At 48.9% G+C, this 57671-nt stretch carries 51 protein-coding genes and 2 pseudogenes; 26 read left to right on the forward strand and 27 right to left on the reverse strand.

What is annotated here, in order from left to right; translation table 11 throughout:
- The first annotated feature begins 310 nt into the window (after nt 1-310).
- From C7B16_RS11730 to C7B16_RS25310, 11 genes and pseudogenes are all read left to right on the forward strand, one after another.
- Nucleotides 311-865, forward strand: coding sequence for a hypothetical protein (locus C7B16_RS11730; protein WP_107179730.1), 555 nt, complete (start codon nt 311-313; stop codon nt 863-865).
- Nucleotides 866-953: 88 nt separating this feature from the next.
- Entirely contained in the window at nt 954-1634 is a 681-nt protein-coding gene (locus tag C7B16_RS11735; RefSeq protein ID WP_107179731.1) for a molecular chaperone, read from the forward strand.
- Between the two features lie 24 nt (nt 1635-1658).
- Nucleotides 1659-4145, forward strand: a complete 2487-nt coding sequence (locus C7B16_RS11740; RefSeq protein ID WP_107179732.1) for a fimbria/pilus outer membrane usher protein — start codon at nt 1659-1661, stop codon at nt 4143-4145.
- 550 nt (nt 4146-4695) lie between these two features.
- Nucleotides 4696-8367 (forward strand): S6 family peptidase, encoded by a 3672-nt coding sequence (locus C7B16_RS11745; RefSeq protein ID WP_258182547.1) that lies wholly within the window; start codon nt 4696-4698, stop codon nt 8365-8367.
- Nucleotides 8368-8514: 147 nt separating this feature from the next.
- Nucleotides 8515-9123, forward strand: a complete 609-nt coding sequence (locus C7B16_RS11750) for a glutathione S-transferase (RefSeq protein WP_107179733.1) — start codon at nt 8515-8517, stop codon at nt 9121-9123.
- A 97-nt stretch (nt 9124-9220) separates the two neighbouring features.
- Complete coding sequence (selA, locus tag C7B16_RS11755) at nt 9221-10612, forward strand: L-seryl-tRNA(Sec) selenium transferase (protein WP_016249401.1); 1392 nt, start codon at nt 9221-9223, stop codon at nt 10610-10612.
- The gene (selB, locus tag C7B16_RS11760; RefSeq protein WP_038355012.1) at nt 10609-12453 is read left to right on the forward strand and encodes a selenocysteine-specific translation elongation factor; all 1845 of its coding nucleotides are present in this window, start codon (nt 10609-10611) and stop codon (nt 12451-12453) included. Before selA ends, selB begins: the two co-directional genes overlap by 4 nt.
- Nucleotides 12454-12641: 188 nt before the next feature.
- Entirely contained in the window at nt 12642-13793 is a 1152-nt protein-coding gene (gene yiaY, locus C7B16_RS11765; protein ID WP_105224823.1) for an L-threonine dehydrogenase, read from the forward strand.
- Between the two features lie 165 nt (nt 13794-13958).
- Nucleotides 13959-15497, forward strand: a complete 1539-nt coding sequence (gene aldB / locus C7B16_RS11770) for an aldehyde dehydrogenase AldB (protein ID WP_001517481.1) — start codon at nt 13959-13961, stop codon at nt 15495-15497.
- 259 nt (nt 15498-15756) lie between these two features.
- Nucleotides 15757-15954 (forward strand): annotated as a pseudogene (locus C7B16_RS11775) (type II toxin-antitoxin system HicB family antitoxin); the annotation flags it as partial.
- Nucleotides 15935-16027, forward strand: a pseudogene (locus tag C7B16_RS25310) (MipA/OmpV family protein); the annotation flags it as partial. The pseudogenes C7B16_RS11775 and C7B16_RS25310, both read left to right, overlap by 20 nt.
- 94 nt (nt 16028-16121) lie before the next feature.
- Here C7B16_RS25310 and rhaM read toward each other — a convergent pair.
- From rhaM to rhaB, 4 genes are all read right to left on the reverse strand, one after another.
- Nucleotides 16122-16436 (reverse strand): L-rhamnose mutarotase, encoded by a 315-nt coding sequence (gene rhaM / locus C7B16_RS11780; RefSeq protein WP_000619483.1) that lies wholly within the window; start codon nt 16434-16436, stop codon nt 16122-16124.
- Between the two features lie 9 nt (nt 16437-16445).
- A complete protein-coding gene (gene rhaD, locus C7B16_RS11785; protein ID WP_016249399.1) occupies nt 16446-17270 on the reverse strand; it encodes a rhamnulose-1-phosphate aldolase in 825 nt (274 codons plus the stop codon).
- A 163-nt stretch (nt 17271-17433) separates the two neighbouring features.
- Complete coding sequence (rhaA, locus tag C7B16_RS11790) at nt 17434-18693, reverse strand: L-rhamnose isomerase (protein WP_107179735.1); 1260 nt, start codon at nt 18691-18693, stop codon at nt 17434-17436.
- Nucleotides 18690-20159 carry a rhamnulokinase gene (rhaB, locus tag C7B16_RS11795; protein WP_107179736.1) on the reverse strand — a complete coding sequence of 490 codons (1470 nt, stop codon included), beginning with the start codon at nt 20157-20159 and terminating at the stop codon, nt 18690-18692. Before rhaB ends, rhaA begins: the two co-directional genes overlap by 4 nt.
- Nucleotides 20160-20446: 287 nt before the next feature.
- On the opposite strand from rhaB, the gene rhaS reads away from it, so the two are divergent.
- Together rhaS and rhaR are read left to right on the forward strand one after the other, a co-directional pair.
- Complete coding sequence (rhaS, locus tag C7B16_RS11800) at nt 20447-21283, forward strand: HTH-type transcriptional activator RhaS (protein WP_107179737.1); 837 nt, start codon at nt 20447-20449, stop codon at nt 21281-21283.
- A 72-nt stretch (nt 21284-21355) separates the two neighbouring features.
- Nucleotides 21356-22204 (forward strand): HTH-type transcriptional activator RhaR, encoded by an 849-nt coding sequence (gene rhaR / locus C7B16_RS11805; protein ID WP_001517486.1) that lies wholly within the window; start codon nt 21356-21358, stop codon nt 22202-22204.
- Here the strand turns inward: rhaR and rhaT are convergent.
- Nucleotides 22201-23235, reverse strand: a complete 1035-nt coding sequence (rhaT, locus tag C7B16_RS11810; protein WP_107179738.1) for an L-rhamnose/proton symporter RhaT — start codon at nt 23233-23235, stop codon at nt 22201-22203. The two genes, rhaR and rhaT, sit on opposite strands and share 4 nt — an antisense overlap.
- A 284-nt stretch (nt 23236-23519) precedes the next feature.
- Between rhaT and sodA the strand changes: the two genes are divergently transcribed.
- Both sodA and kdgT read left to right on the forward strand, forming a co-directional pair.
- Nucleotides 23520-24140: a superoxide dismutase [Mn] gene (sodA, locus tag C7B16_RS11815; protein WP_010350891.1), complete on the forward strand. Its 621-nt coding sequence runs from the start codon at nt 23520-23522 to the stop codon at nt 24138-24140.
- A 259-nt stretch (nt 24141-24399) separates the two neighbouring features.
- On the forward strand, nt 24400-25383 hold the full coding sequence (kdgT, locus tag C7B16_RS11825; RefSeq protein ID WP_010376485.1) for a 2-keto-3-deoxygluconate transporter: 984 nt from the start codon (nt 24400-24402) through the stop codon (nt 25381-25383).
- Nucleotides 25384-25440: 57 nt separating this feature from the next.
- On the opposite strand, the gene C7B16_RS11830 is transcribed toward kdgT, so the two are convergent.
- A complete protein-coding gene (locus tag C7B16_RS11830; RefSeq protein ID WP_000139749.1) occupies nt 25441-26331 on the reverse strand; it encodes a dihydrodipicolinate synthase family protein in 891 nt (296 codons plus the stop codon).
- 152 nt (nt 26332-26483) lie between these two features.
- Here C7B16_RS11830 and yiiM point away from each other — a divergent pair, with 152 nt between their 5' ends.
- Complete coding sequence (gene yiiM, locus C7B16_RS11835; RefSeq protein ID WP_001270231.1) at nt 26484-27158, forward strand: 6-hydroxyaminopurine reductase; 675 nt, start codon at nt 26484-26486, stop codon at nt 27156-27158.
- A 113-nt stretch (nt 27159-27271) separates the two neighbouring features.
- Here the strand turns inward: yiiM and cpxA are convergent, their stop codons facing one another.
- Both cpxA and cpxR read right to left on the reverse strand, forming a co-directional pair.
- A complete protein-coding gene (cpxA, locus tag C7B16_RS11840; RefSeq protein WP_000580416.1) occupies nt 27272-28645 on the reverse strand; it encodes an envelope stress sensor histidine kinase CpxA in 1374 nt (457 codons plus the stop codon).
- Nucleotides 28642-29340 (reverse strand): envelope stress response regulator transcription factor CpxR, encoded by a 699-nt coding sequence (gene cpxR, locus C7B16_RS11845; RefSeq protein ID WP_001033718.1) that lies wholly within the window; start codon nt 29338-29340, stop codon nt 28642-28644. Before cpxR ends, cpxA begins: the two co-directional genes overlap by 4 nt.
- A gap of 149 nt (nt 29341-29489) precedes the next feature.
- Between cpxR and cpxP the strand changes: the two genes are divergently transcribed.
- From cpxP to cdh, 5 genes are all read left to right on the forward strand, one after another.
- The gene (gene cpxP / locus C7B16_RS11850; protein ID WP_001517491.1) at nt 29490-29990 is read left to right on the forward strand and encodes a cell-envelope stress modulator CpxP; all 501 of its coding nucleotides are present in this window, start codon (nt 29490-29492) and stop codon (nt 29988-29990) included.
- Between the two features lie 148 nt (nt 29991-30138).
- A complete protein-coding gene (gene fieF / locus C7B16_RS11855) occupies nt 30139-31041 on the forward strand; it encodes a CDF family cation-efflux transporter FieF (RefSeq protein ID WP_001076732.1) in 903 nt (300 codons plus the stop codon).
- A 180-nt stretch (nt 31042-31221) separates the two neighbouring features.
- A complete protein-coding gene (gene pfkA, locus C7B16_RS11860) occupies nt 31222-32184 on the forward strand; it encodes a 6-phosphofructokinase (RefSeq protein ID WP_001517511.1) in 963 nt (320 codons plus the stop codon).
- Between the two features lie 318 nt (nt 32185-32502).
- On the forward strand, nt 32503-33492 hold the full coding sequence (gene sbp / locus C7B16_RS11865) for a sulfate/thiosulfate ABC transporter substrate-binding protein Sbp (RefSeq protein ID WP_016249376.1): 990 nt from the start codon (nt 32503-32505) through the stop codon (nt 33490-33492).
- Nucleotides 33493-33596: 104 nt separating this feature from the next.
- Nucleotides 33597-34346, forward strand: coding sequence for a CDP-diacylglycerol diphosphatase (cdh, locus tag C7B16_RS11870; protein WP_010376556.1), 750 nt, complete (start codon nt 33597-33599; stop codon nt 34344-34346).
- A 42-nt stretch (nt 34347-34388) separates the two neighbouring features.
- Here the strand turns inward: cdh and tpiA are convergent, their stop codons facing one another.
- Together tpiA and C7B16_RS11880 are read right to left on the reverse strand one after the other, a co-directional pair.
- Nucleotides 34389-35156, reverse strand: a complete 768-nt coding sequence (tpiA, locus tag C7B16_RS11875) for a triose-phosphate isomerase (RefSeq protein ID WP_107179740.1) — start codon at nt 35154-35156, stop codon at nt 34389-34391.
- Nucleotides 35157-35263: 107 nt separating this feature from the next.
- The gene (locus C7B16_RS11880) at nt 35264-35863 is read right to left on the reverse strand and encodes a YiiQ family protein (protein ID WP_000834907.1); all 600 of its coding nucleotides are present in this window, start codon (nt 35861-35863) and stop codon (nt 35264-35266) included.
- Nucleotides 35864-35963: 100 nt separating this feature from the next.
- Between C7B16_RS11880 and C7B16_RS11885 the strand changes: the two genes are divergently transcribed.
- From C7B16_RS11885 to uspD, 3 genes are all read left to right on the forward strand, one after another.
- Nucleotides 35964-36404 carry a DUF805 domain-containing protein gene (locus C7B16_RS11885; RefSeq protein ID WP_000155271.1) on the forward strand — a complete coding sequence of 147 codons (441 nt, stop codon included), beginning with the start codon at nt 35964-35966 and terminating at the stop codon, nt 36402-36404.
- A 211-nt stretch (nt 36405-36615) separates the two neighbouring features.
- Nucleotides 36616-36915, forward strand: a complete 300-nt coding sequence (locus C7B16_RS11890) for a DUF406 domain-containing protein (protein WP_000655993.1) — start codon at nt 36616-36618, stop codon at nt 36913-36915.
- Between the two features lie 11 nt (nt 36916-36926).
- A complete protein-coding gene (uspD, locus tag C7B16_RS11895) occupies nt 36927-37355 on the forward strand; it encodes a universal stress protein UspD (protein WP_107179741.1) in 429 nt (142 codons plus the stop codon).
- A 4-nt stretch (nt 37356-37359) separates the two neighbouring features.
- Here uspD and fpr read toward each other — a convergent pair whose 3' ends face one another.
- The 4 genes from fpr to glpF all read right to left on the reverse strand — a co-directional run bounded on the left by fpr (nt 37360) and on the right by glpF (nt 41819).
- Nucleotides 37360-38106, reverse strand: coding sequence for a ferredoxin--NADP(+) reductase (gene fpr, locus C7B16_RS11900; RefSeq protein WP_000796325.1), 747 nt, complete (start codon nt 38104-38106; stop codon nt 37360-37362).
- A gap of 96 nt (nt 38107-38202) precedes the next feature.
- Entirely contained in the window at nt 38203-39213 is a 1011-nt protein-coding gene (gene glpX / locus C7B16_RS11905; RefSeq protein WP_001250656.1) for a class II fructose-bisphosphatase, read from the reverse strand.
- Between the two features lie 229 nt (nt 39214-39442).
- Complete coding sequence (glpK, locus tag C7B16_RS11910; protein WP_001517514.1) at nt 39443-40951, reverse strand: glycerol kinase GlpK; 1509 nt, start codon at nt 40949-40951, stop codon at nt 39443-39445.
- A gap of 22 nt (nt 40952-40973) precedes the next feature.
- On the reverse strand, nt 40974-41819 hold the full coding sequence (gene glpF, locus C7B16_RS11915; RefSeq protein WP_107179742.1) for a glycerol uptake facilitator protein GlpF: 846 nt from the start codon (nt 41817-41819) through the stop codon (nt 40974-40976).
- A gap of 424 nt (nt 41820-42243) precedes the next feature.
- Between glpF and zapB the strand changes: the two genes are divergently transcribed.
- Nucleotides 42244-42489: a septal ring assembly protein ZapB gene (zapB, locus tag C7B16_RS11920; protein ID WP_001296623.1), complete on the forward strand. Its 246-nt coding sequence runs from the start codon at nt 42244-42246 to the stop codon at nt 42487-42489.
- Between the two features lie 38 nt (nt 42490-42527).
- Here zapB and C7B16_RS11925 read toward each other — a convergent pair whose 3' ends face one another.
- The 9 genes from C7B16_RS11925 to priA form a co-directional block, all read right to left on the reverse strand.
- Complete coding sequence (locus tag C7B16_RS11925; RefSeq protein WP_000232687.1) at nt 42528-43154, reverse strand: hypothetical protein; 627 nt, start codon at nt 43152-43154, stop codon at nt 42528-42530.
- A 122-nt stretch (nt 43155-43276) separates the two neighbouring features.
- Nucleotides 43277-43951 carry a hypothetical protein gene (locus tag C7B16_RS11930; RefSeq protein WP_001301616.1) on the reverse strand — a complete coding sequence of 225 codons (675 nt, stop codon included), beginning with the start codon at nt 43949-43951 and terminating at the stop codon, nt 43277-43279.
- A gap of 59 nt (nt 43952-44010) precedes the next feature.
- On the reverse strand, nt 44011-44496 hold the full coding sequence (gene rraA / locus C7B16_RS11935) for a ribonuclease E activity regulator RraA (RefSeq protein ID WP_000872908.1): 486 nt from the start codon (nt 44494-44496) through the stop codon (nt 44011-44013).
- A 92-nt stretch (nt 44497-44588) separates the two neighbouring features.
- Nucleotides 44589-45515 carry a 1,4-dihydroxy-2-naphthoate polyprenyltransferase gene (gene menA / locus C7B16_RS11940; protein WP_016262743.1) on the reverse strand — a complete coding sequence of 309 codons (927 nt, stop codon included), beginning with the start codon at nt 45513-45515 and terminating at the stop codon, nt 44589-44591.
- Between the two features lie 66 nt (nt 45516-45581).
- Nucleotides 45582-46913: an HslU--HslV peptidase ATPase subunit gene (gene hslU, locus C7B16_RS11945; protein WP_001293343.1), complete on the reverse strand. Its 1332-nt coding sequence runs from the start codon at nt 46911-46913 to the stop codon at nt 45582-45584.
- Nucleotides 46914-46922: 9 nt separating this feature from the next.
- On the reverse strand, nt 46923-47453 hold the full coding sequence (hslV, locus tag C7B16_RS11950; RefSeq protein WP_000208242.1) for an ATP-dependent protease subunit HslV: 531 nt from the start codon (nt 47451-47453) through the stop codon (nt 46923-46925).
- Between the two features lie 92 nt (nt 47454-47545).
- A complete protein-coding gene (gene ftsN, locus C7B16_RS11955) occupies nt 47546-48505 on the reverse strand; it encodes a cell division protein FtsN (protein ID WP_000068823.1) in 960 nt (319 codons plus the stop codon).
- Nucleotides 48506-48596: 91 nt separating this feature from the next.
- Nucleotides 48597-49589, reverse strand: coding sequence for a DNA-binding transcriptional regulator CytR (gene cytR, locus C7B16_RS11960; protein ID WP_194245949.1), 993 nt, complete (start codon nt 49587-49589; stop codon nt 48597-48599).
- A 191-nt stretch (nt 49590-49780) separates the two neighbouring features.
- Nucleotides 49781-51979: a primosomal protein N' gene (gene priA, locus C7B16_RS11965; RefSeq protein ID WP_107179743.1), complete on the reverse strand. Its 2199-nt coding sequence runs from the start codon at nt 51977-51979 to the stop codon at nt 49781-49783.
- 203 nt (nt 51980-52182) lie between these two features.
- Here priA and rpmE point away from each other — a divergent pair, with 203 nt between their 5' ends.
- A complete protein-coding gene (gene rpmE / locus C7B16_RS11970) occupies nt 52183-52395 on the forward strand; it encodes a 50S ribosomal protein L31 (protein WP_000710770.1) in 213 nt (70 codons plus the stop codon).
- A 69-nt stretch (nt 52396-52464) separates the two neighbouring features.
- Here rpmE and pgtA read toward each other — a convergent pair whose 3' ends face one another.
- From pgtA to C7B16_RS11990, 4 genes are all read right to left on the reverse strand, one after another.
- Nucleotides 52465-53745, reverse strand: a complete 1281-nt coding sequence (pgtA, locus tag C7B16_RS11975) for a two-component system response regulator PgtA (RefSeq protein WP_000132598.1) — start codon at nt 53743-53745, stop codon at nt 52465-52467.
- Between the two features lie 2 nt (nt 53746-53747).
- Nucleotides 53748-55775: an ATP-binding protein gene (locus C7B16_RS11980; RefSeq protein ID WP_258182548.1), complete on the reverse strand. Its 2028-nt coding sequence runs from the start codon at nt 55773-55775 to the stop codon at nt 53748-53750.
- Entirely contained in the window at nt 55712-56944 is a 1233-nt protein-coding gene (locus tag C7B16_RS11985) for an ABC transporter substrate-binding protein (RefSeq protein ID WP_010376577.1), read from the reverse strand. The genes C7B16_RS11980 and C7B16_RS11985 overlap by 64 nt, the downstream gene beginning before the upstream one ends.
- A 157-nt stretch (nt 56945-57101) precedes the next feature.
- Nucleotides 57102-57368, reverse strand: a complete 267-nt coding sequence (locus C7B16_RS11990; RefSeq protein WP_000945736.1) for a hypothetical protein — start codon at nt 57366-57368, stop codon at nt 57102-57104.
- Nucleotides 57369-57671 lie beyond the last annotated feature (303 nt).

Raw genomic sequence — 57671 nt, forward strand, 5'->3', positions numbered from 1 at the left:
CCGTCTGCGTTTCTCCGGTCCTAAGACATCAATCATCTGTTCTCCAATGACTAGTCTAAAAACTAGTATTAAGACTATCACTTATTTAAGTGATATTGGTTGTCTGGAGATTCTGGGGGCTAGTCTAATGTACATCTCAATCTCATTTATCATATATATACGCATATACGCATATACGCATATACGCATATACGCATATACGCATATACGCATATACGCATATACGCATATACGCATATACATATTACGCGCTATCGCTATATAGTGCTATATAGTTAGTCAGTTAAAAAGTAATGAGGGGGATTCTTTGATGAATAAAAATCTTATCGCTCAGATGGTGGCAGGGGCTCTTCTGCTCAGTGCGTCTGCAGCATCGATGGCTGCAACAACAGTTGATGCTCATTCGCAACGCGTAGGTGCTACTGTCGTATCTGGTACTTGTAGCATTACATGGCCAACCGATGTAACGTTTTCGCTTTCTAGCGCAGATACAGCCGTGGCTCATAATTCAATGATCGGTGAAGCGCAAAGCGCAGGGAGTATTACATTGACAAATTGCCCTGCTAATACCCCCATGAAATGGAGCTTACAAGCTCAAGCTCGTGCTCAGGGTAATGATTATCAAGGACTATTTACGGACGAATCTGGTAAACAGGTTACTAACATAGCCTATATGATGGGCAAAACTGGAGATTTAAAAAGCCAAGCGTGGTCGTTGAATTCTATAAATAGTAACTTAGGTGTAACTGATGCCAATGGTAGTTTAACCGTTCCGGTATATATTGGATTAATTAAACGCGGAACTTCTTCTGTAGTTCCAGGTGCTTTGAATTCTACAGTCGCCTACACAGTTAGCTATAACTAATAGCTAATATTAATAAGCAAAGGCATATATATTATATGCCTTTGTTTGATATGCATTGTCATTACTGGTATTGCTTAAGGTATAACTCATGCATAAGAAAATGTTATTTTTTATTTTTGTGTTTTTTTCGTGCAGCATATTTGCGAGTCAAAATGGAATCAGTCTTGACGCTACGCGAGTAATATTTAATTCGGAAAATGATAGTGTTTCATTTTCAGTGAGAAATACATCATCGGATATGGTTTTTTTATTAAAATCAACAGTTAGTGATTATTTTACTGATGATAACAAGGTTCCATTCTTTATTACTCCGCCATTAAATAGAATAGATGCAAATAACAATGTTCAGTTTAGGATTAACAAATTGGATTCAGCAATGGATCTGCCAAAAGATCGTGAAAGTTTGTTTGCGATTAATGTTCTTGCCATTCCACCAAAAAAAGATGGAGCATCGGTACAAATAGGTCTAAACACCAGAATAAAATTAATTTTTAGACCTCATGAAATAAATAACAAATTATCTATTGATGATTTGCCTGAGAAACTTACTTTTACAAAACATACTGACGGGATAGAAATAAAAAATCCGACCCCATATTTTATCACCATTGGTCAGATGAGTTTTAATGGTTTACCAACAAAAGGATTTGCAACAATGCTAAAACCTTTTTCTGAATCTGTTATTCATGAGAAGAATGTCAAAAAACTGTCATTCTCAATAATTAATGATTATGGTGCTAATAGCAGTATTAGAAATGTGACGCTTTAATATTCTCTGAACAAATTATTGCAAATGAAAATAAAAACAATCGCATTATTCACATTTCTCTTTATAAACGATTTGTATGCTGAAGAATTAGCAGCAAGCTATTCATTTGATCCTGCATTTATTCGTATGAGTAATAAAGACAATAATGATATCCCCAATTTAAATTATTTTTCGCGCGCCGATGGTTTTATGCCTGGTGAGTATTCTGTTGATATAGTATTAAATAATGAACGTATCGGGAACGAAAATATTGTATTCGAACCAACACAAAGTGGTAAGGTTGTTCCACTATTTTCTACCGCTATACTAAAAAAGTGGGGGGTTGATACAGAAAATCTTAATTTATCAAATGATACTATCCCTTCAAATGAGCTGAAGGATAAAATAGATGGTTTTAATAGTATTTTTGATAAAAACAAGCAAGTTTTATATGTAAATATCCCACTAAAATGGATATATCATCCAGAATGGTCTGAATTACCACCGCAATCATGGGACGATGGTGAGACCGCGCTGCTTCTGAATTATCGCTATTCAGATGTAAGACAGAAATATAACTCTGATACAAAAGAGACTCAAACTCTTTCAATTAATACGGGATTGAATATTGGGGGATGGCGTGTCAGGAATAATGGTTACTGGAGTACGAATGAGCAAGGCTGGACTAATCTAAATACGTTTGCTCGTCATGATTATAGCTTTGGGCAGGGGGGGCAGTTGACAATAGGCCAGACCTCAACCGAAGATGGAATCCTGGAAAGTTTCCCGTATGAAGGTATTTCTATATCTTCTGATGACGGTATGATTGTACCCTGGATGAGTACTTATAGTCCTGTTGTACGAGGTATTGCATACACTCCTGCACAGGTAATCGTAAGGCAAAATAATGTAATTATCTGGCAAGGTGACGTGCCAGCCGGCTCTTTTGAATTACAGGATGTTTTCCCATTATATGCTGGAGATATGGAAGTTGAGATCCATGAAAGTAACGGAGAGGTAAGGCGTTATACGCAAGCCTCATCGACATTACCTGTATTGCAACGTGAAGGGCGTTTTCGTTATTACACTGCTGTTGGACAATATCGAAATGTTGGTAATCCTAACGGAGATAGACCTAAATTTTTACAATTCTCCGGAGCATGGGGTATAGGGTGGGACACTACGGTCTACGGAGGTTTAATTGCTGCAGATACCTATAACTCTGTTGTAATTGGTCTGGGGAAGTATATGCCATTACTAGGAGCAATATCTTTAGATTTTAGTCATTCTAAATCTGATTCATTCGTCAGAAATTCTTCTGGAAAAGAACAAGGGAAACTGACGCGCTTAACTTATGCCAGAGGTTTTGAGTCTACAGGGACTTATTTAAGTGTTACTGGATATTGGTATGGTTCTTCAGAATATTATTCATTCAATGACTATCAGCAGAATAAGAGCAGCTACGACTATCCTTATAGCTATCGTTCCAGATATAAAGTATCGTCTCAATTACAGCAAGATATTGGGGATGCCGGTCAGATCACTTTGGCAGCTGATTTGAATGATTATATCAACGAGGAGAATGGTCAACAGTATAGACTTGCATATTCTCTTCCTATAATGGGTATATCGACGAGTTTATCGTTAACCTATAATAAACAGCCACAATATAATGACACAGACAAGGCTATTTTTGCCTCCGTATCGGTGCCATTTAGTGTTCTTTCAAACTATAACACAGCATCTTTCACAACCAATGTTTACAAGACAAAAAACACATCTGACATACAAACGGGTGTTAGCGGTTCGTTGTTAGATCAGAGATTATATTATAGCATTATGGAAGGGATCCATAATGGAGATGAAAATTCTAACTCTGGCAATGCTACCATAAGGTATAAAACAGCCAAGGGTGAAATTCAATCAACCTGGTCACATCAGAAACAAGGAAGACAATTACAGTTAAGTGCCAATGGCGGCGTTGTTTTACACTCTGGTGGATTAGTATTAACCCAAGCATTATCACTTGATGGTGCGAATGCTTTAATCGATACAAATGGTGTCGGTAATATAAAAGTAAAACGAGGGATTGGTTTGTATACTGACCAAAATGGCTATACCGTTGTTCCGTATCTATCGCCATACCAGAAAAACTCAATTGCATTAGATGTAAATAAGGTTTCGGCTACAACAGAGATCATCAAATCGGATGCATATGTTACTCCATCAAGGGGGGCGTTGGTTCGTGCTAAGTTTAACGTAGTTTCAGGTCATAAAGCTCTAATTAACTTGGTTCGTCCTAATGGCGAATCGGTTCCTTTTGGCAGCCTGACATCATTAATTAGCGATCATTCTAACCAAAGCGTAACGGGGATTGTTTCTGACAACGGTCAGGTTTGGATGAGTGGATTGCCCGATAGAGGAGAATTGATGGCACAATGGGGAGATGATGGTAAAAGTAATTGCAATGCACCTTTTTCTTTCAATAAAAATAAAGAAAATGTATCGATGGTAACTTTAGTTTGTAAATAAAATATTTTCTTCCTGCCTCATTAATGTACGCTTAGGAGACACGGTGAAGTGAAATACTAAATGCAACCTTTAGAAATATTATAAATATCTTATCATGAAGCGAATCGCTACGGTCTTGACAGATGCATCAGAGTTGAGATTCTGCTCTTATCACAGTACTTAGTGGACGCTAAGTGAGCAAACACTCAGTCAGACGCGGCTTACAGGCAAAAAAGTAGCAACCACTAGGAAGTCGCATAAGTATCTGTCACTAGAATAATGCAGCAAAGTTCTTAAACTTGCTGAATACACAGATATTGCTGTCACTGAATAGCTTTCGATGCATATTAATGTGTGGAAGAAGAGTGAGAACTACGAAGCAATATTGCATTTTGCATACAGTCGCCTTGTCTGAAATAAAAGAATCGTGTGATACCTCTGAAAATAGCTATAAATGATATATTTTTATTTAATTGTCTATTTTTTCTTTTTGTATGAAATTTCTGGTTTACACTGTGCTTTTTTAAACCATCAATCATTCTGATACATTATATAGTACTGGATATAATATATGAGAAAAATAAATACTGTAACTGTTTTTCTTTCCGCTGTTATGTCACATTTGGTTGGTATGTCTGCTGCAGAAGCTTCTGTTGTTAATAACTTGCTTCCATACCAGGTATATCGAGACTTTGCCGAGAATAAGGGGGGCTTTATTCCCGGAACGGAAGATATGGAGTTATATAATAACGCGGGATCATTAGTGACTACGTTAAATAAAGCGCCAATGCCTGATTTTTCATCTGTGGATAGGCTATTGGGCGTTGCCACGCTTGTTGATCCACAGTATGTCGTCAGTGTGAAGCATAATGGTGGCTATAGTAGTGTACGGTTTGGTACGAGTAATTATAAATTAGTAGACAGAAATAACTACTCAGCGAGAGATTTCCATACGCCGAGGTTAAATAAACTGGTAACAGATGTGGTTCCCGCAGAGGTCACCAGTGCAGGAACAGCTCAGGGAACATATAAAAATGTAACCAGGTTTCCTGCTTTCTACAGGATAGGTACAGGGACACAAATATATAAAAATGAAAAAGGATATTATACTCTGAACGGCGCTTACAGTTATCTTACTGGGGGGATTGTTCCTACGCCATCAATCTCAGACTGGTCATTTGTGACAAATGCCGGTAACGGGGCCCTTGCGTCTTATGGGACGCCCGGCGACAGTGGTTCACCGTTATTTGGATGGGATACTACTCTAAATAAATGGGTTCTTGTGGGGGTACTCCGTGCATATGAAGGAACCACAGGGAGTACCAACTGGTACGTTGTTATACCAACAGCGCAAATCACCGCAAATATAGATGCTGATACTGATAAACCTGTCACTAGTGAAGCCGGGAATGGGGATATTATCTGGACTTTCGACAGTGCCACCGGAACAGGTCAGTTAGTTCAGGGAAATAATTCCTGGGACATGCATGGTCAGAAGGGCTCAGATCTTAATTATGGGAAAAACCTGGCATTTTCTGGTGGAGGTACAATTGTTTTAAAAGATTCGGTGACCCAGGGGGCAGGAGCGCTGACTTTTAATGATGACTATGTGGTGAAACCGCTGGATGATCAGACCTGGATTGGGGGAGGTATCATTGTCAATGATGGGCATGTTGTTGACTGGCAGGTCAACGGCGCGTCAGGAGATGCACTGCATAAATTAGGCACCGGTACGTTGAAAATTGATGGCTCAGGGATTAATGGCGGAAGCCTGAGTACTGGCGATGGCACAGTTATTCTGGCTCAGAGACCCGATAACGATGGAAACGTTCAGGCTTTTAGTAGTGTATCTATTGTTAGTGGTCGCCCTACCGTAATTCTTTCTGATGCAAATCAGGTTAACCCAGATAATATTTACTGGGGATATCGAGGTGGTACGCTTGATATTAATGGAAATGATCTGACTTTCCACAAATTAAATGCTTTTGATGATGGCGCAATTCTTACAAGTAATGGCGGGTTGGCCAGACTGACACTGTCGTTAGATGAAAAAACAGCAACTATTTATCATGGGAATTTTAAAAATGATTTGTCTGTGGTAAATAATGCCACCGATACTTCAGGTGATTTTATTGTTGATGGTGGCATAAATATAAATGATAACTTTGAGCAAAATGGTGGGAAATTGTTTTTTCAGGGGCATCCTGTCCCCCATGCTGTGACTAGTCAGTCAGTAGCAAATAAACTTCAGAAACTTGGAGATGACTCAGTATTAACACAACCAGTGTCATTTACACAGGATGATTGGGAGACTCGCCAATTCAATATGAAGTCTCTTGTTCTGAAAGACACCTCATTTTATCTTGGACGAAATGCAGAGCTCACTACTGATATTAGTGCGGATAACTCATCTGTCACCCTTGGCAGTGAAGATGTCTATATTGATCTGAATGACAGTAATGAAAAGAAAGTACAGATTATTCCGCGGCAAGGTCAATCAAAAGCGACAACAGACTCAGATAAAAGTACATTTTATGGAAATGTATCTCTGACCAATAATTCTACTTTAAATATTAATGAATTTTTTACGGGAGGAATAAATAGTACGGATAGTACTATAAATGTATCTTCCACTGGTGCATCTATCAGTGATTACAGTACGTTGACCCGTTCGGCACTGACACTCACCGATAATGCACAACTAATAAGTCAGGCCGGTTTACAATCGGATGACAATGTTGTGCTTGGTTCAGGGGCTGCCCTCTCTTTGTTGAACGAGCAATCGACGACGCCAGCACTTTATTCAGCGGCTGTCTGGGATTTGCAAGGCTCTGGAACTACGTTGAATGTTGGTTCCGGTACAATGATCAGTGGTGATATTACTGCCGACTCAAATGCGACTATTAATTTTGGTGTCAGTACGAATCAAAGTACTCCGTCAGGTGTCTACTATTCCGGTGATATCAACGCATCTGGGGCTGATGTTAGTATTGACCAGACACTATGGAAGCTTAACTCGTCTTCTCAAATGCAAAATTTGGCACTATCTAACAGCCAGCTTGTGATGACTACGGATGGTAAAACCAGCAGCAATATTACGGTTGTTGATAAGTTAATCGCAGAGAACAATATTCTGTATGTGAAACCGACTAAACCGCTTAACGAAATGTCTGTCGGTGATATTCCGTTGATCACGGCAGAAAATGGAACCAACAATACCCAGGCGTTTAAAACTGTGACTCAACAAATGGGTTTTCACTCAATGACCCCTGATATTGAGGTGGTAAATACTGACAGTGCCACACAGTGGCGTCTGAAAGGATTCGATGTTCAGCGTAATAATGCTGCACTCAGTGAAAGTCAGCGCTTTATGGATATCCGGTACAGAAACTTCCTATCTGAGGTGAATAACCTTAACCGACGTATGGGTGATCTACGCGATACCCAAGGAGAAGCCGGTGCCTGGGCACGGTTTATGACCACTTCTGGTTCAGGTGAGGGGGGATTCTCTGATCGTCACATGCATCTGCAAATTGGTGCCGACAAAAAACATCACTTTGATGGAGGCGATCTTTTTACAGGTATCATGATGACTGTTACTGACAGCAAAGCCAGTGGCGAAAGTTACCAGGGGAAAACCCGCTCTGTAGGCGGCGGTTTATACGCATCCACCCTGTTTGATTCAGGATTGTATATTGATGTGGTCGGAAAATATGTCCACCATCGTGACGATTACACAATGCAAACATTAGGGCTTGGTAAGGCAGACGATACTGCCCACTCTTGGTATTTAGGGGCCGAAACCGGTTGGCGCTATCAGTGGAAACCTGATGTGTTTATTGAACCGCAGGTTGAACTGGTCTACGGCACGTTGTCAGGCAATACCTTTAACTGGCAATACAACGGCATGGATATCAGCATGAAGCGTAAAACGGCAAACCCCCTGATTGGCCGTACTGGTGTGGAATTCGGAAAAACGCTGGATGGTCACGACTGGCAGGTTACAGCGAAGGCAGGTTTAAGTTATCAGTTTGACCTGCGGAATTCTGGCACCACTACGTATCGTGATTTTGCTGGTGAGTCCACCGTGTACAACGGTAAAGATGGTCGTATGTTAGCCAACATTGGGATTGATACGCGTATTAAAGACAATACCCGTATCGGCCTGACCGTTGAGAAATCAGCATTTGGTAAGTACAACGTCGATAATGCTATCAATGCGAATATCCGCTATTCATTCTGATATTTAAAAAGATCGTTTCATTTACAAGGCCCGGTATGTGTACGTATCGGGCCATCTTGTGTTTGTCATCACGCTCATATCAATAACATCTGCCCTTTTTTTTAACCCTGGGTCATACTCATATTTTGTTAACAAAAAGGAAACATAATGAAACTCATCGGTAGCTACACCAGCCCGTTTGTACGCAAACTTTCTATTCTGTTGTTAGAAAAGGGCATTACTTTCGAATTTATCAATGAACTGCCCTATAACGTAGACAACGGCGTGGCGAAATTTAACCCGTTAGGGAAAGTGCCGGTGCTGGTGACCGAAGAGGGCGAATGCTGGTTTGATTCGCCAATCATTGCCGAATATATCGAATTAATGAACGTTGCTCCGGCGATGCTGCCGTGCGATCCGCTAGAGTCGTTGCGAGTGCGTAAGATTGAGGCGTTGGCAGATGGCATTATGGATGCCGGGCTGGCTTCGGTGCGTGAGCAGGCGCGCCCGGCGGCGCAGCAGTCTGAAGATGAGCTGTTACGCCAGCGGGAGAAAATCAACCGCAGTCTGGATGTGCTGGAAGGATATCTGGTCGATGGCACGCTCAAAACCGATACGGTCAATCTGGCGACTATCGCTATTGCCTGTGCCGTCGGGTATCTCAATTTCCGCCGCGTTGCGCCGGGCTGGTGTGTGGACCGCCCACACTTAGTCAAACTGGTCGAGAATCTCTTTAGCCGCGAAAGCTTCGCTCGCACCGAACCGCCAAAGGCTTGATGCGCGATATGTCCTCCAGACACTTCTCACGTTACAATCTGCGGTTATGTTAAACGCCCTTCTCCGTGTGAGAGGGCCTTGATGAGCCTGGTTTCCTATGACAACCGAAACGCGTTCCCTCTATAGTCAGCTTCCCGCTATTGATCGCTTATTGCGTGATAGTTCCTTCCTTTCTTTACGTGATACTTATGGCCACACTCGCGTGGTGGAGTTGCTGCGTCAGATGCTTGACGAAGCGCGAGAAGTAATTCGCGACAGTCAGACGCTACCCGCGTGGTGTGAGAACTGGGCGCAAGAAGTCAATGCCCGACTGGCGAAAGAGGCGCAGAGCGCGCTGCGTCCGGTGATCAACCTGACGGGAACGGTGCTGCATACTAATCTTGGTCGGGCATTGCAGGCGGAAGCGGCGGTGGAAGCTGTTGCGCAAGTTATGCGTTCACCGGTGACGCTGGAATATGATCTGGATGACGCCGGGCGTGGGCATCGCGATCGCGCGCTGGCACAGTTGTTGTGCCGCCTTACTGGCGCGGAAGATGCCTGCATCGTCAATAACAATGCGGCGGCGGTGCTGTTAATGCTGGCAGCAACTGCCAGCGGCAAAGAGGTGGTGGTTTCTCGCGGTGAACTGGTGGAGATTGGTGGCTCGTTTCGTATCCCTGACGTAATGCGTCAGGCAGGCTGTACCCTGCATGAAGTAGGAACCACCAACCGTACCCACGCTAATGATTATCGTCAGGCGGTGAATGAAAATACCGCGCTGTTGATGAAGGTGCATACCAGTAACTACAGCATTCAGGGGTTCACCAAAGCGGTAGACGAAGCGGAGTTGGTGGTGCTCGGTAGAGAGCTGGATGTTCCAGTAGTGGCTGATTTAGGCAGCGGTTCGCTGGTCGATCTTAGCCAGTACGGTTTGCCGAAAGAGCCGATGCCGCAGGAGTTGATTGCCGCGGGCGTCAGCCTCGTGAGCTTCTCCGGCGACAAGCTGTTAGGCGGGCCACAGGCAGGGATTATCGTCGGTAAAAAAGAGATGATCGCCCGGCTGCAAAGTCACCCGCTGAAGCGTGCATTACGCGCAGATAAAATGACCCTCGCGGCGCTGGAAGCCACGCTGCGTCTTTATTTACACCCTGAGGCTCTGACAGAAAAATTACCGACCCTGCGTCTGCTTACCCGCAGCGCAGAGGTCATTCAAATCCAGGCGCAACGTTTACAGGCTCCCCTTGCCGCACATTACGGCGCGGAGTTTGCGGTACAAGTTATGCCATGCTTGTCGCAGATCGGCAGTGGTTCGCTGCCTGTTGATCGCCTGCCGAGCGCGGCATTAACGTTTACACCTCATGATGGACGCGGTAGCCACCTTGAGGCATTAGCCGCCCGCTGGCGTGAATTGCCGGTGCCAGTGATTGGCCGCATTTACGACGGGCGTCTGTGGCTGGATTTACGCTGCCTTGAAGATGAGCAACGGTTTTTGGAGATGTTGTTGAAATGATTATTGCGACTGCCGGACACGTTGACCACGGCAAAACGACATTATTACAGGCGATTACTGGCGTAAATGCCGACCGTCTGCCGGAAGAAAAAAAGCGCGGTATGACCATCGATCTCGGCTATGCCTACTGGCCGCAGCCGGATGGACGCGTTCCTGGATTTATTGATGTTCCAGGCCATGAAAAGTTTCTTTCCAACATGCTGGCGGGCGTTGGTGGTATCGATCATGCGCTGTTAGTGGTGGCGTGCGATGACGGCGTGATGGCACAGACCCGTGAGCATCTGGCGATTTTGCAGCTTACCGGTAACCCGATGCTGACCGTCGCGCTGACCAAAGCCGATCGCGTGGACGAAGCGCGCGTTGATGAGGTTGAACGCCAGGTAAAGGAGGTGCTGCGGAAATACGGTTTTGCTGAGGCAAAACTGTTTGTCACCGCAGCGACAGAAGGAAGGGGAATTGATGCTCTGCGCGAACATCTGCTTCAGTTGCCGGAACGTGAACACGCCAGTCAGCACAGTTTCCGCCTCGCTATCGACCGTGCTTTTACCGTAAAAGGTGCCGGGCTGGTGGTGACGGGTACGGCGTTAAGTGGGGAAGTGAATGTTGGCGATTCATTATGGTTGACGGGGGTAAATAAACCGATGCGCGTGCGTGCTCTCCATGCGCAAAATCAACCAACAGAAACCGCCCATGCCGGGCAGCGTATTGCGCTTAATATCGCCGGTGATGCGGAGAAAGAACAGATTAATCGAGGCGACTGGCTGCTGGCAGATGTGCCGCCAGATCCGTTCACGCGGGTGATTGTCGAGCTTCAAACCCATACGCCGCTGACCCAGTGGCAGCCGCTGCATATTCACCACGCCGCCAGCCACGTTACGGGGCGTGTTTCGCTGTTGGAAGATAACCTTGCCGAACTGGTGTTCGACACGCCGCTGTGGTTGGCGGATAACGATCGCTTAGTGCTACGCGATATATCAGCCCGCAACACGCTGGCGGGTGCCCGCGTGGTGATGCTCAACCCGCCGCGCCGCGGTAAACGTAAGCCGGAATATCTGCAATGGCTGGCGTCACTGGCACGGGTGCAGAATGATGCCGAAGCGCTGGCTGTTCACCTGGAGCGCGGTGCGGTGAATCTCGCGGATTTTGCATGGGCGCGTCAGCTCAACGGCGAAGGGATGCGCGAATTGCTGCAACAGCCGGGCTATATTCAGGCCGGTTATAGCTTGCTGAATGCACCGGTTGCTGCTCGCTGGCAGCGTAAAATTCTCGACACATTAGCGGCTTATCATGAACAGCATCGCGACGAACCAGGACCGGGACGCGAACGTCTGCGGCGCATGGCGTTGCCGATGGAAGATGAAGCCCTGGTACTGTTGCTGATTGAAAAGATGCGCGAAAGCGGCGAGATCCACAGCCATCACGGCTGGCTGCATCTGCCGGATCACAAAGCCGGATTTAGCGAAGAGCAGCAGGCTATCTGGCAAAAAGTGGAACCGCTGTTTGGCGACGAGCCGTGGTGGGTACGCGACCTGGCAAAAGAGACGGGGACCGACGAGCAGGCAATGCGCCTGACGCTGCGCCAGGCGGCACAGCAGGGGATAATTACGGCGATCGTCAAAGATCGTTATTATCGCAATGATCGAATTGTCGAGTTTGCCAATATGATCCGTGATCTTGATCAGGAGTGTGGCTCGACCTGCGCGGCGGATTTCCGCGATCGCTTAGGCGTTGGCCGAAAACTGGCGATTCAAATTCTGGAATATTTTGACCGGATTGGCTTTACGCGTCGCCGTGGAAATGATCATTTATTACGTGACGCATTATTATTTCCCGAAAAATAAGGAAATGATTAATTCATAATAAATATGAATTAATACAAAATTCTTATTAATATTAAGGAAGCACGTTGTATGATGAATATAACGTGCTTTTTATTAAAGATATTTTAATAAACGGGAATGTCGATCATATTTTCGAATGAAAATACTTTGTAATCTGCCAGCCCTTTTTACTCTTCCAGGAGTGTTTTATGGCAGCTTCAACCTTTTTTATTCCTTCAGTGAATGTCATCGGTGCTGATTCATTGAATGATGCAATGAATATGATGGCAGAATATGGATTTCGCCGTACATTAATTGTTACTGACAATATGTTAACGAAATTAGGCATGGCGGGTGATGTGCAAAAAGCACTGGAAGAACGCAATATTTTTAGCGTTATTTATGATGGCACCCAGCCGAACCCAACCACGGAAAATGTCGCGACAGGTTTGAAATTACTAAAAGAAAATAACTGTGATAGCGTGATTTCCTTAGGTGGTGGTTCTCCGCACGACTGCGCAAAAGGTATTGCGCTGGTGGCAGCCAACGGTGGTGATATTCGCGATTACGAAGGCGTTGATCGCTCTGCAAAACCGCAGTTGCCGATGATTGCCATCAATACCACTGCGGGCACTGCGTCTGAAATGACCCGTTTCTGCATCATCACCGACGAAGCGCGTCACATCAAAATGGCGATTGTGGATAAACACGTGACTCCGCTGCTTTCTGTCAATGACTCCTCACTGATGATCGGTATGCCGAAATCACTGACTGCCGCTACCGGGATGGACGCCTTAACGCACGCCATCGAAGCGTATGTTTCTATTGCGGCAACGCCGATCACCGACGCTTGCGCATTGAAAGCAGTGACCATGATTGCCGAAAACCTGCCAGTAGCAGTAGAAGATGGCAGCAACGTTAAAGCGCGTGAAGCAATGGCCTACGCTCAGTTCCTCGCGGGTATGGCGTTCAACAATGCCTCTCTGGGGTATGTTCATGCGATGGCGCACCAGCTAGGCGGTTTCTACAACCTGCCGCACGGCGTATGCAATGCCGTTCTGCTGCCGCATGTTCAGGTGTTCAACAGCAAAGTTGCCGGTGCGCGTCTGCGTGACTGTGCGGCGGCAATGGGCGTGAATGTGACGGGTAAAAACGACGCGGAAGGTGCAGAAGCCTGCATTAACGCTATTCGTGAACTGGCGAAGAAAGTGAATATCCCTGCGGGTCTGCGTGACCTGAACGTCAAAGAGGAAGATTTTGCGGTGCTGGCGACCAATGCCCTGAAAGACGCCTGCGGTTTTACTAACCCGATTCAGGCAACTCACGAAGAAATTATGGCGATTTATCGCGCTGCGATGTAATCACCTTCCCGTAACGGCTGGCAAATTGTCAGCCGTTTTTTATCAACTATCTCTGTAATCCTTGCCCGTAAATTTGTGATTGCCGTCGTAAAGCTATCACCGGCTGGCGAAGATTTCACCAACCATGTCTACCCTTGTTATACCTCACACAGCAAGGAGACTACCATGACCAACAATCCCCCTTCAGCACAGATTAAGCCCGGCGAATATGGTTTCCCACTCAAGTTAAAAACCCGCTATGACAACTTTATCGGCGGCGAATGGGTCGCGCCCGCCGACGGCGAGTACTACCAGAACCTGACGCCAGTGACCGGGCAGCTTCTGTGCGAAGTGGCGTCTTCGGGCAAACGCGATATTGATCTGGCGCTGGATGCAGCCCATAAAGCGAAAGATAAATGGGCGCATACCTCGGTGCAGGATCGTGCGGCGATTCTGTTTAAGATTGCCGATCGGATGGAGCAAAATCTGGAACTGTTGGCGACGGCAGAAACCTGGGATAACGGCAAGCCCATCCGCGAAACCAGCGCGGCCGATGTACCGCTGGCAATTGACCATTTCCGCTATTTCGCTTCGTGTATTCGGGCGCAGGAAGGCGGGATCAGTGAAGTGGATAGCGAAACCGTGGCTTATCACTTCCACGAACCGTTAGGTGTGGTGGGGCAAATTATCCCGTGGAACTTCCCGCTGTTGATGGCGAGTTGGAAAATGGCTCCGGCGCTGGCGGCGGGCAACTGTGTGGTGCTGAAACCGGCGCGACTCACTCCACTTTCGGTGCTGCTGCTGATGGAAATCGTGGGTGATTTACTGCCGCCAGGCGTAGTCAACGTGGTCAACGGCGCTGGTGGCGAAATTGGCGAATATCTGGCGACCTCAAAACGCATTGCTAAAGTGGCATTTACCGGCTCAACGGAAGTCGGTCAGCAGATTATGCAGTACGCTACCCAGAACATTATTCCGGTGACGCTGGAGCTGGGCGGTAAGTCGCCAAATATATTCTTTGCTGATGTCATGGATGAAGAAGATGCTTTCTTCGACAAGGCGCTGGAGGGCTTTGCATTGTTCGCCTTCAACCAGGGCGAAGTCTGTACCTGTCCGAGTCGTGCTTTAGTGCAGGAGTCTATCTACGAACGCTTTATGGAACGCGCCATCCGTCGTGTTGAAAGCATTCGTAGCGGTAACCCGCTCGACAGCGTGACGCAAATGGGCGCGCAGGTTTCTCACGGGCAACTGGAAACCATCCTCAATTACATTGATATCGGTAAAAAAGAGGGTGCGGATGTGCTTACCGGCGGGCGGCGTAAGCTACTGGAAGGGGAACTGAAAGACGGCTACTACCTCGAACCGACGATCCTGTTTGGTCAGAATAATATGCGCGTCTTCCAGGAAGAGATTTTTGGCCCGGTGCTGGCGGTGACGACATTTAAGACGATGGACGAGGCGCTGGAGATTGCCAACGATACGCCATATGGCCTGGGCGCAGGCGTCTGGAGTCGTAACGGCAATCTGGCCTATAAGATGGGGCGCGGCATTCAGGCTGGGCGCGTGTGGACCAACTGTTATCACGCTTACCCGGCACATGCGGCGTTTGGCGGCTACAAGCAGTCGGGTATTGGGCGTGAAACCCATAAGATGATGCTGGAGCATTATCAGCAAACTAAGTGTCTGCTGGTGAGCTACTCGGATAAACCGTTGGGGCTGTTCTGATGTGAAAAACGGGTTGCATCGGGTATTCATTGCCTGATGCGACGCTTGCGCGTCTTATCATGCCTACATGGCTCATGCAATATATTGAATTTGCATGATTTTGTAGGCCGGATAAGGCGTTCACGCCGCATCCGGCATAAGCAACGCGCACGTTATCACTATCTGCGACGCTTGCACGTCTTATCGGTTCAAATGTTTACGTCTTAAATAGCTGAATATTTATTGAACTTAAATCGCGCTATCGTGATTGCTACCAAAACATCTGGCTCAGCGGGTGCAGGACTTTATTGGCGGGCAATGGCTGCTGGTAGATATCAATATGAATCAGTTCGAAGGTCGGGCTGAACGAATCAATATTACAATGCAGAAAGGGTTACTGAACAAGATTGATACCTACGTGCGCAATCATCCTGATTACGCCAGCAGAAGTGCGTTTCTGGCAGAAGCTGCCGGACGAGATTACCGACAGCCCAATGATCGATCGTTATGAGAGTTTTATGTTTGTCACTGGTGTGAGCTGGTGTTTTTAATTGACCAGGGAGATGTTGGATAAATTGCGTTAGCAAAATCTATATTAATCATTTGTAATTACGGTGTCGGAGGGGTGTCCGGCACCGCAATGGATTACGGCAGATAAAACACTTCTTGTAGCTCGCTACTGATCGGGCTGTTATTCGGATTAGCGGGCATAACGTCAGTCATATATTTCCACCAACGTTGGCAAACGTCAGTGCTGGCAACCGCATTCCAGCGTTCTTCAGATTCAATTTCCACGCTGGCAAACAGCAAATTTCGCGCTTTATCGAGATAGATAGCGTAGTTGTGCGCGCCGTGAGATTTCAATACCGCTTCCAGTTCCGGCCAGATCGGGTTATGCCGACGTTGATACTCGTCGTGGGCGTCGGGGTTTACCTGCATAACAAAGGCTTTGCGGATCATGTTTACTCCTTACAGCGCCAGCGCGCTAGCCAGTGGCGTAACGCCGAAACGTTTGCCGAGGGCTATCAACTCCTCACGACCGATGGTCTGTTTCATGCCGCCCATCGAATACACTTTTACCAACACTTCCGCCGATTTTTCTGCGGTATCGATCAGGCCAAACGCTTCGTCCAGCGTCGGACCGCTGCCGAAGACGCCGTGGAATGGCCAGAGTACCAGTGAATGTTTTTGCATTTCTTGCGCGGTGGCCTGGCCGATTTCGTCCGTGCCTGGCACCATCCACGGCAGAATGCCGACACCATCCGGGAATACCACCAGGCACTCGGTGCTGCCTTCCCACAGTTGGCGGGTGAAAACAGCCGTGTCATTTTCCAGCACATAGGTGAGGGCGATGAGGTTGGTGGCATGGCAGTGCATGATCACCCGATCTTTACCGTTGGTGGTTTTAATGCGTTTGCAGTGGGAGAGGAAATGAGCCGGAAGTTCGGAGGTCGGAACGGCTTCGTTGGTTAGCCCCCAGAGAATGTGGTAGCCCGCACCGTCACTGTCGACTTTTACGATGCCTAAATTGGCAGCGGGATCGAGCTGGACGTTACGGAAGAATTTGCCGGAACCGGTGACGATAAACGGTGTATTTGCCAGTAAAGGCATTGGCTGACTGAGCGGGATATAGCGCGGTTGTGGATGGAAATTGTCGTGATAAGGCGCGATATCGGCGTCATCCAGGCGCAGCGTCAGGTTGCCGCCGTTGCGCTCGTCCCAACCTTTCAGCCAGGCATCGGTGGTGGCTTTGATCATTCCCTGGACAAACCAGGACTGGGTAATGTTTTGCATGTTCTGTGTTCCTGTAAATTCGGTGTTGTCGGATGCACGACCTGTAGGCCGGATAAGGCACCTGTGCCGCATCCGGCACTCAATGCCTGATACGTCTTATCAGGCATATAACTGTTGCTGACCTGTAGATCGGATAAGTCACTTGTGCCGCATTCAGCGGTATTTACCCGCGTTGACGCAAAATCGTGTTTTCATAAGCCCGCACGCTTTCCAGCCACTCGCTACCCACTGGCGTATCATGACGCTGGCAATACATTTCCCATACCGCCTGCCACGGCAACGATTTCTGCTCTTCCAGCAACGCCAGTCGCGCGGTGTAATCGCCCGCCGCTTCCAGCTTGCGCAGTTCGGCTGTCGGTTCTAACAACGCACGCAGCAGAGCTTTTTTCATATTGCGTGTACCAATGACCCATGCGGCAATGCGGTTGATGGAGGCATCAAAGAAGTCGAGGCCGATATGTACCCGGTCAAACAGGTCATGACGGACGATCTCGCTGGCGATCGCCTGGGTTTCATCATCCAGCAGCACGACGTGATCGCTGTCCCAGCGTACCGGGCGGCTGACGTGCAGCAGCAACTGCGGCACATACAACATGGCGGCGGAAATCTTGTCGGAAATGACTTCAGTCGGGTGGAAGTGTCCGGCATCCAGGCACAGCGCAGTCTGGCGGCTGGTGGCATAACCCATATAAAACTCATTAGAGCCAACCGTATAGCTCTCCGCGCCAATACCAAACAATTTGCTCTCTACGGCGTCGATATGGTGCGCCGGATCCAGCTTTTCGCTGATCACTTCATCCAGTGCTGCCAGCAAACGCTGGCGCGGGGCAAGGCGGTCAATGGTGATATCTTTCATGCCATCCGGGATCCAGATGTTCATCACTGATGGCGTGCCGAGTTGTTCGCCAAAATAGGCCGAAACGCGGCGGCTGGCCTTACAATGATCAATCCAGAACTGGCGAATGCGGTCGTCGGCATGTGAGAGCGTAAAGCCATCGGCGCTTAGCGGATGCGAGAAACAGGAAGGGTTAAAATCCAGACCGAGTTGATTAGCTTTCGCCCATTCAACCCAGTTTTTGAAGTGTTCAGGTTTGATTTGGTCACGCGAGACTGGCGTGTCTGACTCCAGATAGATCGCATGTAAATTAAGCCGTTTCGGCCCCGGAATCAGCCGCATAGCCTGTTCCAAATCGACACGCAGCTCTTCGGCATTGCGCGCTTTTCCCGGGTAGTTGCCGGTGGCCTGAATCCCTCCAGTCAGCGAACCTTCCGGGTTTTCAAAACCAGAAACATCATCGCCCTGCCAGCAGTGCATTGAAACGGGTAAGCGATCAAGTTGGCGCAGTGCCTCCTCGACATCAATCCCTACCGCCGCGAAACGCTGTTTCGCCAGTTCCCAGGCCTGTTCCAGTTGAGTGGTCATGCGCAAAGCTCCTTAGTCTGTCGTGTAGAGCGAAACTGCGCCACATAGTGGGCAATTTCACTGTCAGGATTAGGGGTAAAGGTGGTCAGATTCGCAGTGGCGCTTACCACCTGACGGAAATCATCCACATTGTTGAGTTCATCCAGCGCCATTAACTGGATGCCGATATTGCCGAGCGTTGAAGCTTCTACAGGCCCGGCGATCACCCGAGTACCGCAGGCATCGGCGCACAACTGGTTGAGTAGTGCGTTCTGGCTGCCGCCGCCGACAATATGCAGTTGCGAGAAATCTTCACCGCGTAGCTGTGCCAGTTCATGCAGCACATCGGCATACAGCACTGCCAGACTGTCGAAAATACAGCGCGCCAGTTCAGCATCACTTTCTGGGATCGGTTGCGCCGTTTCCCGACACGCAGCCTGAATTTCGCTGCACATCGCGTCAGGATTAATAAAGCGATCGTCATTGGGATTGATGATGAAGCGGCAGGCCGGAAGCGCCTGTGTCGCAGCGATAAGTGCCGGAAGATCGTTGATTTGCCGCTCCTGAAGCACCCGCTGAAGCAGCCATAAGCCCATAATATTTTTCAGCACCCGATAGCGACCTTCCGCACCACCTTCATTGGTGATGTTGGCTGCCAGCGCCGCATCATTGGTGAATGGCGTCTGGCTTTCGAAGCCCATCAATGACCAGGTTCCGGAGGAGAGGTAAGCGGCGCGTGATCCGTTTAACGGCGAAGCGATAACCGCGCTGGCGGTATCATGGCTGGCAACGGCGACCACAGGAATTTCATTACCCTGCGGACAAATCCAGTGACCAATGACATTGCCCGGATGCGTCGGGCGGCCAAACCAGGCTTTGTTGGCACCGCTCCACGCCAGCAGGGAGTCATCCCAGTCATCGCTATTGATATTGACCAGTTGCGTGGTGGTGGCGTTTGTGTACTCCCAGTTCATCTTGCCGGTCAGGCGATAACTAAAGTAATCCGGCATTAGCAGAGCGTGAGCAATGTGTGGAATAAGTTCGGGTTGTTGCTCTGTCAGCGCACGTAGCTGATAGATCGTATTGAAGGGCAAAAACTGAATGCCGCTACGCTGATAAATATCGCGCTTTCCATATTGCTGTTGTGCCAGCGCCATCAGACCACTGGTGCGGCTATCTCGATAAGCAACAGGTAGACCCACGCGCTGACCGTGTTGGTCGAGTAGTACATAGTCCACGCCCCAGGTATCAATACCGATGCTATCGATACGAATCCCTTCCTCACAAACCTTGTTTAGCCCAAGGCGAATGGCGCTCTCCAGGCTATCCACATCCCAGGTGACATAGCCGTTCCGGTTATGCAGTCCATTGTTAAATCGGTGGATTTCACGCAGCATCAGGCTGCGACATTCACGGGAGTAACGCGCCAGCATCACGCGCCCACTGGATGCGCCGAGATCGACGGCGACACAATTGCGAAAGGTCATAATGTGATCCTGCTGAATTTCATTACGACCAGTCTAAAAAGCGCCCGAGTTCGCTACCTTCTTGTTACTGACAGGAAAATACACCACTGGCAACCAGGGAAAGATGAACGTGATAGCGTTCACAATTTTCTGAATTGTGGTGGTGTGATGTTTGCCGCATTTCCTGAAAATTCACGCTGTATCTTGAAAAATCGACATTTTTTACGAGTTTTGCCGTCAAAAATTTAAGGTAAGAACCAAACCGCTTGATTACTATTCCGCCATGTTGATGACATCAGGAGGCCAGTATGACCGTATTACAAAGTGTGGATTTTTTTCCGTCTGGTCACGCGTCCGTGGCGATAGAACCCCGGCTTCCGCAAGCTGATTTCCCTGAGCATCACCATGATTTTCATGAGATTGTGATTGTTGAATATGGCACGGGTATCCACATTTTCAATGGGCAGCCTTATACCATCTCCGGTGGCACAATCTGCTTCGTGCGCGATCATGATCGGCATTTATACGAACATACGGACAATCTGTGTTTGACCAATGTGCTGTATCGCTCACCGGATCGATTTCAGTTTCTCGCCGGGCTGCATCAGCTTCTTCCGCAAGAGCTGGACGGGCAATATCCGTCTCACTGGCGCGTGAGCCAAAGCGTATTGCAGCAGGTGCGGCAACTGGTTTCGCAACTGGAACAGCATGAAAGGGCGAATGATTTACCCTCGAAAGCCAGTCGCGAGATTTTGTTTATGCAATTACTGCTCTTGCTGCGTAAAAACAGTTTGCAGGAGAGTATGGAAAGTCGTGAATCACGTCTGAACTTGCTCCTGGCCTGGCTGGAGGAGCATTTTGCCGACGAGGTGAATTGGGAAACGGTGGCGGATAAGTTTTCTCTGTCACTACGCACTTTGCATCGTCAGCTAAAACAGCAAACCGGTTTGACTCCCCAGCGTTACCTTAACCGTTTACGGTTGGTGAAGGCGCGTCATCTGTTACGTCATAGCGAGGCCAGCGTGACCGAAATCGCATATCGCTGCGGGTTCAGCGACAGTAACCACTTTTCGACGCTGTTTCGCCGTGAGTTTAACTGGTCACCGCGTGATATTCGCCAGGGGCGGGATGGTTTTCTGCAATAACGCGAATCTTCTCAACGTATTTCCACGCCAGATTATGAATAATCAAATGCGTTTTCTGGCTGAGGTGGCACGGTGGTTCATCAGTTAATCCTTCGCAAAAAAGATTTTTTTGCCAGCGAACAGCAGGCGGTCGCTGTTGCTGACCGTTATCCGCAGGATGTCTTTGCCGAACATACACATGATTTTTGTGAACTGGTGATCGTCTGGCGCGGTAATGGTCTGCATGTGCTCAACGATCGCCCTTATCGCATTACCCGTGGCGATCTCTTTTATATTCACGCTGATGATAAACACTCCTACGCTTCCGTTAACGATCTGGTGTTGCAGAACATTATTTATTGTCCGGAGCGACTGACGCTTAGTCTTGACTGGCAGGGGGCGATTCCGGGATTTAACGCCAGCGCAGGACAATCACACTGGCGTTTAGGTAGCGTAGGCATGGCACAGGCGCGGCAGGTTATCGGTCAGCTTGAGCACGAAAGCAGTCAGCATGCACCGTTCGCCAACGAGATGGCGGAGTTACTGTTTGGGCAGTTGGTGATGCTTTTGAAGCGTCATCGTTACACCAGTGATTCGTTGCCGCCAACATCCAGCGAAACGTTGCTGGATAAGCTGATTACCCGGCTGGCGGCCAGCCTGAAAAGTCCCTTTGCGCTGGATAAATTTTGTGATGAGGCATCGTGCAGTGAACGCGTCCTGCGTCAGCAATTTCGCCAGCAGACCGGCATGACCATCAATCAATATCTGCGGCAGGTCAGAGTGTGCCATGCGCAATATCTTCTCCAGCATAGCCGCCTGTTAATCAGTGATATCTCGACAGAATGTGGCTTTGAAGACAGCAACTACTTTTCGGTGGTGTTTACCCGGGAAACCGGGATGACGCCCAGCCAGTGGCGTCATCTCTGTTCCCAGAAAGATTAATTCGCCATGCTCATACCAACGATGTTGGCGACGACAATAATCACCACACAGCCGAGGCTCAACACCGTTACCGGACGGCGACCCGCATTGTTCCACTCTTTCAGAACCAGACCGACGATACCGCCGCACAGAACGTAGAAACTCATATGCAGCATCCAACTGATGTAGTCATATTGCGCCGGAATGCGGGCGTGACCCCAGGCATAGAAAAAGAATTGCAGATACCACATCAAACCGCCCAGCGCCGAGAGCAATATGTTGTGAATGATCAGCGGTTTTGCCAGCGAGAAGTCGGCTTTTAGCGACAAATCTTTCACTTTTGCCAGACGAATAAAACAGAAACCGAGGTTAATAATCGCGCCGCCGCCCATGATGACAACATAGCTTGGCAGAGCGACATACAATGGATCAACACCCAACGCGGCAGCCGCTTCATGCATTGGTTTTGCGGCGTTCATCGCAAAGGACATCCCTGCAGAGAAAATGCCGCATATCACCGCCAGTACCAGCCCTTTTTTCAGGTTGAACTCTTCGGCTTTAATGCCCATTTTGCGCTCTTTCAATTGCCCGGCGCGGGTCACAATTCCCACGCCAATCAGCGCTACCAGCACGCCGAGCAACGTCATTCGCCCACCGTCGGTATTAATTAACACATCGAAATTGCCGTTGATAATTGGCGTCATCAGTGTACCGACGATCAACGTAATGCCAATGGCGATACCTATCCCCATCGACATGCCGAGATAACGCATGGTCAGGCCGTAGTTGATATTACCAATCCCCCACATTGCGCCAAACAAAAATACCGGCAGCAAGGTAGAGAGGCTGAACGAGCTATAATATGCCCAGAAATCAGGTAGTAGCATGGCGCTGATAGCCCACGGCAGAATAATCCACGAGACAATTCCACCGACTGACCACATGGTTTCCCATGACCATTTTTTTACTTTTTTGAACGGAGCGTAAAAACAGGCTGCACTGGCCGCGCCGATCAAATGCCAAAAAATCCCCATCGTAATCGCGTTACTCATTTTCTTATCCTCATCATTTTTCGTCGCGTCACATCTCCGACGAGATGAGTGTAAAAATCGTGCTGTCGATTAACCTTTCGCCTGTTGCCGCCGTTGCCGATTTACTGGCAATCACGGCATTAAGTGGGTGATTTGGCTCACATCTCTGGCATTTTCCTGCAAAACCATATCCTTACGAAAAGTACGGCATTGATAATCATTTTCAATATCATTTAATTAACTATAATGAACCAACTGCTTACGCGGCATTAACAATCGGCCGCCCGACAATACTGGAGATGAATATGAGCTACACCCTGCCATCCCTGCCGTATGCTTACGATGCCCTGGAACCGCACTTCGATAAGCAGACCATGGAAATCCACCACACCAAACACCATCAGGCCTACGTCAACAACGCTAACGCGGCGCTGGAAAGCCTGCCAGAATTTGCCAACCTGCCGGTTGAAGAGCTGATCACTAAGCTGGATCAACTGCCAGCAGACAAGAAAACCGTTTTGCGCAACAACGCAGGCGGCCATGCTAACCACAGCCTGTTCTGGAAAGGCCTGAAAAAAGGCACCACCCTGCAGGGCGATCTGAAAGCGGCTATCGAACGTGATTTCGGTTCCGTTGATAACTTCAAAGCAGAATTTGAGAAAGCGGCAGCTTCCCGCTTTGGTTCCGGCTGGGCATGGCTGGTGCTGAAAGGCGATAAACTGGCGGTGGTTTCTACTGCTAACCAGGACTCCCCGCTGATGGGCGAAGCTATCTCTGGCGCTTCCGGCTTCCCTGTTCTGGGTCTGGATGTGTGGGAACACGCTTACTACCTGAAATTCCAGAACCGCCGTCCGGACTACATTAAAGAGTTCTGGAACGTGGTGAACTGGGACGAAGCAGCGGCACGTTTCGCCGCGAAAAAATAATCGCATATTGCCTGCTGCAATGAGGCGTTAACGCCATTTGCCAGCATAAAAAACAAACCATCGTAGATAGCGGTGGTTTTTTTGTGATCAATTTCAAAATAAAAACAATGATCCTATAAAAATAAAACAACGTTTCAATTTGTGTGGTTTTGATCACTTTTATTGCTCTGTTGAATGTCTATCTTCGTTTCCATCAACACTGATGCACCGTGAAGGACGTATGCATCAGCCTATAAAAATATGCCGATAGGTGATGAAAATGCAGATAAAACGCACGATAGAAAAAATCCCAGGGGGGATGATGCTCATCCCGTTGTTCCTTGGCGCACTGTGTCACACCTTCTCGCCAGGGGCGGGAAAATACTTTGGCTCATTCACTAACGGGATGATTACCGGCACGGTGCCGATTCTGGCGGTGTGGTTTTTCTGCATGGGGGCGTCGATCAAATTAAGCGCGACGGGAACGGTGTTGCGTAAATCCGGCACGTTGGTGGTAACCAAAATTGCTGTTGCATGGGTGGTTGCGGCAATTGCCTCGCGCATTATTCCCGAACATGGCGTTGAAGTCGGATTCTTTGCCGGACTTTCAACGCTGGCGCTGGTGGCGGCAATGGATATGACCAACGGCGGGCTTTACGCTTCGATCATGCAACAGTATGGCACCAAAGAAGAGGCCGGAGCGTTTGTGTTGATGTCGCTGGAGTCCGGGCCGCTCATGACGATGATTATTCTGGGAACCGCCGGAATTGCCTCGTTCGAACCGCATGTTTTTGTCGGTGCGGTATTACCGTTCCTCGTAGGCTTTGCGTTAGGGAATCTTGACCCTGAGTTGCGAGAATTTTTCAGCAAAGCAGTCCAGACGCTGATCCCGTTCTTTGCCTTTGCATTGGGCAATACCATTGATTTAACCGTGATTGCTCAGACTGGTTTGCTGGGGATCTTGCTGGGTGTGGCGGTGATTGTCGTGACCGGTATTCCATTGATTATTGCTGATAAGTTGATTGGTGGTGGCGATGGTACTGCCGGAATTGCGGCTTCCAGTTCTGCCGGTGCTGCGGTGGCTACGCCGGTACTGATTGCAGAAATGATCCCGGCCTTTAAACCTATGGCTCCAGCAGCAACCTCACTGGTGGCAACGTCGGTGATTGTGACTTCGATTCTGGTGCCGATTTTGACTTCTGTCTGGTCGCGTAAAGTTAAAGCCAGAGTGGCGAAGATCGAAATATTAGGTGCGGTGAAATAATCCCCCATCCATTTAAATCAAGGGGCCGGATGGTTTGTCGTCATCCGGCTTCTTGCGTTATCTGACAAAGACCTCGTCAATTGTTCGACATTCACTTTCGCTTAACTCGCCACCCGCATTGCGTGATACTCCAGTGCAATAACCAAACTTACGCGATACCACCGTCTTGATAGTAGTGACAAAATCCTCACCAATGGCGTAGATGGACATATAAGTGCCAATCTGTTGCTGAATCTCTTGTAAAGCCGCCAGGTCGCCGCGTTTGAAGGCTTCACGGGCTTCGACAAACAGTTCCGGCATAACGTTGTTCAGGCCGGATATTATCCCCGCGCCACCGGCTAGCAGATTAGGAATGTAATACTCGTCATAGCCCGAAAGTACAGCAAAATCAGAACGAACAGACTGTGTTGCCTGAATCATGCTGCGAGTGTGTGACTGGCAATCGACAGTGTCTTTAATCCCGGCAAAGTGAGGAAATTCACTCGCCAGCGTGGCGACCAGGTCTGGGGTTAAATCACAACCGGTCCGCGCCGGGAAGTTATATGCGAACCATTTTCCCCGTAACTCGCGACCCAGATGGCGGAAATAGCTTAATAATTGCTTCGCCGTCTGGCCGTAGTAGTAAGGCGGCAGGATCATCACTGCATCATAGCCTGTGCGATACGCTTCTTGTGCCATCACCAGTACATCGTGAGTGCAGGTGGAAGAAACGTTAGCGACCATTTTTAATGTGCTCATGGTACGCGCCTCGCGGATAAGCATGAGTCTCTCTTCGAGGGTGAAAGAGGCAAATTCACCAATGCTGCCCATCAGCAATATCACATCAATGTTGGCTTCCGTTAATCGCTGCAGATGTCGCTTCAGCCCGTTAAGATCCACATTACCGTCTTTATCCATTGGCGTAATGGAAGGACACCAGACGCCAGAAAACTGTGTTTGCTCGGTCACGTTGAACACTCCTTATAATGAAATGGCGTTTCAAATTCATCTCATTGATAACATTTCTAAGGCGTCATCATGTGAACCGTGCTCTCATTTTGCGCGCCTGACGTAAAATAAATATGGTCTAATGGGGAAATTTCTCGGTGGAGAGGGAACAGATGCGATATCCAGTTGATGTATACGCAGGCAAGGTTCGGGAATATCCGGAAAGCCGTCCAAGTGCGATTGCGAAAATCCAGGTCGATGGCGAGTTGATGTTGACAGAGCTGGGGCTGGAAGGTGACGAGCAGGCAGAGAAGAAAATTCATGGCGGACCAGACAGAGCGCTGTGTCACTATCCTCGTGAACATTATCTTTATTGGGCGCGGGAATTTCCGGAACAGGCGGATTTGTTTGTTGCGCCTGCGTTTGGTGAAAACCTCTCAACCGACGGTCTGACGGAAAGCAATGTTTATATTGGCGATATTTTCCGCTGGGGCGAGGCTTTGATTCAGGTTACCCAACCGCGGTCACCGTGCTTTAAACTCAATTATCATTTTGACATCAGCGATATGGCGCAGTTGATGCAAAATGCCGGAAAAACTGGCTGGTTATATAGCGTGATTGCGCCGGGGTTGATATCTGCAGATGCGCCGCTGGAGTTGGTTTCCCGCGTCAGTGATGTCACCGTGCAGGAGGCAATAGCCATTGCGTGGCATATGCCGTTTGATGATGAGCAGTATCACCGTTTACTCTCCGCTGCCGGGCTGTCGAAAAGCTGGACGCGGACGATGCAGAAGCGCCGACTTAGCGGCAAGATTGAAGATTTTTCGCGGCGTTTGTGGGGAAAATAAAAAGCGGAGAGTAGGCCTGATAAGACGCAACCAGCGTCGCATCAGGCATCCGCTCAAATGCCGGATGCGGCGTAAACGCCTTATCCGGCTTATAAAAGCTGCCTGCGCGGTGTTTAGCTCCGCTTATACAGCGGCAGCCAAATTACCAGCCGTAAACCGCCCAGCGGACTGTCTTCAGCTTTCACCCAACCACGGTGCTGCTGGATGGCGGTTTCGACAATCGCCAGCCCCAGACCCGTACCGCCAGATTCACGATCGCGCGCTTCATCGGTGCGATAAAACGGACGGAAAATCTGTTCGCGATCTTCCGGGCTAACGCCAGGACCATCGTCATCCACCGTAATGGTGATACCGTCTTTATCTACCGCGAAGCCCACTTCAATCTTCGTATGGGAATAACGCAGGGCATTACGGACAATGTTTTCCAGCGCACTTTCCAGGGCATTTGGGTTGCCGTACAGCGGCCACGGCCCTGGCGGGAAGTTAACGGTAAACGACTTGCCCATCTGCTCCGCTTCGAACGCTGCGTTATCCAGCACTTCGCTCCACAACTGGTTGGCTTTGATGGTCTCGCTTACCAGCGCGTTTTTCTGCTGATTACGTGACATCACCAACAGGTCGTTGATCATGCTGTCCAGACGTTGTGCTTCGGTTTCAATGCGCTCCAGTTCCTTACTTTCGCCACTACGACGGCGCAGTAACGCCGTACCCAGTTGCAGACGCGTCAGCGGCGTGCGCAGCTCGTGAGAGATATCAGAAAGCAGGCGCTGCTGGGAGGTCATCATGCGTTCCAGCGCAGTCACCATCTGGTTAAAACTGGCACCTGCGGCAAGAAATTCTTGTGGCCCCGCTTCCAGTTCCGGGTGCTGACGTAAGTTCCCCTGAGCGACTTCATCGGCAGCGTTTTTCAGCTTGCGCGCCGGTTTTGCCAGACTCCAGGCCAACCACAACAGCAACGGCGTACTGACCAACATGGTGACAATTAACAGTAATAGCGGGCGGTCAAACAGTAAGTTGATGAAATCGGATTGAGAACTGCTGGCCGGGCGAATCAGATAGAGCTGGTAATTATCTTCACCGTCGCGCACAGAGAACGGCCCGACCAGTTCCACGCGACCATACTTTTTCTTCTGCGGGTGATCGGCGTTATCCGCCTGACCAATAAAGTTGCGAATGATCTGCATTTCGCTGCGTTCAGCACCGATCACGCGGCCTTCGGTGGTTACCAGTAATAAACGCTGACCAGGTGGTGCCCATTTATCAATGGCACGGAACAGGCGACGCCACCACATTAAATCGTTGGGGGGATCGTTCGCCAGTTCCGCTTCGACATGCTGCTCAATCATCAGCCCCTGACGCTGTTCGCTATCCAGAAGCTCGGTCATCTGGCGTGAATCGAGCTTGGGTAACATCAAAACCAGCATCAACACCAGCGCCAGCGTCAGCCAGAAGATGGCGAAGATGCGCGCGGTTAAACTGCCTATCATGAAGCAGAAACCATCAGATAGCCGCGACCACGCAACGTTTTAAACCACGGATGCCCGTCTTTGCGATCCGGCAGCTTACGGCGCAGGTTGGAGATGTGCATATCGATAGCACGGTCGAAAGGCGTCAGGCGTTTGCCCAGCACTTCCTGGCTTAAATGCTCGCGAGAAACTACCTGGCCCAGATGCTGCGCCAGCAAATAGAGCAGGGTAAATTCAGTACCGGTTAACTCCAGCGTTTGTCCGTCGAAGCTGGCTTCCTGACGACCTGGATTCAGCACTAACGCATCTACTTCCAGCGTCGGTGAACCGTTGTCGCTATTTTGCTGTTGCTCGCTCCAGTGCGAACGGCGCAGGATCGCGCGAATACGTGCAACCAACTCACGATCATTAAACGGTTTCGGGAGATAGTCATCCGCGCCCAGCTCAAGGCCAAGAACGCGATCAAGTTCACTGCCGCGCGCTGTTAACATAATGACAGGCGTCTGGTGTGTCTGGCGAAGTGCCTTCAATGTATCGATACCATTTTTCTTCGGCATCATCACATCAAGCAAAAGTAAATCAATGCTGTCGTCCAGAAGATCAAGCGCCTGTTCTCCATCATGGGCAACAATCACGTCGAAACCTTCCATCTCGAGCAGTTCCTTTAACAGGGACGTTAGCTCTCGGTCATCATCAACTAACAAGATTTTATTCATTCTTTAATTACCTCCGAGGCAGAAATTACGTCATCAGACGTCGCTAATCCATGACTTTACGTTGTTTTACACCCCCTGACGCATGTTTGCAGCCTGAATCGTAAACTCTCTATCGTTGAATCGCGACAGAAAGATTTTGGGAGCAAATGATGCGCATAGTTACCGTTGCCGTCATGGCCTCAACGCTGGCAGTCAGTTCACTAAGCCACGCTGCTGAAGTCGGTTCAGGCGATAACTGGCATCCGGGCGAAGAACTTGCGCAGCGCAGTACGCAGAGCCATATGTTCGACGGCATAAGTTTAACCGAACATCAGCGTCAGCAGATGCGAGATCTTATGCAACAGGCCCGGCACGAACAGCCTCCTGTTAATGTTAGCGAAGTGGAGACAATGCATCGCCTTGTCACCGCAGAAAATTTTGATGAAAACGCTGTGCGCGCTCAGGCAGAAAAAATGGCGAAAGAGCAGATCGCTCGCCAGGTTGAGATGGCTAAAGTCCGCAACCAAATGTATCACCTGTTAACGCCGGAGCAGCAAGCGGTTTTAAACGAGAAACATCAACAGCGAATGGAGCAGTTGCGCGACGTGACGCAATGGCAAAAAAGTTCATCGTTGAAGCTATTGAGTAGTAGCAACTCACGTTCCCAGTAGTAAACCCTGTTTTCCTTGCCATAGACACCATCCCTGTCTTCCCCCACATGATGTGGGGGTTTTTTTTATCCTCAATTTGCCAGTTGCTTAATGCATTGCAGATGATTTGCTTCCGTTATACTACCGTCAGTTGATAGCGGGAGTATTTATGAATCAATCTTATGGACGGCTGGTCAGCCGGGCGGCGATTGCTGCGACGGCGATGGCTTCGCTGCTATTGCTGATTAAAATTTTTGCATGGTGGTATACCGGTTCGGTGAGTATTCTCGCCGCGCTTGTCGACTCGTTGGTGGATATTGGTGCGTCACTGACCAATTTATTGGTGGTGCGTTATTCGTTGCAACCGGCGGATGACGAACATACTTTTGGTCATGGTAAAGCGGAATCCCTGGCTGCGTTGGCGCAAAGTATGTTTATCTCTGGTTCGGCGTTGTTTTTGTTTTTAACCGGGATCCAACATCTGATTTCACCGACGCCAATGAATGATCCTGGTGTCGGTATTATCGTCACAATTGTCGCGTTAGTTTGCACCATCGTTCTTGTCTCGTTTCAGCGTTGGGTGGTTCGCCGTACACAAAGTCAGGCGGTGCGTGCAGATATGCTCCATTATCAGTCTGATGTTATGATGAACGGCGCGATTTTGCTGGCACTTGCATTATCCTGGTACGGCTGGCATAGCGCAGATGCCCTGTTTGCTTTGGGTATTGGCATCTATATTTTATATAGTGCGTTACGCATGGGGTATGAGGCGGTACAGTCATTGCTGGATCGCGCGTTACCCGATGAGGAGCGGCAGGAAATTATTGATATCGTGACTTCCTGGCCGGGAGTAAGCGGCGCTCACGATCTTCGCACGCGGCAGTCAGGGCCGACTCGCTTTATTCAGATTCATTTGGAAATGGAAGACTCTCTGCCTCTGGTTCAGGCGCATATGGTGGCTGATCAGGTAGAGCAGGCTATTTTACGGCGTTTTCCAGGCTCGGATGTCATTATTCATCAGGACCCTTGTTCCGTCGTGCCCAGGGAAGGTAAACGGTTTGAGCTATCATAATGCTTGCGAAAAGAGAGCCAGACCCGCATTTTGTGTATAAATTACCGCCATTTGGCCTGACCTGAATCAATTCAGCAGGCAGTGGTTGTTATACTATCTGCATATTCGTTTGGTGTTCGATATGCAGAATCGACTTCCGGCAACAGATTTCATTTTGCATTCCAAAGTTCAGAGGTAGTCATGATTAAGAAAATCGGTGTGTTGACAAGTGGCGGTGATGCGCCTGGCATGAACGCAGCAATCCGTGGTGTCGTACGTGCGGCGCTGTCGGAAGGTCTGGAAGTCATGGGGATTTATGACGGCTATCTTGGCCTGTATGAAGACCGTATGGTTCAGCTTGACCGTTACAGTGTGTCTGACATGATCAACCGTGGTGGTACATTCCTCGGTTCTGCGCGCTTCCCTGAATTCCGCGACGAAAACATCCGCGCGGTGGCTATCGAAAACCTGAAAAAACGTGGCATCGATGCGCTGGTTGTTATCGGTGGTGACGGTTCCTACATGGGGGCAATGCGTCTGACCGAAATGGGTTTCCCATGCATTGGTCTGCCGGGCACCATCGACAATGATATCAAAGGTACTGACTACACCATCGGTTTCTTCACTGCACTGAGCACTGTTGTAGAAGCGATCGACCGTCTGCGTGATACATCTTCTTCTCACCAGCGTATTTCAGTGGTGGAAGTAATGGGTCGTTACTGTGGCGACCTGACTCTGGCTGCAGCAATCGCCGGTGGTTGTGAATTTGTTGTTGTACCGGAAGTCGAATTCAGCCGTGAAGATCTGGTAAACGAAATCAAAGCGGGTATTGCGAAAGGTAAGAAACACGCGATTGTGGCGATCACTGAACACATGTGCGATGTCGATGAACTGGCGCATTTCATCGAGAAAGAAACCGGTCGTGAAACTCGTGCAACCGTGCTGGGCCACATCCAGCGTGGTGGTTCTCCGGTGCCTTATGACCGTATTCTGGCTTCCCGTATGGGCGCATATGCGATTGATCTGCTGCTGGCAGGCTACGGTGGTCGTTGCGTAGGTATTCAGAACGAACAACTGGTTCACCATGACATCATCGACGCTATCGAAAACATGAAGCGTCCGTTCAAAGGTGATTGGCTGGACTGCGCGAAAAAACTGTATTAATGATATCGGGAAAAGGCAGATTTCTTTTGCCTGAAACCGATGACAAAAGCAAAAATGCCTGATGCGCTTCGTTTATCAGGCCTATATGAATTCTGCAATTTATTGAATTTGCAAATTTTTGTAGGCCGGATAAGGCGGTTACGCCGCATCCGGCATGAACAAGCGTACATTGTCAGCAATTTGAGGCGGATTCATTCCGCCTTTTTTACTCCCCCATATATACCCTCAAGTTATATCCAATCTTTTTTTATTCTTTAATGTTTGATTCACGTTCTGGCACGCTTTGCTTATCACAACACAACATAAGAGAACCGGGCGATGAACAAGTGGGGCGTAGGGTTTACATTTTTGCTGGCGGCGACCAGCGTTATGGCAAAGGATATTCAGCTTCTTAACGTTTCGTATGATCCTACGCGCGAGTTGTACGAACAATACAACAAAGCGTTCAGTGCCCACTGGAAGCAGCAAACGGGCGATAACGTAGTGATTCGTCAGTCGCACGGCGGCTCAGGTAAACAGGCAACGTCGGTGATTAACGGCATAGATGCTGATGTAGTGACGCTGGCGCTGGCTTACGACGTGGATGCGATTGCTGAACGTGGTCGAATTGATAAAAACTGGATCAAACGTCTGCCAGATAACTCCGCGCCGTACACCTCCACCATTGTCTTCCTGGTGCGCAAGGGTAATCCGAAGCAAATCCATGACTGGAATGACCTGGTTAAGCCCGGTATTTCAGTGATCACGCCTAACCCGAAAAGCTCTGGTGGCGCCCGCTGGAACTACCTGGCAGCGTGGGGATACGCGCTGCATCACAATAATAACGATCAAGCGAAAGCACAGGATTTCGTGCGGTCGTTGTATAAAAACGTTGAAGTTCTGGATTCCGGCGCGCGTGGCTCTACTAATACTTTCGTCGAACGTGGTATTGGTGATGTGCTGATAGCCTGGGAAAACGAAGCACTGCTGGCAACGAATGAATTGGGGAAAGATAAATTCGAAATCGTCACGCCGAGCGAGTCTATTCTCGCGGAACCGACGGTGTCGGTTGTTGATAAAGTGGCGGAGAAAAAAGGCACCAAAGAGATCGCAGAAGCCTACCTGAAATATCTCTATACCCCAGAAGGTCAGGAGATTGCAGCCAAAAACTATTACCGTCCGCGCGATCCGGAGATAGCGAAAAAATATGAAAACGCTTTTCCGAAGCTGAAATTGTTTACCATCGATGAAGAGTTTGGCGGCTGGACGAAGGCGCAAAAAGAGCATTTTTCTAACGGTGGTACGTTCGACCAAATCAGCAAACGTTAATTTTGTTGAAGGTAACCAGGCCCGGAGGCATCTTGCGACCGGGTTTTTTATTTGTCACGATTTTGCGTTACCCTTGCATCTCTTTGAGGTACAGGGAAAAAACGATGAAAAAAACGGTTATTTTCATTTTGGTGATGATAGTTATCGCCGTTGCTGCGGGTTTCGGCTACTGGAAATTTACCGGTGATTCGGAGGTATTACGTAAGATTGTCCTTGAGCAATGTTTGCCCAATCAGCAGCAAAACCAAAACCCTTCGCCATGTGTGGAGGTAAAACCTAATGCCGGGTATGTGGTTTTAAAAGACATTAACGGCCCACTGCAATATCTGTTGATGCCAACGTATCGTATTAACGGTACTGAAAGCCCTTTGTTGACCGATCCTTCAACGCCTAACTTCTTTTGGTTGGCCTGGCAGGCGCGTGATTTTATGAGCCAAAAATACGGTCAGCAGATTCCCGATCGTGCGGTATCTCTGGCGATTAACTCCCGCACCGGGCGCACGCAAAATCATTTTCATATTCATATTTCTTGTATTCGTCCAGATGTACGCGAACAACTGGATAACAATCTGGCGAACATCAGTAGTCGTTGGTTGCCGCTGCCGGGCGGATTACAGGGGCATGAATACCTGGCGCGTCGGGTAACTGAAAGCGAATTAGTACAACGTAGTCCGTTTATGATGTTAGCGGAAGAAGTGCCTGGGGCACGGGAACATATGGGAAGTTACGGGCTGGCGATGGTACGACAGAGTGATAACTCGTTTGTATTGCTGGCGACGCAACGAAATCTCCTGACGCTGAATCGTGCTTCAGCCGAGGAAATTCAGGATCATCAGTGTGAGATTTTGCGTTAAGGCGAGTTAAGTGCCGGATGTGATATCCGGCACCTGTCAGACTTAAGACAGTTTAGCGGCTTCTGCAGCTTTAACGATCACTGCGAAGGCGTCGGCTTTCAGAGAAGCACCGCCAACCAGTGCGCCGTCGATGTCCGGCTGAGCGAACAGTTCGGCGGCGTTAGAGGCGTTTACAGAACCGCCGTACTGGATGATCACTTGTTCAGCGATGTTAGCGTCAACTTTAGCGATGTGATCACGGATGAATTTGTGAACAGCCTGAGCCTGCGCTGGAGTTGCAGATTTGCCAGTACCGATTGCCCATACGGGTTCGTAAGCGATTACTGCACCTTCGAATGCAGCAGCACCCTGAGTTTTCAGCACCGCGTCGATCTGACGTGCGCACACTTCTTCAGTTTTGCCCGCTTCGTTTTCAGCTTCGGTTTCACCGATGCACAGAACCGGAGTCAGACCCTGCTCTTTCAGCACAGCGAATTTTTTCGCGATCAGTTCGTCAGACTCTTTGTGGTAAGTACGACGTTCAGAGTGACCGATGATGATGTACTGTGCGCCGATGTCTTTCAGCATAGCGGCAGAGGTTTCACCGGTGAATGCGCCGGACAGGTTCAGATCCACGTTCTGCGCGCCCAGCATGATGTGGCTGCCTTCAGCTTCACGCTTCGCCATATCGATGTACATTTCCGGTGGTGCGATTGCAACCGCACAGCCAGCAACACCTGCCAGCTCTTTACGCAGGTTAGAAACCAGCTCGTGAACCATGTGGCGGCTGCCGTTCAGTTTCCAGTTACCCATCACTAAAGGATGTCGCATTTTAATTCTCCACGCTTATAAGCGAATAAAGGAAGATGGCCGCCCCGCAGGGCAGCAGGTCTGTGAAACAGTATAGAGATTCATCGGCACAAAGGCTTTGCTTTTTGTCATTTATTCAACCCTTCAAGCGATTCAGATAGCGCCAGCTTAATCGGTTCAACAGCGAAGGTTAGCCCTTTTTCGCCGTTGTCCGCGACAACATAGCGCAATGCGCCTTCTGTCTCGGTGTAATAACGTTTGTTTTTCCCCGCAGTAAGGAGTGATTGCAGCTTTTTTTGGCTCTGTGTTTTGGTCATCAGCGGGGTAAGCGTGCGGATCATTGCCGCCATGTATTCCTGGGCTTTTGCTTTAGCGGCTTTTTGCTCTGGTCCCTGGATTGGTAGCCAGGTAATTTGAATACTTTTGATTTTTAAAGTGCCGCGCTCCAGCGCCGTAGAGGCATACAAGTTCTCGTTAATTTTACTGGCGGCGCGAGTCAGGTTGGCTTTGTCGGGGCTGCTGTCGATGGCGCGAAATTCGTTCAGTGGCAGATTGGGATTCTGGCTGTTAAAGTCTTCTCGAAACTGGCTGATGGAGAGATCGAAAGTGGGGGCACCAGCCAGCAGGTAGGGCGCTGTCGTTGCCGTGCCAGGCGATTGTGCGTGCACCGTTGCACTAACGGATAACACAACAGATAAGAGAAAAAACAGTGAACACCCTGACTTCATCGGCAGTACCTTTTGTTATGACTGGGTTCGATTAAAACGATATCTGTCGCCCTTGTCAAAAGGGTAGAATCCTGGAAAAGACAACCATCAAGGAACTTACATGACCATACAGCAATGGTTATTCTCGTTTAAAGGGCGTATTGGACGCCGTGATTTCTGGATTTGGATTGGCCTCTGGATCGTTGGGATGCTGGTGCTTTTCTCACTGGCAGGTAAAAAATTACTCGATATCCAGACCGCCGCGTTTTGCCTTGTGTGCCTGTTATGGCCGACAGCGGCAGTGACGGTGAAACGGCTGCACGATCGCGGCCGTTCTGGCGCATGGGCATTTTTGATGATTGTAGCGTGGATGCTTCTGGCGGGTAACTGGGCGATTTTACCGGGCGTCTGGCAATGGGCGGTAGGGCGTTTTATTCCGACGTTGATTCTGGTGATGATGCTTATTGATCTTGGCGCATTTGTCGGCACGCAAAGCGCAAATAAATACGGAAAAGACACCCAGGACGTAAAGTATAAGTCCGAGAATAAATCAAGCCATTAGTCCTTAATATATCTCTTATTGCTATTTTTATCCGGGATCGTTATTTCCACGTTGCAAATGACGATGCCCGGAAAATCTTCTTCATTTCCTCATCTTAAGCAATATCAAAAAAAATGGTAATCCATAAGATCATTACTTGTTTGTTCTTCTCTTAACGGCGCATTATTCTTAAGTGGCAATCGACAGAGAGGCGAATATACAGAGGTGCCCTATGAAAGATGTCGTAGATAAATGCAGTACTAAAGGATGTGCGATTGATATCGGTACGGTTATTGATAACGATAACTGTACCAGCAAACTTTCGCGCTTTTTTGCCACCCGCGAAGAAGCAGAGTCCTTTATGACTAAACTGAAAGAGCTTGCTGCTGCCGCATCCTCTGCGGATGAAGGGGCCAGCGTGGCTTATAAGATTAAAGATCTGGAGGGGCAGGTTGAGCTTGATGCGGCCTTCACCTTCTCATGCCAGGCCGAGATGATTATTTTTGAGTTATCACTGCGTTCACTTGGTTAATGGAGTTAAACATGGCTTATAAACACATTGGCGTGGCAATTTCCGGGAATGAAGAAGATGCCTTACTGGTGAACAAAGCCCTGGATCTCGCCAGACATAACAATGCCCACCTGACGTTAATTCATATCGATGATGGCTTAAGCGAGTTGTATCCGGGTATCTACTTTCCGGCAACAGAAGATATTCTTCAACTGTTGAAAGATAAGTCGGATAACAAACTGTATAAACTGACGAAAAATATTCAGTGGCCGAAGACGAAACTGCGCATTGAGCGCGGAGAAATGCCAGAAACACTGCTGGAAATTATGCAAAAAGAGCAGTGCGACCTCCTTGTCTGTGGTCATCACCACTCGTTTATCAACCGTTTGATGCCAGCATATCGCGGAATGATCAATAAGTTGAATGCGGATCTACTCATCGTGCCGTTTATCGATAAGTAACCGCTTACCAGTAATGCTCCGCTGTCATGTGGCCCGGTCGACGACGTAAATGTTTCGTCATCTGCCGGGTCTCTTTCAGCAGTTGCTGCGTATCACGCACCATCTGCGGATTGCCACACAGCATCACATGGCTGGTCTCTTTGTTCATTGGCAGGCCAACCGCATTTTCCAGTTCACCACTTTCAATCAACGCCGGTATCCGGCCGGTAAGTGAACCCGCTACCGTTTCCCGGCTGACCACCGTCTGAATGCGCAGTTTTCCCTCGTAGCGTTTTTCCAGTTCCTGCATAAGAGGCAAATAGCTTAAGTCGGCGGCATAACGTGCGGCGTGAACCAGTACCAGATTTTTGAAGCGATCTAAATCTTTGCCCAATTGTAGAATCGATAAATAGGGGCCAATCGCCGTACCGGTCGCCAGCATCCAAAGTGTTTCGCAATCCGGCACTTCATCCAGCACAAAGAACCCTGCCGCCTCGCTAACGACCTGCACTTCGTCACCCGGTTTTAGCGCCGCCAGTCGCGGGCTTAATTTGCCATCGGGGACGGTGACCAGATAAAACTCCAGATCGGGATTGTCGGGCGAGTTCACATAGGAGTAGGCACGCTGAACGCGTTCGCCATCAATTTCAAGGCCAAGTTTGGTGAATTGCCCGGCGGTAAACGGAAGCACGGGAGCGTGAACGGTGAGACTAAACAGGGCGTCGGTCCAGTTCTGCACTTTAGTGACTTTGCCTGTTACCCAATCAGCCATGTTTCTCTCCTGTTTTGATTGACTTGCCTTATCTTCGTTCTCCGAACAAAAAAATTCCAGTCCCGAAGGACTGGAAGGCTCAATCGATCAAATCGATCAGAGAATATGCACCTGCATTTCCGGGTCTTTACGATCCAGATAATGAATCGACTGAATGCGACGAATGGTACGTGACTTACCACGGATCAGCAGCGTTTCAGTGGTGGCAATATTGCCTTTGCGGCTAATCCCTTCCAGCAGATCGCCTTTGGTGATGCCGGTGGCAGAGAAGATGACGTTATCGCTACGCGCCATATCGCCCAGACGCAGCACTTTACCGGCTTCAATACCCATTGCTTTGCAGCGTGCCAGTTCCTGTTCGCCAATGCGGCGATTTTCCAGGTTATCACCTTTGACATCATGGCGTGCCAGCAGACGGCCGTTCATATCGCCATCTAATGCACGGATCACCGCCGCAGAAACCACACCTTCTGGCGCACCGCCAATGCCGTACAGCACATCAACTTCGCTATCCGGCATACAGGTAAGAATGGAGGCGGCGACGTCGCCATCCGGAATAGCAAACACGCGCACGCCGAGTTGTTGCATTTCTGCGATAACCGCGTCGTGGCGTGGTTTCGCCAGAATCGTTACCGTCAGTTCGCTTAACGGTTTGCCGAGTGCCGTTGCAACATTGCGCAGGTTATCCGCCAGCGGCAGATTCAGGTCGATGACGCCTTTGGCACCAGGTCCGACGATCAACTTCTCCATATACATATCCGGTGCATTGAGGAAGCAGCCTTTATCGCCTACAGCCAGCACTGCCAGCGCATTAGCCTGGCCCATCGCTGTCATTCGCGTACCTTCAATCGGATCAACAGCAATATCCACCGCATCGCCGCGACCAGTACCGACTTTTTCACCAATGTAGAGCATCGGCGCTTCGTCGATTTCACCTTCACCAATGACGATGGTGCCGTCAATGTTGACCTGGTTGAGCATGATACGCATGGCATTTACTGCCGCACCGTCAGCGGTATTTTTATCGCCGCGTCCTAACCATTTGTAGCCAGCCAGCGCCGCAGATTCAGTGACGCGGGAAAATTCGATGGCAAGTTCTCGTCTCATAGCAAACTCTAAGCAGTAAGGAATGGCGCGAAGTGTAGCACAGGGGAGGGGGCGGATTATTGATGTGTGCGGGGATTGCCCCCGCACGGAGCCATAGTCTGCGACATGCCGGATGCGGCGTGAACGCCTTATCCGGCCTACACAAAATGGCATCGGTTCGTAGGCCTGATAAGACGCGTCAGCGTCGCATCAGGCAATCAGCATCAGGCAATCGGTCAGATGCCTGACATTACTCCTCGTGTTCTTCCCACGCCATCGCACGTTTAACCGCTTTTTTCCAGCCTGCGTAACGGTAATTACGCTCGGTAGTTTCGATGCCTGGACGGAACTCGCGTTCAATCACCGCTTTCTCTTGCAGTTCGTCGAGATTTTGCCAGAAGCCAACCGCCAGACCGGCGAGATACGCCGCACCTAAGGCGGTAACTTCGCGAACTTCCGGACGCTCAACGCGAGTGCCAAGAATGTCCGACTGGAACTGCATCAGGAAGTTATTCGCCACCGCGCCGCCGTCCACGCGCAGGGCGTGCAGGCGAATACCGGAGTCAGCCTGCATTGCTTCCAGCACATCGCGCGTCTGATAGGCAATGGATTCCAGTGTCGCGCGGATAATGTGATTAGCGTTCACGCCACGAGTCAAACCGAAAATCGCCCCGCGCGCATACGGATCCCAGTACGGCGCGCCCAAGCCGGTAAAGGCCGGAACGACATATACACCGTTGGTGTTTTGTACTTTGGTCGCAAAATATTCGGAATCGTCGGCGTCGCTAATCAACTTCATTTCATCACGCAGCCACTGAATGGATGCCCCCGCCATAAACACCGCACCTTCCAGCGCATAGTTCACTTCCCCGCCTGGGCCACAGGCGATGGTGGTCAGCAGGCCGTTTTCTGATTTCACCGCTTTATCGCCGGTGTTCATCAGCATAAAGCAGCCGGTGCCGTAGGTATTCTTCGCCATCCCTTCTTTCACGCACAACTGACCGAATAGCGCCGCCTGCTGATCACCCGCGATCCCAGCGATCGGAATACGAGTGCCGCCTTTGCCGCCAATGTTGGTCTGGCCGTACACTTCAGAAGAGCGACGCACTTCTGGCAGCATCTCGCGCGGGATATCCAGCGCGTCGAGCATTTTGTCGTCCCAGTCCAGAGTATGGATGTTGAATAACATGGTACGGGATGCGTTGGTGTAATCGGTCACGTGAACGCGGCCCTGAGTCATTTTCCAGATAAGCCAGGTATCAACCGTACCGAACAGCAACTCGCCACGACGTGCACGCTCGCGAGAGCCTTCCACATGGTCAAGGATCCACTTCACTTTGGTGCCGGAGAAGTATGGGTCAATGACCAGACCGGTGTTATTACGAATGTACTCTTCCATGCCATCGCGCTTGAGATGCTCGCAGATCTCGGCGGTACGACGGCACTGCCAGACGATGGCGTTATAGATCGGTTTGCCGGTTTCTTTTTCCCAGACGATAGTGGTTTCACGCTGGTTAGTAATACCAATAGCTGCAATTTGATCGGAACTGATATCGGCTTTCGCCAGCACTTCCACCAGCGTGGAGCTTTGGGTGGCCCAGATTTCCATTGGGTCGTGTTCTACCCAGCCTGGTTTTGGGTAGATTTGCTCAAATTCGCGCTGCGACACGCTAATGATATTGGCATCGTGATCCATTACGACCGCGCGGGAGCTGGTGGTGCCCTGGTCGAGCGCAACGATATATTTTTTTTCAGTCATGTTTAATTGTCCCGTAGTCATATTACAGCGAAGCTTTTTGTTCTGAAGGAGTTGTGGTCTCCTTTTCTTCCACAACACAGATATCGCAAGGCAAATGGCGACCAATCAGTTTGCGGTAGGCAAATGCACCTACAATCGCGCCAACGATAGGGCCAAAAAGCGGCACCAGGAAGTAAGGAATGTCTCTGCCGCCGGTAAAGGCGACATTGCCCCAGCCCGCCAGCCAGGCAAAGACTTTCGGACCGAAGTCACGCGCTGGGTTCATGGCAAAACCCGTCAATGGGCCCATAGATGCGCCAATGACCGCAATCAGTAGACCAATCAGCAAGGGAGCCAAAGGGCCGCGTGGTACACCGTTGCCATCGTCCGTTAACGCCAGGATCAGCCCCATCAGAATAGCGGTAATCACCATCTCAACTGCGAAAGCCTGCACAAAATTGATATGAGGATTAGGGTAAGTAGAGAAAGTGCCTGCCAGATCAACACTTTCGATGCTGCCGCGAACAATGTGATGGGTCTGCTCGAAGTCGAGGAATAAGTTGTAGTAAAGCCCGTAAACTAATGCCGCAGCGCAGAAAGCACCGGCAACTTGTGAAACGATAAAAGGAATAACTTTGCGCTTGTCGAAACAGGCAAACAGCCACAATGCAATGGTAACAGCGGGATTAAGATGCGCGCCGGAAACCCCTGCGGTCAGGTAGATGGCCATTGCCACCCCCAGTCCCCAAATGACACTGATTTCCCACTGACCAAAAGACGCACCAGCGACTTTTAGTGCTGCAACGCAACCCACACCGAAAAAAATCAACAACCCGGTACCGAGGAATTCAGCAATGCACTGGCCTTTCAAGGTTGATGTTTGACTCATAATCGGATCCTGAAGAGTTAATGTTTGTTGTATGCGTGAAAGTCACGGACCTCCACGATGCTTGTAGGCATGCTGTAAACTTATCGTTAACGAGCAAAAACGAGAAATATCGAACTTAAAATGTGTGTGCTTCGTCATAAAATGAGCGTTATCGCGCCATTTATTCCATCTGATTGTACATGATGCATGTTTGTTAGATCATTCGCGCAACAAATTTATTAACATTTTCGATTGGTGTGGATTATGTCACCAGGAGAAGGATGAAAAGTGTGGCAAACCGTAATCTGCAAGGCGTGCCGCTGGACAGCGATGGCGCGGCTTCATACAATCGGAGCTAACTAAAGTGCGCTCGTATTTATTAAGGCGTCACCGATAATCGGGACGAGGATTTTTATCCATCAACGCCTTGCAATTCAGGAGAGGTATGACAATGTCATTAGAAGTGTTTGAGAAACTGGAAGCAAAAGTACAGCAGGCGATTGATACCATCACTCTGTTGCAGATGGAAATCGAAGAGCTGAAAGAAAAAAACAACTCACTGTCGCAGGAAGTTCAAAATGCCCAGCATCAGCGCGAAGAGCTGGAGCGTGAGAACAACCATCTGAAAGAACAGCAGAACGGCTGGCAGGAACGTCTGCAGGCCCTGCTGGGTCGTATGGAAGAGGTTTAATCTCTTCCACGCAGAGGCGCCGCAAGGCGCCTTATTTTTTACTTCACTGTATTTTTAGCAGACAACATAATCTCCATCGCCTGTTGGCGATATTTATCTGCCGTATCTGGCTCCATTAATGCAATGATCCCCACAGCCCTGGGGGTGTCTTCAAGATAAACACTGATGGTTCTTTTCTGCTGACCATCAAAATTTATCAACACATCCTGATACTTACAGGTGAAATGTTTGGCATTACAATCATGAAACTGGAAGGTTTCTTCATTGTATTGATCCTTGAGATTGTCTCGCTGCATCTTCTTTAACTCTTCCAGCGAGTCATCGGCGCTACGTCCTGCGGGCAGGCGGAAAGCAGAAATAAAGACGCTATTATCTTCACTTCTTATATCAATGGTTTTATCAGTACTAATAGAAACCGTATTCCAGTGTCGGTTTGGGACAGTCACGGAAATAGCTGCCTTCTCAAACGTATAGTGCCACGGGGTGAACAGACGAAACGTATTGCCGACGTTGGATAAAAGCAGGACTCCCAATACCCAACAGCACCCGCGAGTAAAACTGGCGAAGTTACGCGTTTTTTTAGTGAATGTGCACAGAATACCTGACACAAGCACGGGAAGTAATAACGGCCCAAGAAGTACTGAACCGATATACTCGCCAACCATCCCAGGATCTCCAGTAAGCAAGTTACTGTGCTGAAGATGACTAAGAAAAACAGTTATTATCCATAGTATTAATAAGATAACGTATCTCATATCAATCCATTATTATTAACATGCACATCAGATCATTGACGAGCAGAAAGCATCATTTTCATTACTTCTTCTTGATATTCGTCCAAATAATCTGGGTCGATAGCTGCGACCAGTTGTATCAAATTAGTGTTATCCAGTAGAGTCATGAAAATAGCATGTCTTACTTTGCCATCACTCATTGTTTGCACTCCTTCCTGATAAGCGCAGGCAAATCCCTGAACATCACAAACATGCATTTCTGCAGTTCCGTTTTGAGTCGCGGTAAGTTCCTCGATTGAATGCACACCGAGTTCATTTTGTGAGAAGGCAACAATAGCTAAAATAGCATGGGCATCCCGGGTCACCAGGGTTGGTCCTTGTTTTACTATATTGGCAACCCACTGTTTGCTCGGAACCGTGACGGTGATACCTGGCTCCGGGAAAGTATAATCCCATATGCTGTGTCGTTCCCACACCGTATAGCTGCTATAGATAAGAAATAATCCCATTAACCAACAAGTGCCGCGAATAAAGCTGCGGCTGCTTCTTTTTTTTATCGTTATACAGATGATTGTGGCGATAATAAATGATAAGGCAAGTGGGTTAAAAAATACGTTAGCAAAATATAAAATCATTTCACCCGCGTTGCCAGATAAAAGAAATTTGTAGCGGAAATGGTTAACGGCTATAAGTAATAAATATATAAATAAAAGAATAATATTCTGCATGAATGCGTCCATGTATAAAAAAGGGGAATTTAATTCCCCTTTTAACGCATGGCAGATACTTATTCAATATCCAGCGGATCTTCTGAAAGAATAATCCCGGTATTGTCGGCATAGAGATGGTCACCGGAGAAGAAGGTGACGCCGCCAAAATTGACGCGGACATCGCTTTCACCAATGCCTTCGCCAGCGGCACCGACCGGAATTGCGGCCATCGCCTGGATGCCGATATCCAGCTCTTCCAGATCATCTACCTGGCGCACTGCACCATAAATGACCAGGCCTTCCCATTCATTTTGTACCGCCAGACGCGCCAGTTCAGCATCGACCAGTGCGCGACGAACAGAACCACCGCCATCGACGACAAGAACACGACCACGGCCATTCTGTTCGAGCAGATCGTACAGCAACCCGTTGTCCTCGAAACATTTTACCGTGATGATTTGTCCGCCAAACGACGCCCGTCCACCAAAGTTGGAGAACAGCGGTTCCACGACGTTGACATCTTCTTGATAGATGTCACAAAGCTCGGAAGTATCGTATTTCATAGGCTTAACATTCAGTTGCTGCGAGAATTTTCAGTATATCGCGCTATGTGGGTTGTTGGCAAAATCATCAATTGTTAATTGATATTTGTCAGTTATGCTGCCCACTGGCTTAGGAATATCCCCAAAACAAACAGCAGGTTAGTCAGTAATGCCCCTTTAACAGTGCGTTCCAGCATCGGACGCATCGCCACCGGGTCCATTTCACGCATCACATAACGGGTTTGTTTCACTAACAACGGTGCCGCCAGCAGGAACAGCCAACCCCACGGGCTGTGCAGCGAAAAGAGATTAAACAGTGCCAGGCACACCAGTGACCCCATCAGCAGACAGGCATGGTAACGGCGTGCGTTCACTTCACCTAAGCGTACAGCCAGCGTGTTCTTGCCATTCTCGCGGTCGCTATTGATATCACGCAGATTATTAATGTTCAGTACCGCAGTAGCCAGCAGGCCACATGCTGTAGCCGGAAGGATCAACGCCGGAATCAGGGTATGCGCCTGCAAATACCAGCTCCCCATCACGCTTAACCAACCAAAGAACACCAGTACGGAAATATCGCCAAGGCCAATATAACCATAAGGACGATTGCCCACGGTGTAGGTGATAGCGGCAATGATCGACAACCCGCCAAGAATCAGGAAACCGACAAAATCGGCCAGCGTATGGCACGCCACTGCAACCAGTGCCAGCCCGGAGAGACAGATGAGCACGACGGTAATAATGAGCGCCCGTTTCATCTCTTGCTGGGTAATGACCCCTTTTTGCATCCCGCGTAGTGGTCCGATACGGTCAGGTTTGTCGCTGCCTTTAACGGCATCACCGTAATCATTGGCGAGGTTAGAGAGGATCTGTAACAGCCCGGCAGTAATCAGTGCCAGCAGAGCGACCAGCGGATCGAAGTGACCTTGCCACCATGCCAGCGCCGTCCCGACGATAATTGCAGCAAAGGCGAGGGGGAGGGTTTTAGGTCGTAAACTTTCCAGCCACGCCTGAGTTCGGCTAATTTGTTGTTCAGTCATAATACGCGCCAATAAAAATGGGGCCTTTCAGCCCCATCAAACAATGATGAAAATGATTGAACGCGATTATAGGATAAAACGGCTCAGATCTTCATCTGCCACCAACGCATCCAGATGTTTGCTCACATAATCTGCGTCAATGATGATAGTTTGACCGCTTAAATCGCTGGCGTCGTAGGAGATCTCCTCCATCAAACGCTCCAGAACGGTATGTAAACGACGTGCACCGATGTTTTCGGTAGATTCGTTCACCTGCCATGCGGCTTCCGCGATGCGCTTAATACCGGAGTCGGTGAACTCAATGTTTACGCCTTCAGTCGCCATCAGTGCTTTGTACTGCACGGTGATAGAGGCATTCGGTTCGGTCAGAATACGCTCGAAGTCGCTGGTGGTCAGTGCCTGCAGCTCAACGCGGATCGGCAGACGACCTTGCAGTTCCGGGATCAGGTCAGACGGTTTAGCAATCTGGAACGCACCAGAAGCGATAAACAGAATGTGGTCAGTTTTGACCATCCCGTGTTTAGTGGAAACGGTGCAACCTTCTACCAGTGGTAGCAGGTCGCGCTGAACGCCTTCACGAGAAACATCCGGACCGGAAGATTCGCCGCGCTTACAGATTTTGTCGATTTCGTCGATAAACACGATCCCGTGTTGTTCAACGGCATCGATAGCGTCTTGCTTCAGCTCTTCCGGGTTCACCAGTTTCGCCGCTTCTTCTTCAATCAGCAGCTTCATGGCGTCTTTGATTTTCAGCTTACGCGCTTTTTGCTTCTGACCACCCAGGTTCTGGAACATAGACTGCAACTGGCTGGTCATCTCTTCCATTCCCGGAGGTGCCATAATTTCAACACCCATCGGTGCTGCGGCAAGATCGATCTCGATTTCTTTGTCATCGAGCTGGCCTTCACGCAGTTTTTTGCGGAATGCCTGACGTGCTGCAGACGGTTCCTGCTGCTGTTCGGTCTGCCCCCAGTTGTTTTTGGCCGGTGGGATTAGCACGTCGAGAATGCGCTCTTCTGCCAGTTCTTCAGCGCGATAACGGTTTTTCTCGATAGCCTGGACGCGTACCATTTTCACGGCGGCATCGGTCAGATCGCGAATAATAGAATCCACTTCCTTACCGACATAGCCCACTTCGGTGAATTTGGTGGCTTCAACTTTGATGAACGGCGCATTCGCCAGCTTCGCCAGACGACGGGCGATTTCAGTTTTACCGACGCCGGTCGGGCCGATCATCAGGATGTTTTTTGGGGTCACTTCATGGCGCAGCTCTTCGTTGAGCTGCATGCGACGCCAGCGGTTACGCAGTGCAATCGCCACAGAACGCTTAGCGTTATCCTGGCCGATGATGTGCTTATCCAGTTCGCTGACGATTTCGCGTGGGGTCATTTCAGACATGGGAGATCCTTACGCTTTGTAGCTTAATTCTTCGATGGTGTGGAAATGGTTGGTATAGATGCAAATGTCGCCTGCAATATCCAACGCCTTTTCAGCAATTTCACGGGCGCTAAGTTCAGTGTTTTCTAACAGCGCGCGTGCCGCCGCCTGGGCGTAAGGGCCGCCGGAGCCGATAGCAATAAGATCGTTTTCTGGCTGCACAACGTCACCGTTACCGGTGATGATAAGCGATGCAGTTTCGTCCGCGACCGCCAGCAGTGCTTCAAGTTTGCGCAACATGCGATCGGTACGCCAGTCTTTTGCCAGTTCAACGGCAGCTTTAACCAGATGGCCCTGATGCATTTCCAGCTTACGTTCAAACAGTTCGAACAGCGTAAAAGCATCCGCAGTACCGCCCGCAAAGCCCGCGATGACTTTGTCGTTGTACAGACGGCGGACCTTTTTCACGTTGCCTTTCATTACGGTATTGCCCAACGTGGCCTGGCCATCACCAGCGATGACCACATGGCCGTTACGGCGTACGCTTACTATAGTTGTCACGAGCTGACCCCTTGGTTACGAATACAGAGTACAAACCCCGTACAAAAGTACGGGGCATAATGCAATTATAGATGGGGGAGATTTTGAGGGTTTCAACCCCCGGTGGCGAGCCGAATACAGTTTGTGTGACCCGCCATCTTCAAACGATTGAGGGTGTTGTCTGCGTTTTCTTTGCCTTTCACCGGGCCAATGACCACACGATTCCAGCCATTGTTGGTGGTAATTTTCGAGTCAAAACCTTCGAACGCCAGTTGAGCACGCACCGTCTCTGCCTGTTCCGCGCCTCTGAACGAACCGCACTGTACCATCCAGCGGCGTTCATCTTTTTTCTCTGCCGTTGGTTTTGGCGCGTCTGCGGCACGAGCAACGGGCGCAGCCTGCTGTGGTTTCGGCTGTGCAGCAGTATGCGCAGGCGTTTGCAGCAGATCCTGGTACGGTTGCTGAGTGGACGCAGGTTTAGACTGCCGCGGCTGAGACTGTACTGGCGCGGCTTGCGCAGTACGTGTCTGTTGCTGCCAGCTTTGTTCTGTCGCACGTGGCTGCTGGGCCAGACGTTGCTGTTCTGCTAACTGCTGCGCCTGACGCTGGCGTTGTAGCGTTTGCTGGCGCTGTTCCGGCGTCTGCTCATTCCACGGAACTTCAATTAGCTGCGTTGGCTGCTGGCGCATATCGGCCTGCATTTGCTCAAGAAGCTGGCGCTGTTCCGGTGTCAGTTGTTCCGGCGTTTTCACTTCACCACCGGCAGAAGGTTCTGTTGGCGCACGCACACCAGGCTGGCGACTTTCCAGCTCTTTTATGTAACGCCAGCGTTCTTCCGGTTTCGGAGGTAGTCCATTTCCGGTCACTTTCTGGCTTTGCAGCGTCTCGGACTCTTCTTTCTTGTGATGCGTAATGAAGTACAGACCACCGATAAAGGTCACAAGAACGGCGGCAGCAATAGCGACCATTGCGGGAGAAACCGCAGGCAGATTTCGTTGCTTTTTCCGTGAGGTGCTCTTTTTTCGCCGCGAAGGTGCCGGTTGGCTGCGGCGTACATAATCTCGTTGTGCCACTATCGTTTCGCTGTATTTATTCGTTCGTCAGCCCGCCATGTTACTTAAGCGGCGGGCCTTTGACCAGTCACGGAAGTCTTAAAGGTTTACTTTAAGTCAATGTGCGCGTCGATCCCCGGATAATAAGCTCGCAGTCCATTAAACGTGAGCCACTGCCGACCGTTTGCCCCTGCATTTGATCAAGCAATAACAGCATAGCTTCCCGACCGATTTCGTAACGCGGCTGCGCAATGGTTGTCAGCGGCGGATCACAGAATTGCGTCAGGTCGATGTTATCAAAACCGATGATGGAAAGGTCGTCAGGGATTTTCAGCCCCTGACGTTTGGCCTGTGAAAGTGCGCCGAGCGCCATCACATCGCTATGACAGAAGACGGCAGTAGGCGGCTGCGGAAGGTCGAGCAACTGTTGCATGGCCTTACTTCCGGCTTCGAAGGTGAAATCGCCTCGGGCGATATATTGCGGATCAACCATAATTCCGCAGCGACGCAGCGCCTGAACGTAGCCTTGCAGGCGATAGTGACACAGCGGCATCTCTTCTGGACCAGCAATACAGCCAATCCGTTTATGTCCCTGTTCATACAGGTAATTTACCGCATCGAATGCCGCGGTCAGGTTGTCGATATGAACCGTCGGCAGCTCCAGCTCCGGCGCAAATTCGTTCGCCATCACCATAGGCGGCAGATTACGTTGCTCCTCTATGCTGGCATCAAACGGCAGCCTTGAACCCAGCAGCAACATGCCATCAATTTGCTTGGTGATGATTAAATCGATAAAGGTTTTTTCCTGCTGATTTTGATGTGCGCAGTCGCCAATCAGCACCAGATATCCGTGACTTGCCGCCGTAATTTCGATACCGCGAATAATTTCGCTAAAGAAGGGATCACAGATATCCGGGACAATTACCAGAACTGTACGGGACTCATTACGCTTAACGTTACGTCCCATTGGCTGTGGTAAATAACCCACTTCCCGAGCGGCTTTTTCAACCCGATTACGAGTGGCCAGGGAGACTTTATCGGGATTCATCAATGCTCGGGAAACGGTCGCTGTAGAGACTTTTGCTTTCAGGGCAACGTCTTTCATGGTTGCGGCAGTTTCCTGCTTCTTCTTCGCTTTCACACTCACTCCTCGCCTGGCACGTCAGGCGTACTACATCCATGTTTACTTCATATCGGCAACATTTTTAGCAGATAGTGCGTGAAAACGGTTACAGAATTTTCATGAAAAGTGTGATGAATATTTAATTTTTCGATCCGCCTCGCATCGTGAGCGGTTTAGCCTTCAATGGGATCGACATCCAGCACCCATTTCACTTTTCGTGAATCCGGTATTGTGTTGATAAGCGCCAGAGTGCCATTAATGATGTGCTGCAAGCGCACGCGGGAAGGGTGTTGCAACAAGATCTGCCAGCGCCAGCGACCGCCTCGTTTGGGTGCCAGTGCCGGAACCGGGCCGAGAACCCACAGTTTGTCATCCGCCAGCGGACTGGAGAGGATCAGATTGCGCAACTGCTGCAGGAACAGCGGTGCGTGCTGATTATTATGATCTTCTGCGCGCACAATCACATGGCTGGTCCACGGTGGCAGTTGCATCATTCGCCGTTCGGCCAGCGCCTGTTCGGCAAAGGCGTCGTAGCCTTTATAGAGCAACGTTTGCAACAGAGGATGTTCCGGATGGTGTGTTTGCAGCACCACCTCACCCTGTTTACCTGCACGCCCCGCACGACCAGCGACCTGAGTGTAAAGCTGGGCAAAACGTTCTGCTGAGCGAAAATCGGCAGAAAATAGCGCGCCATCAACGTCCAGTAACGCCACAAGCGTGACATCCGGAAAGTGGTGACCTTTCGCCAGCATTTGCGTACCAATCAAAATCCTCGCGCCACCGCGATGCACTTCCGCCAGTTGCTGCTCCAGCGCGCCTTTACGGCTGGTGGTGTCGCGGTCGATACGTGAAATGGCTACACCAGGGAACATCGGCGCAAGCGTCTGTTCAAGCTGCTCAGTGCCCAGCCCCACCGGCATCAGGTGCGTAGAGCCGCAGGACGGACACTGGCGCGGCACCGGGCGCTGGCTATCGCAATGGTGGCAGCGCAGATGTTGCTGTGCCTGATGCAGCGTGTAGTAGTGATCGCAACGTGGGCATTCGGCAATCCAGCCGCAGTCGTGGCACAGCAGCGCAGGCGCAAAACCACGGCGATTAAGAAAGAGAATAACCTGGTTGTCGGCCTGTAAATGCTGGCGCATACGACTGATTAACGCTGGAGCCAGCCCCGCCTGCACCTTCTGACCTTTTAAATCCAGCACGTGTTGAATTGCCGGACGCGCATTACCCGCCCGACGTGTCAGGCGCAGCAGGCGATATTTTTTCTGTTGCACGTTGCATAGCGTTTCCAATGCAGGCGTTGCCGAACCGAGAATGATCGGGATTTGCTCGCTGTGCGCGCGATATACCGCCAGGTCGCGGGCATGATAGCGCCAGCCTTCCTGCTGCTTGTAGGAACTGTCATGCTCTTCGTCGATGACAATCACGCCGAGATTTTTAAATGGCGTAAACAGTGCGGAACGCGTACCAATCACAATCGCTGCTTCGCCATTTTTCGCTTTCAGCCACGCCGAAAGGCGTTCGCTGTCGTTCAGACCAGAATGCAGAACTTCCACGGGGGCGTTAAATCGTTCACGAAAACGGGCGATAGTTTGCGGTGTCAGGCCGATTTCCGGCACCATTACCAGCGCCTGCTTGCCCTGGCTGAGAACGTTTTCCAGCACGCTTAAATAGACTTCCGTTTTACCGGAACCGGTGACGCCCGCCAGCAGCCAGGCAGAAAAAGAATCGGCCGCGCTATGAATTGCGCCAACGGCGGTGGCTTGTTCAGTATTCAGCCGCAGACGTTCGCCAGAAACGGCATAGTCCGTTCGCCAGTCGCTAAATTCTGGCGTTTCGCTTGCCAGTTCACATAAACCTTTTTTGCGCAGCGCCTGTAGTGCGGCATCATTAAATTCGAGAGTGGCGACCTGGTCGCGCCAGATTTTCCCTTGCCGCAATGCTGCCAGCGCTTGCTGCTGTTTTGGCGAACGTTTCAGGCTGTTGATATCCACCGCCTGGCCCTGCTCGGTGGCAAACCAGTACCACATTGGCGTGTTCGCCGCAGGTCGCCCCTGGCGCAGTAAAATCGGCAAGGCATGAAATAACACATCGCCAATCGGATGATGATAGTAATCCGCCGCCCATAGCAGTAATCGCCAGACGGAGTGAGTAAACACCGGCTCACTGTCCAGCACTTCTCCCACCGCTTTCAGTTCGTTGAGTGGCAACTCGCTGACGTCGCTAATCGACACCACAATCCCGATGCGTTCTTGCTGTTTGCCAAACGGCACGCGCACGCGACACCCGGCTTTAACCGTCATGCCTTCAGGCAGCAGATAGTCAAAGGTACGAGGGAGCGGAACGGGCAAGGCAACGTGGGCAACGGGCATAGCATCATCCTGACTTGAAATTCGGTGGAACAGTATACACATTGCCGTAGAGGAGTGCGGATCAGTTTGCATACGCTGGTTAATTTCTGTATGATTCGGCGCCTTTGATACGAAATGATCGTATTGAAACTATACTTTAAACATCGCGTGGTGTCTGGCGTTAGGGCTGGAAGAGCGACGCGGCCTTAAACCGAGGTTTTCCCATGAAAAAAGATATTCACCCGAAATACGAAGAAATTACTGCTAGCTGCTCTTGCGGTAACGTAATGAAAATCCGCTCCACCGTTGGTCATGACCTGAACCTCGACGTGTGCAGCAAGTGCCACCCGTTCTTCACTGGCAAACAGCGTGATGTTGCTACCGGTGGCCGTGTTGATCGCTTCAACAAGCGTTTCAGCATCCCGGGCAGCAAATAAGACCGGATTTCCGAAAAAGCGCCGCACGGCGCTTTTTTTGTGCCTGAAAACTTTCATCAGCAACATAACTCATTGAGTTTGTGTTTTTTTATCTTTTCTTTCATCGCGAAAATCCATTTTATCGATACCGTATTTTTTCATGCGCAAATACAGCTTTTTTCTGGGTATCTGAAAGTAATCTGCAACGTCGTTTATACGACCCTGGTGGAAGTTGAGAGCATCAATAATTATTTGTCTTTCATAACTTTCTACTCGTTCATCCAGCGGTGCTGGATCAGTCTCCATCATCTGCAAATTGACCGAATCGTCCAGCATTAAAACACCTACTGCAACCAGTTCTGCCGCATTCACCAATTCAATGATATTACCCGGCCAGGCACGCGCCATCAGCCGTTTATAAAACGTTTTTCCCAGCAACGGCTGTTGGCGATTTAATCGTTTACAGGTGAGTGTCAGATAATGGTGAAAAATAGGTTCAATATCCCCCGGTCGTTGGCTTAGTGGTGGGCATTCAATGTGGGTGAGTGAAAAAAGAAAATACAATGCGGGAATGATTTTCTGTGCGGCGGCCAGTTCAGCCAGAGGGCTTTGATTAACAACCATCAGACGAAACGATCGATCCTGTGGGCGTTCCTGGAGTTGAATCAAGAGACGCTGATTTTCTTGTGTTAAATGTTCAAGTTCTTTTAATAACAGCGTGCCACCTTCTGCCTCTTTCACCCATTCTTCCAACGGTTGCTGACTATTAGCGCTGAGTGTGCGTTCAATTAAAGGTCTTTCTTTGCGAGAACTAAATTGATGAAGATAATGAGCAGCTAATGTTCTCCCTGTACCCGGTTCGCCGTAAAAACAGACGGGAAGATCGGTTTCTGCCAGCGTTTCAAGTTGTTGGCGTGTCTGGCGGATCCAGCCGCTGTTACCGATTAAGTGTCGATTAAACTGAGTGTGTCGCCATTTTTTTTGTTCCAGATAAGCTTCACGCTCTGCCAGTGCTTTTTCGATAAGTGATAGAAATTGTTCCGGATTGACCGGTTTTTGCAGGAAATCCCACGCTCCCTTTTTTACCGCTTCAACGGCCATAGGAACATCGCCATGACCGGTGATCATCAGAATAGGAAGATTAGGGTCGATCAGCGTTATTTTTTCCAGCAGCGTAATGCCTGAAATATCTGGCATGCAAACGTCGCACACAACGATGCCTTCCCAGGTATTTTGCAGCAATTGTAGGGCCTCTGAAGGGTTGCTACAGGTACATACTACATAACCCTCTTGCTGTAAGAGAGCGCTGTAGGCTTGCAGAACATCATTATCGTCATCAATTAACAGTATTGTTGGGTGAGTGTCTGTCATGCTTAAAGCTTCCTGAAACGTAGAATAACCAGCGCATGGTGGTCGAGAGTAGACGCGATATGTAACTCTCCCTGGCACTGACGCATAATAGAATGACTAATCGAAAGGCCAATACCCAAACCTACAGCTTTGTCAGTGGTAAAAGGTGTTAATAGTCGATCAGCCAGAAGCACAGGCCAGCCTTTTCCATTGTCAGCAATATATAGCGTTACAGTGGTGGCTTCTTCTTCAAAGTTAATGGTTATTGTGGGCGGTTCTTCCAGACAGGCTTCCAGGGCATTGGTAAATAAATTAACTAAAACTTGTTGAATTAAAACATCATCGCCATATACAGCAGGGAAATGATCCGGGTAGTGAAGAGAGGCTTTCAGTGGTCGATGTTTCAATGCCAGAAGTTCCCAGGATGAATAAATTACCTGCTGTAAATTGATTGCGCCGCCAGCTAATTCACTATCACGACGGCGGGCGAAGTTGCGCAGTCGTTTAACGATGTTATCCATGCGTTCGACCAGCGATCGCATAGTGACGATATAATTTTTTACCAAACCAACGTCTTGTTGTTCTAAAGCGCGGTTGGCACTGAACAGATACATAGATAATGCATTAAGTGGTTGATTAATTTCATGCGCCAGTGTTGTCATTGTCTGCCCGACTACGGCCAGTTTTGCGGTTTGGATCAATTCACTTTGTGCAGTACGAAGGTTTTTTTCAGTCGCTATTCGATCGCATATTTCCTGCTCCAGTTGACGTTGTTGTTGATTAATTTGTTCAATGGTCTGGCGGAGCAGGTTGGCAATTCTCCCAAGTTCATCGTTGCCGGAGACAGGGATATCAGCATCGAGTTCACCATTGCTTAACTTGACGACGGCATCATTCAGTAACTGAAACCGGCGGATCATTCTGGGACGAATGTAGAGGTAATTTACCAGAATGACGAACAGCAAGGCGGTAACCATAGCCGACAAAATCAGTAGCCCGCTGATTTGCATTATTTTTTCCAATCGTAGATTGAATGTTTGTAGTTGTTGATGGCTATTTCCTAATTGAGTTTCTAATTGGTTGCGTATTTGCGTAAATACACGCTCTTTATCCCAGATAGTACTCATGAGGGTCTGTTGAGCTTGCTGCCAGGCAGCGAGGGTTCCGGGTAGATAATTTTGTTGAGTACCAAGCTCCCACAAGGAATAAACCGTCTGATGTAATGTGATGGTACTGGAATAAGACGATAACGATCTCACATTTTCGTCAATGCTGTGCTTCAAAAAATTCAGGTATTGAATATGTTGTTTTAACGAATCTATATCTCCACTATGTGTGTTAAGCATCTCCTTCAGTGTGCTGACGATCTGGGTTTCTATATGTGAAAGTTCGAAAACAAGTTGTAATTCTTTTTGAATAGTTTGTTGAGCATTTTGCAAATCCTGATTTTCGTGCAGATCTTTTCGTTGGCTGAGTTGATTGAGCAACGACGATTGTTGCCAACTTAAATCCTGAGTCAGAGAGTTAAGCTCATTATTGAAATCATCATGTAACCAGTTAACTCTTGAGGATATAACGTCGAGTTTTCCTTTTTCTTGATTGTTGTTATTCACCGCGCTATCGAGCTTGCTAAGCAATCTGTGACTACTGGCAACCTGTTGGTTAAGCGCATTTTGATGTACTGAATCAAGATGGGGATTAATGGCCTTAATTTTTTGTAGCCGTTGTTCAATTTGTTCCCTCACCTGAAGACGATTAACGGTATTGGTTGTCTGTTGTAGCTCATTGAATTCATTTACCAATGCGGTAAGGTTTTCTTCAAAAAGAAATGAAGCCTGAATCCGCGGGAAATAATCATCAAGCGCGTAGCGAACCTGAGAATTTTGTTCATACCACGAATAGAGGCTAACTACGCTAACGAATAGCGTAAGAACGGCACTAAAAACAAAGGCGAGGCGTAAGCTCGTCCCTATAGTATGTAGTTGTTTCACTTTAATGACTCGAGTTGCATGTTCACTAATTGCTGTTGATGCAGGAAAAACTGCTGCCATGCCATGATCTGAGCTTCACGAAAGCCTGATTGCAGTTCGAATTGCTGCAGATACATGGAATTAATAGCCTGTTGTGGGGTAACAGGAACGGCTGTTAATAATGCGCGCACATCTGGCAATTTACGCTTAAGCCGATGTTCTGCGGCATATAATGATTTCCAGGTGTTTTGAAGTTCGGTAAGGCGAAAAGTAATCGCATTATCAAATAACAATTGCACGAGCTTTTGGCGTTGCATAATCAACGGATAATCAAGGGAAGGGGAGGAAAATAATCGTAGTTGTTGCTCCGCGAGAGGAGTGCCGGAGGGCAGTGGGTATACCGGATATTTTCCTGAGTCAGAATCGCTCAATGCTTGTTGTCCTTCCGGGCTCAATAAGAAATTAATAAAACGACCCGCCTCCTGTGAATGTTCACTGCCGTTTGTGATAGCAATAAACATAGGTGCTGCGCGAGAGTTTGGGAAATAACTGAAACGTAAGGTTGAATTATTAAGCAGTACGTTAGCGTAATTGTCGATTATCGGACCAGCGTCTCCCAACCCTGTGCTGATCTTATTTGCTACACCGAAACTACGTGATGAAATGGTCGCGAGATTGCCGCCTATTTTCAGTAGTGTGCTCCAGCCGTTATTCCATCCTTGTTGTTGCAGGAGATCTTCAATCATCAGATGAGTGGTATCTGAACGCGAAGGGCTACTCATTAATAAGGTTCCTTGATAACGTGACCTGCTTAATTCCTTCCATGAAGTAGGTACTGGCTCATTTTTATCTTCCAGATGCGCTACATTGATCAGGATGCCATAGCCCGATACTGCAACTGCAACGGTGGTTGACCGAATAGAGTCGGGGACTAACTTTCTGCTTGTTTCTATCTGATTATTAAATGGCTGGAGCAGGTTTTTACTTTGTAATCGCTGTAGCAACATGGGGGATGAACTCAATACCAGATCAATATTTTCACCCAATGGATTTTCAAGCAGGCGCTCAATGGATGCACTGGTTCGGTTGAGTGTTCGGATTTGGGTTGCCAGGGGTTGCTTTTGCCATTGACTGATAATGTGCTCTGTCGCTTCCGAAGAAAGCGTTGTAGCAATCACCAGCTCTTGTGCTGAGGTGACGTTGACGCATAAAAGCCAACAGATTAGTGTTCGTTGTATAATACGAATCATGTCAAAAATCCTATTAACGAGAGAAAAACTCTTACGCTGTAATTCATATCATTATCCGTTCGCTAATATACTCAATGAACAGCAAGACACTTGTGTCAGTATCGGAAATTATCATTAATTTGGATGTAGCCAGCGTCACTATATCCGGAAGCGTTTGTTAAAAAAAGATCAATATTGCACCTCTGAACACGTGTATCTTGCGGAAATAGCGGTTGTTATGGGTATGCTCGGTAATTAATTTCCACACTTGCGCTATCGGATTCAGGTTATGACCGGATTCTATTGTTTCTTTGCGCCAGCCTTCATGCGCCGGAAGAATGGCTTTAATTCGAGCGCAAATGTGCTTGTCATGAAGGATATCATGAAAATGTTTAAGTCCTCCTTGTTGTTGAGCGGTGATGAAAACTTTCATGTTGCGCAGCATGATCCTCCGATAGGGTAAAATCAAGTATCTTCAATGATCACGTGTATAGATACAAAATATGTGACTGACATCAAAAACTGAAAAAATTAATAAAAGGAATTATTTTTATATTGGGGCTGTTGTAACCCGTTAAGACTTAAATAAGAGCCGAATTCTATTTTGGGATGTGAAAATGGGAAAGAAATGGAACATGATATTTGTATTTTTGAGTCAATTTTGACTCATTTGCCTTGTATTGTAACTTAAACTCTCTTGCTTCACTATCTTCAAAACCAATGAAGCAAGGGCTTTTGAAATACTCAT

It is taken from the genome of Escherichia sp. 20412-1, assembly GCF_003027595.1.
Lineage (GTDB): Bacteria > Pseudomonadota > Gammaproteobacteria > Enterobacterales > Enterobacteriaceae > Escherichia > Escherichia marmotae.

Excerpts from the sequence above, each read along its gene's own strand:
- glpK (WP_001517514.1), bottom strand. The coding sequence starts at position 40,951 with ATGACTGAAAAAAAATATATCGTTGCGCTCGACCAGGGCACCACCAGC.
- selB (WP_038355012.1), top strand. The coding sequence starts at position 10,609 with ATGATTATTGCGACTGCCGGACACGTTGACCACGGCAAAACGACATTA.
- menA (WP_016262743.1), bottom strand. The coding sequence starts at position 45,515 with ATGACTGAACAACAAATTAGCCGAACTCAGGCGTGGCTGGAAAGTTTA.
- tpiA (WP_107179740.1), bottom strand. The coding sequence starts at position 35,156 with ATGCGACATCCTTTAGTGATGGGTAACTGGAAACTGAACGGCAGCCGC.
- priA (WP_107179743.1), bottom strand. The coding sequence starts at position 51,979 with ATGCCCGTTGCCCACGTTGCCTTGCCCGTTCCGCTCCCTCGTACCTTT.
- rhaB (WP_107179736.1), bottom strand. The coding sequence starts at position 20,159 with ATGACCTTTCGCAATTGTGTCGCCGTCGATCTCGGCGCATCCAGTGGG.
- C7B16_RS11985 (WP_010376577.1), bottom strand. The coding sequence starts at position 56,944 with ATGATTCGTATTATACAACGAACACTAATCTGTTGGCTTTTATGCGTC.
- selA (WP_016249401.1), top strand. The coding sequence starts at position 9,221 with ATGACAACCGAAACGCGTTCCCTCTATAGTCAGCTTCCCGCTATTGAT.
- rhaT (WP_107179738.1), bottom strand. The coding sequence starts at position 23,235 with ATGAGTAACGCGATTACGATGGGGATTTTTTGGCATTTGATCGGCGCG.
- yiiM (WP_001270231.1), top strand. The coding sequence starts at position 26,484 with ATGCGATATCCAGTTGATGTATACGCAGGCAAGGTTCGGGAATATCCG.
- cpxR (WP_001033718.1), bottom strand. The coding sequence starts at position 29,340 with ATGAATAAAATCTTGTTAGTTGATGATGACCGAGAGCTAACGTCCCTG.
- C7B16_RS11730 (WP_107179730.1), top strand. The coding sequence starts at position 311 with ATGAATAAAAATCTTATCGCTCAGATGGTGGCAGGGGCTCTTCTGCTC.
- rhaA (WP_107179735.1), bottom strand. The coding sequence starts at position 18,693 with ATGACCACTCAACTGGAACAGGCCTGGGAACTGGCGAAACAGCGTTTC.
- uspD (WP_107179741.1), top strand. The coding sequence starts at position 36,927 with ATGGCTTATAAACACATTGGCGTGGCAATTTCCGGGAATGAAGAAGAT.
- glpF (WP_107179742.1), bottom strand. The coding sequence starts at position 41,819 with ATGAGTCAAACATCAACCTTGAAAGGCCAGTGCATTGCTGAATTCCTC.
- pgtA (WP_000132598.1), bottom strand. The coding sequence starts at position 53,745 with ATGACAGACACTCACCCAACAATACTGTTAATTGATGACGATAATGAT.
- rhaM (WP_000619483.1), bottom strand. The coding sequence starts at position 16,436 with ATGATCCGCAAAGCCTTTGTTATGCAGGTAAACCCCGACGCCCACGAC.
- cdh (WP_010376556.1), top strand. The coding sequence starts at position 33,597 with ATGAAAAAAACGGTTATTTTCATTTTGGTGATGATAGTTATCGCCGTT.
- cpxP (WP_001517491.1), top strand. The coding sequence starts at position 29,490 with ATGCGCATAGTTACCGTTGCCGTCATGGCCTCAACGCTGGCAGTCAGT.
- fieF (WP_001076732.1), top strand. The coding sequence starts at position 30,139 with ATGAATCAATCTTATGGACGGCTGGTCAGCCGGGCGGCGATTGCTGCG.
- rpmE (WP_000710770.1), top strand. The coding sequence starts at position 52,183 with ATGAAAAAAGATATTCACCCGAAATACGAAGAAATTACTGCTAGCTGC.
- zapB (WP_001296623.1), top strand. The coding sequence starts at position 42,244 with ATGACAATGTCATTAGAAGTGTTTGAGAAACTGGAAGCAAAAGTACAG.
- C7B16_RS11750 (WP_107179733.1), top strand. The coding sequence starts at position 8,515 with ATGAAACTCATCGGTAGCTACACCAGCCCGTTTGTACGCAAACTTTCT.
- yiaY (WP_105224823.1), top strand. The coding sequence starts at position 12,642 with ATGGCAGCTTCAACCTTTTTTATTCCTTCAGTGAATGTCATCGGTGCT.
- C7B16_RS11925 (WP_000232687.1), bottom strand. The coding sequence starts at position 43,154 with ATGGTTGGCGAGTATATCGGTTCAGTACTTCTTGGGCCGTTATTACTT.
- glpX (WP_001250656.1), bottom strand. The coding sequence starts at position 39,213 with ATGAGACGAGAACTTGCCATCGAATTTTCCCGCGTCACTGAATCTGCG.
- C7B16_RS11990 (WP_000945736.1), bottom strand. The coding sequence starts at position 57,368 with ATGCTGCGCAACATGAAAGTTTTCATCACCGCTCAACAACAAGGAGGA.
- cytR (WP_194245949.1), bottom strand. The coding sequence starts at position 49,589 with ATGAAAGACGTTGCCCTGAAAGCAAAAGTCTCTACAGCGACCGTTTCC.
- rraA (WP_000872908.1), bottom strand. The coding sequence starts at position 44,496 with ATGAAATACGATACTTCCGAGCTTTGTGACATCTATCAAGAAGATGTC.
- sodA (WP_010350891.1), top strand. The coding sequence starts at position 23,520 with ATGAGCTACACCCTGCCATCCCTGCCGTATGCTTACGATGCCCTGGAA.
- sbp (WP_016249376.1), top strand. The coding sequence starts at position 32,503 with ATGAACAAGTGGGGCGTAGGGTTTACATTTTTGCTGGCGGCGACCAGC.
- C7B16_RS11980 (WP_258182548.1), bottom strand. The coding sequence starts at position 55,775 with ATGGCAGCAGTTTTTCCTGCATCAACAGCAATTAGTGAACATGCAACT.
- C7B16_RS11890 (WP_000655993.1), top strand. The coding sequence starts at position 36,616 with ATGAAAGATGTCGTAGATAAATGCAGTACTAAAGGATGTGCGATTGAT.
- rhaD (WP_016249399.1), bottom strand. The coding sequence starts at position 17,270 with ATGCAAAACATTACCCAGTCCTGGTTTGTCCAGGGAATGATCAAAGCC.
- rhaS (WP_107179737.1), top strand. The coding sequence starts at position 20,447 with ATGACCGTATTACAAAGTGTGGATTTTTTTCCGTCTGGTCACGCGTCC.
- C7B16_RS11745 (WP_258182547.1), top strand. The coding sequence starts at position 4,696 with ATGAGAAAAATAAATACTGTAACTGTTTTTCTTTCCGCTGTTATGTCA.
- C7B16_RS11735 (WP_107179731.1), top strand. The coding sequence starts at position 954 with ATGCATAAGAAAATGTTATTTTTTATTTTTGTGTTTTTTTCGTGCAGC.
- fpr (WP_000796325.1), bottom strand. The coding sequence starts at position 38,106 with ATGGCTGATTGGGTAACAGGCAAAGTCACTAAAGTGCAGAACTGGACC.
- hslU (WP_001293343.1), bottom strand. The coding sequence starts at position 46,913 with ATGTCTGAAATGACCCCACGCGAAATCGTCAGCGAACTGGATAAGCAC.
- cpxA (WP_000580416.1), bottom strand. The coding sequence starts at position 28,645 with ATGATAGGCAGTTTAACCGCGCGCATCTTCGCCATCTTCTGGCTGACG.
- kdgT (WP_010376485.1), top strand. The coding sequence starts at position 24,400 with ATGCAGATAAAACGCACGATAGAAAAAATCCCAGGGGGGATGATGCTC.
- pfkA (WP_001517511.1), top strand. The coding sequence starts at position 31,222 with ATGATTAAGAAAATCGGTGTGTTGACAAGTGGCGGTGATGCGCCTGGC.
- C7B16_RS11740 (WP_107179732.1), top strand. The coding sequence starts at position 1,659 with ATGAAAATAAAAACAATCGCATTATTCACATTTCTCTTTATAAACGAT.
- C7B16_RS11880 (WP_000834907.1), bottom strand. The coding sequence starts at position 35,863 with ATGAAGTCAGGGTGTTCACTGTTTTTTCTCTTATCTGTTGTGTTATCC.
- C7B16_RS11930 (WP_001301616.1), bottom strand. The coding sequence starts at position 43,951 with ATGCAGAATATTATTCTTTTATTTATATATTTATTACTTATAGCCGTT.
- aldB (WP_001517481.1), top strand. The coding sequence starts at position 13,959 with ATGACCAACAATCCCCCTTCAGCACAGATTAAGCCCGGCGAATATGGT.
- C7B16_RS11885 (WP_000155271.1), top strand. The coding sequence starts at position 35,964 with ATGACCATACAGCAATGGTTATTCTCGTTTAAAGGGCGTATTGGACGC.